This window comes from Aquimarina litoralis, from assembly GCF_019295435.1.
Classification (GTDB): domain Bacteria; phylum Bacteroidota; class Bacteroidia; order Flavobacteriales; family Flavobacteriaceae; genus Aquimarina; species Aquimarina litoralis_A.
This window is the reverse complement of the sequence record NZ_WEKL01000014.1, coordinates 1-57,671: the sequence shown is the minus strand read 5'-3', so window position 1 is coordinate 57,671 and position 57,671 is coordinate 1. Positions and strand designations below refer to the sequence as shown.

The 57,671-nt window shown below is 32.9% G+C and carries 43 protein-coding genes; 35 read left to right on the top strand and 8 right to left on the bottom strand.

Annotated features, from left to right (window positions below):
• The first annotated feature begins 63 nt into the window (after nucleotides 1-63).
• The 5 genes from GBO31_RS09540 (at nucleotide 64) to GBO31_RS09520 (ending at nucleotide 6,296) form a co-directional block, all read left to right on the top strand.
• Nucleotides 64-1,794 carry a phospho-sugar mutase gene (locus GBO31_RS09540; RefSeq protein WP_219008107.1) on the top strand — a complete coding sequence of 577 codons (1,731 nt, stop codon included), beginning with the start codon at nucleotides 64-66 and terminating at the stop codon, nucleotides 1,792-1,794.
• 31 nt (nucleotides 1,795-1,825) lie between these two features.
• Nucleotides 1,826-3,652 carry an ABC transporter ATP-binding protein gene (locus GBO31_RS09535; RefSeq protein WP_219008106.1) on the top strand — a complete coding sequence of 609 codons (1,827 nt, stop codon included), beginning with the start codon at nucleotides 1,826-1,828 and terminating at the stop codon, nucleotides 3,650-3,652.
• A gap of 995 nt (nucleotides 3,653-4,647) precedes the next feature.
• On the top strand, nucleotides 4,648-5,166 hold the full coding sequence (locus GBO31_RS09530) for an RNA polymerase sigma factor (protein ID WP_429725729.1): 519 nt from the start codon (nucleotides 4,648-4,650) through the stop codon (nucleotides 5,164-5,166).
• A 31-nt stretch (nucleotides 5,167-5,197) separates the two neighbouring features.
• Complete coding sequence (locus tag GBO31_RS09525) at nucleotides 5,198-5,842, top strand: hypothetical protein (RefSeq protein WP_219008104.1); 645 nt, start codon at nucleotides 5,198-5,200, stop codon at nucleotides 5,840-5,842.
• Between the two features lie 10 nt (nucleotides 5,843-5,852).
• Nucleotides 5,853-6,296, top strand: coding sequence for a sensor of ECF-type sigma factor (locus GBO31_RS09520; protein WP_219008103.1), 444 nt, complete (start codon nucleotides 5,853-5,855; stop codon nucleotides 6,294-6,296).
• Between the two features lie 53 nt (nucleotides 6,297-6,349).
• On the opposite strand, the gene GBO31_RS09515 is transcribed toward GBO31_RS09520, so the two are convergent.
• Entirely contained in the window at nucleotides 6,350-7,408 is a 1,059-nt protein-coding gene (locus GBO31_RS09515) for a WD40/YVTN/BNR-like repeat-containing protein (RefSeq protein WP_219008102.1), read from the bottom strand.
• A 75-nt stretch (nucleotides 7,409-7,483) separates the two neighbouring features.
• Here GBO31_RS09515 and GBO31_RS09510 point away from each other — a divergent pair, with 75 nt between their 5' ends.
• The 14 genes from GBO31_RS09510 (at nucleotide 7,484) to GBO31_RS09445 (ending at nucleotide 27,958) form a co-directional block, all read left to right on the top strand.
• Complete coding sequence (locus GBO31_RS09510) at nucleotides 7,484-8,692, top strand: RsmB/NOP family class I SAM-dependent RNA methyltransferase (RefSeq protein WP_219008101.1); 1,209 nt, start codon at nucleotides 7,484-7,486, stop codon at nucleotides 8,690-8,692.
• 127 nt (nucleotides 8,693-8,819) lie between these two features.
• Nucleotides 8,820-9,119, top strand: coding sequence for a hypothetical protein (locus tag GBO31_RS09505; protein WP_219008100.1), 300 nt, complete (start codon nucleotides 8,820-8,822; stop codon nucleotides 9,117-9,119).
• Entirely contained in the window at nucleotides 9,116-9,547 is a 432-nt protein-coding gene (locus GBO31_RS09500) for a hypothetical protein (protein WP_219008099.1), read from the top strand. The genes GBO31_RS09505 and GBO31_RS09500 overlap by 4 nt, the downstream gene beginning before the upstream one ends.
• 97 nt (nucleotides 9,548-9,644) lie before the next feature.
• The gene (locus GBO31_RS09495; protein WP_219008098.1) at nucleotides 9,645-10,295 is read left to right on the top strand and encodes a hypothetical protein; all 651 of its coding nucleotides are present in this window, start codon (nucleotides 9,645-9,647) and stop codon (nucleotides 10,293-10,295) included.
• Between the two features lie 127 nt (nucleotides 10,296-10,422).
• Nucleotides 10,423-12,189, top strand: coding sequence for an endonuclease (locus GBO31_RS09490; RefSeq protein ID WP_219008097.1), 1,767 nt, complete (start codon nucleotides 10,423-10,425; stop codon nucleotides 12,187-12,189).
• A gap of 152 nt (nucleotides 12,190-12,341) precedes the next feature.
• On the top strand, nucleotides 12,342-16,007 hold the full coding sequence (gene purL / locus GBO31_RS09485) for a phosphoribosylformylglycinamidine synthase (RefSeq protein ID WP_219008096.1): 3,666 nt from the start codon (nucleotides 12,342-12,344) through the stop codon (nucleotides 16,005-16,007).
• 2 nt (nucleotides 16,008-16,009) lie between these two features.
• Nucleotides 16,010-16,543: a hypothetical protein gene (locus tag GBO31_RS09480; protein WP_219008095.1), complete on the top strand. Its 534-nt coding sequence runs from the start codon at nucleotides 16,010-16,012 to the stop codon at nucleotides 16,541-16,543.
• Between the two features lie 352 nt (nucleotides 16,544-16,895).
• On the top strand, nucleotides 16,896-19,295 hold the full coding sequence (locus tag GBO31_RS09475; protein ID WP_219008094.1) for a M14 family zinc carboxypeptidase: 2,400 nt from the start codon (nucleotides 16,896-16,898) through the stop codon (nucleotides 19,293-19,295).
• Between the two features lie 280 nt (nucleotides 19,296-19,575).
• Complete coding sequence (locus GBO31_RS09470; RefSeq protein ID WP_219008093.1) at nucleotides 19,576-21,348, top strand: AMP-dependent synthetase/ligase; 1,773 nt, start codon at nucleotides 19,576-19,578, stop codon at nucleotides 21,346-21,348.
• 193 nt (nucleotides 21,349-21,541) lie between these two features.
• Nucleotides 21,542-21,997 (top strand): MarR family winged helix-turn-helix transcriptional regulator, encoded by a 456-nt coding sequence (locus GBO31_RS09465; protein WP_219008092.1) that lies wholly within the window; start codon nucleotides 21,542-21,544, stop codon nucleotides 21,995-21,997.
• Nucleotides 21,998-22,015: 18 nt separating this feature from the next.
• Nucleotides 22,016-24,421 (top strand): 3-hydroxyacyl-CoA dehydrogenase/enoyl-CoA hydratase family protein, encoded by a 2,406-nt coding sequence (locus GBO31_RS09460; protein WP_219008091.1) that lies wholly within the window; start codon nucleotides 22,016-22,018, stop codon nucleotides 24,419-24,421.
• 38 nt (nucleotides 24,422-24,459) lie between these two features.
• On the top strand, nucleotides 24,460-24,840 hold the full coding sequence (locus tag GBO31_RS09455; protein WP_219008090.1) for a four helix bundle protein: 381 nt from the start codon (nucleotides 24,460-24,462) through the stop codon (nucleotides 24,838-24,840).
• 18 nt (nucleotides 24,841-24,858) lie between these two features.
• Nucleotides 24,859-26,049, top strand: coding sequence for an acetyl-CoA C-acyltransferase (locus tag GBO31_RS09450; protein ID WP_219008089.1), 1,191 nt, complete (start codon nucleotides 24,859-24,861; stop codon nucleotides 26,047-26,049).
• A 91-nt stretch (nucleotides 26,050-26,140) separates the two neighbouring features.
• Entirely contained in the window at nucleotides 26,141-27,958 is a 1,818-nt protein-coding gene (locus GBO31_RS09445; RefSeq protein WP_219008088.1) for an acyl-CoA dehydrogenase family protein, read from the top strand.
• Nucleotides 27,959-28,077: 119 nt separating this feature from the next.
• Here GBO31_RS09445 and GBO31_RS09440 read toward each other — a convergent pair whose 3' ends face one another.
• Nucleotides 28,078-28,872 (bottom strand): hypothetical protein, encoded by a 795-nt coding sequence (locus tag GBO31_RS09440; protein ID WP_219008087.1) that lies wholly within the window; start codon nucleotides 28,870-28,872, stop codon nucleotides 28,078-28,080.
• Nucleotides 28,873-29,644: 772 nt separating this feature from the next.
• Here GBO31_RS09440 and GBO31_RS09435 point away from each other — a divergent pair.
• Both GBO31_RS09435 and GBO31_RS09430 read left to right on the top strand, forming a co-directional pair.
• Complete coding sequence (locus GBO31_RS09435; protein WP_219008086.1) at nucleotides 29,645-31,939, top strand: starch-binding protein; 2,295 nt, start codon at nucleotides 29,645-29,647, stop codon at nucleotides 31,937-31,939.
• A 230-nt stretch (nucleotides 31,940-32,169) separates the two neighbouring features.
• Nucleotides 32,170-32,967 (top strand): CBM9 family sugar-binding protein, encoded by a 798-nt coding sequence (locus tag GBO31_RS09430; RefSeq protein WP_219008085.1) that lies wholly within the window; start codon nucleotides 32,170-32,172, stop codon nucleotides 32,965-32,967.
• 59 nt (nucleotides 32,968-33,026) lie between these two features.
• On the opposite strand, the gene GBO31_RS09425 is transcribed toward GBO31_RS09430, so the two are convergent.
• Nucleotides 33,027-34,805 carry a glycoside hydrolase family 15 protein gene (locus GBO31_RS09425; RefSeq protein WP_219008084.1) on the bottom strand — a complete coding sequence of 593 codons (1,779 nt, stop codon included), beginning with the start codon at nucleotides 34,803-34,805 and terminating at the stop codon, nucleotides 33,027-33,029.
• Nucleotides 34,806-34,897: 92 nt separating this feature from the next.
• Here GBO31_RS09425 and GBO31_RS09420 point away from each other — a divergent pair, with 92 nt between their 5' ends.
• Together GBO31_RS09420 and GBO31_RS09415 are read left to right on the top strand one after the other, a co-directional pair.
• Nucleotides 34,898-37,102 (top strand): bifunctional alpha,alpha-trehalose-phosphate synthase (UDP-forming)/trehalose-phosphatase, encoded by a 2,205-nt coding sequence (locus tag GBO31_RS09420; protein ID WP_219008083.1) that lies wholly within the window; start codon nucleotides 34,898-34,900, stop codon nucleotides 37,100-37,102.
• 14 nt (nucleotides 37,103-37,116) lie between these two features.
• Nucleotides 37,117-38,274 (top strand): MFS transporter, encoded by a 1,158-nt coding sequence (locus tag GBO31_RS09415; RefSeq protein ID WP_343211300.1) that lies wholly within the window; start codon nucleotides 37,117-37,119, stop codon nucleotides 38,272-38,274.
• Nucleotides 38,275-38,283: 9 nt separating this feature from the next.
• On the opposite strand, the gene GBO31_RS09410 is transcribed toward GBO31_RS09415, so the two are convergent.
• The 5 genes from GBO31_RS09410 to GBO31_RS09390 all read right to left on the bottom strand — a co-directional run bounded on the left by GBO31_RS09410 (nucleotide 38,284) and on the right by GBO31_RS09390 (nucleotide 45,870).
• Complete coding sequence (locus tag GBO31_RS09410) at nucleotides 38,284-40,068, bottom strand: hypothetical protein (RefSeq protein ID WP_219008082.1); 1,785 nt, start codon at nucleotides 40,066-40,068, stop codon at nucleotides 38,284-38,286.
• Between the two features lie 51 nt (nucleotides 40,069-40,119).
• Nucleotides 40,120-41,319 carry a DUF4249 domain-containing protein gene (locus GBO31_RS09405; protein WP_219008081.1) on the bottom strand — a complete coding sequence of 400 codons (1,200 nt, stop codon included), beginning with the start codon at nucleotides 41,317-41,319 and terminating at the stop codon, nucleotides 40,120-40,122.
• A gap of 82 nt (nucleotides 41,320-41,401) precedes the next feature.
• A complete protein-coding gene (locus GBO31_RS09400) occupies nucleotides 41,402-42,634 on the bottom strand; it encodes a DUF4249 domain-containing protein (protein ID WP_219008080.1) in 1,233 nt (410 codons plus the stop codon).
• 4 nt (nucleotides 42,635-42,638) lie between these two features.
• The gene (locus tag GBO31_RS09395; protein ID WP_219008079.1) at nucleotides 42,639-45,410 is read right to left on the bottom strand and encodes a TonB-dependent receptor; all 2,772 of its coding nucleotides are present in this window, start codon (nucleotides 45,408-45,410) and stop codon (nucleotides 42,639-42,641) included.
• 4 nt (nucleotides 45,411-45,414) lie between these two features.
• Nucleotides 45,415-45,870: a hypothetical protein gene (locus GBO31_RS09390; protein WP_219008078.1), complete on the bottom strand. Its 456-nt coding sequence runs from the start codon at nucleotides 45,868-45,870 to the stop codon at nucleotides 45,415-45,417.
• Between the two features lie 410 nt (nucleotides 45,871-46,280).
• Here GBO31_RS09390 and GBO31_RS09385 point away from each other — a divergent pair, with 410 nt between their 5' ends.
• From GBO31_RS09385 to GBO31_RS09330, 12 genes are all read left to right on the top strand, one after another.
• Entirely contained in the window at nucleotides 46,281-47,459 is a 1,179-nt protein-coding gene (locus GBO31_RS09385) for a nuclear transport factor 2 family protein (protein WP_219008077.1), read from the top strand.
• 24 nt (nucleotides 47,460-47,483) lie between these two features.
• A complete protein-coding gene (locus GBO31_RS09380) occupies nucleotides 47,484-48,065 on the top strand; it encodes a Crp/Fnr family transcriptional regulator (protein ID WP_246615829.1) in 582 nt (193 codons plus the stop codon).
• A gap of 134 nt (nucleotides 48,066-48,199) precedes the next feature.
• Entirely contained in the window at nucleotides 48,200-48,592 is a 393-nt protein-coding gene (locus tag GBO31_RS09375; RefSeq protein WP_246615828.1) for a DoxX family protein, read from the top strand.
• 24 nt (nucleotides 48,593-48,616) lie between these two features.
• On the top strand, nucleotides 48,617-49,477 hold the full coding sequence (locus GBO31_RS09370) for a hypothetical protein (protein ID WP_219008076.1): 861 nt from the start codon (nucleotides 48,617-48,619) through the stop codon (nucleotides 49,475-49,477).
• 126 nt (nucleotides 49,478-49,603) lie between these two features.
• Nucleotides 49,604-49,807: a tautomerase family protein gene (locus GBO31_RS09365; RefSeq protein WP_219008075.1), complete on the top strand. Its 204-nt coding sequence runs from the start codon at nucleotides 49,604-49,606 to the stop codon at nucleotides 49,805-49,807.
• The gene (locus GBO31_RS09360) at nucleotides 49,804-50,547 is read left to right on the top strand and encodes an SDR family NAD(P)-dependent oxidoreductase (RefSeq protein WP_219008074.1); all 744 of its coding nucleotides are present in this window, start codon (nucleotides 49,804-49,806) and stop codon (nucleotides 50,545-50,547) included. The genes GBO31_RS09365 and GBO31_RS09360 overlap by 4 nt, the downstream gene beginning before the upstream one ends.
• A 12-nt stretch (nucleotides 50,548-50,559) precedes the next feature.
• The gene (locus GBO31_RS09355; protein ID WP_219008073.1) at nucleotides 50,560-50,928 is read left to right on the top strand and encodes a nuclear transport factor 2 family protein; all 369 of its coding nucleotides are present in this window, start codon (nucleotides 50,560-50,562) and stop codon (nucleotides 50,926-50,928) included.
• Between the two features lie 306 nt (nucleotides 50,929-51,234).
• Nucleotides 51,235-53,103: a glycoside hydrolase family 36 protein gene (locus GBO31_RS09350; RefSeq protein WP_219008072.1), complete on the top strand. Its 1,869-nt coding sequence runs from the start codon at nucleotides 51,235-51,237 to the stop codon at nucleotides 53,101-53,103.
• Nucleotides 53,104-53,122: 19 nt separating this feature from the next.
• Complete coding sequence (locus GBO31_RS09345) at nucleotides 53,123-53,860, top strand: YqjF family protein (RefSeq protein WP_219008071.1); 738 nt, start codon at nucleotides 53,123-53,125, stop codon at nucleotides 53,858-53,860.
• A gap of 93 nt (nucleotides 53,861-53,953) precedes the next feature.
• On the top strand, nucleotides 53,954-55,768 hold the full coding sequence (locus tag GBO31_RS09340) for a T9SS type A sorting domain-containing protein (protein WP_219008070.1): 1,815 nt from the start codon (nucleotides 53,954-53,956) through the stop codon (nucleotides 55,766-55,768).
• 47 nt (nucleotides 55,769-55,815) lie between these two features.
• Nucleotides 55,816-57,156 carry a M28 family metallopeptidase gene (locus GBO31_RS09335; protein ID WP_219008069.1) on the top strand — a complete coding sequence of 447 codons (1,341 nt, stop codon included), beginning with the start codon at nucleotides 55,816-55,818 and terminating at the stop codon, nucleotides 57,154-57,156.
• A 35-nt stretch (nucleotides 57,157-57,191) separates the two neighbouring features.
• Nucleotides 57,192-57,671: alpha/beta hydrolase-fold protein (locus GBO31_RS09330; protein ID WP_246615827.1), on the top strand; the 480-nt coding region annotated here is incomplete at its 3' end.

The following is a 57,671-nucleotide window of genomic DNA, read 5'->3' as shown; positions in this document are numbered from 1 at the left end:
ACCTTTTCTAAGCACCCCACAAACGAAAATTAAATAGTATTTTTGTTACTAAAACCTAGAAACATGCAAATATCAGACACCTCACTACAAACCAGAGTTGAAGAGTGGTTATCACCAATTTTTGACGAGCAAACAAAAGAAGAAATCACAAACTTACAAAAGCAAGATGCTGATGCATTAAAAGAGAGCTTTTATAAAGATCTGGAGTTTGGAACTGGAGGAATGCGTGGTGTAATGGGTGTGGGAACCAATCGTATTAATAAATATACTTTAGGAAAAAGTACGCAAGGATTAAGCAATTATCTGAAAAAAGTATTTTCTGGAGAAGAAATCAAAACCGTTATTGCTTATGATTGTCGTAACAATAGTGATACGTTAGCCGAAGTAGTAGCTAATGTATTTTCTGCTAATGGTATTAAAGTATATCTTTTCTCTAGCTTGCGACCTACTCCAGAACTTTCGTATGCTGTAAAAGAATTAGGTTGTCACTGCGGAATTGTATTAACCGCTAGTCATAATCCACCAGAATATAACGGATACAAAGTATATTGGCAAGATGGTGGTCAATTGGTACCACCACAAGACGGTGAGATCATTGCAGAAATCAATTCTTTGAACTATGCCGATATTCAGTTTGATACCAATGCAGATCTTATTCAAAAGATTGATACCGAAATTGATGTTCCTTTTATAGAAAATAGTGTAAAGAATGGAAGTTTTGCAGCTAGCCAAGATGCCAAAGACAATACTACTATTGTATTTACTTCTTTACACGGCACATCCATCACGGCAGTTCCTGATACCTTAAAAAAAGCAGGATACAGCAATGTACATATCGTGAAAGAACAAGAAGTGCCTGATGGAAATTTTCCAACAGTAAAATCTCCGAATCCAGAAGAGCCTGAAGCACTCGCAATGGCTATGGAACTTGCCAACAAAGTTGATGCTGATATTGTGATCGGAACGGATCCTGATTGTGATCGTTTGGGAATAGCCGTGAGAAATACTGATGGAGAATTACAGTTACTCAACGGAAACCAGACGATGATTGTAATGACCTGGTTTTTATTAAAACATTATAAAGAAAAAGGTCTTTTAAAAGGAAATGAATTTATTGCATCTACCATTGTATCTACGCCAATGATGAAAAATCTAGCTACTGCTTACAATGTAGAATACATGGAAGTATTAACAGGATTTAAATGGATTGCAAAACTGATCAAAGATTTTCCTGAAAAGCATTTTATTGGTGGTGGCGAAGAAAGTTTCGGCTATATGGTTGGAGATTTTGTACGTGATAAAGATGCGGTTACCTCTACGCTATTGGCTTGTGAGATTGTTGCCTTTACAAAAGCCAACGGAAGTTCTTTTTATCAAGAGTTATTACATCTGTACCAAGAGCATGGTTTTTATAAAGAAAATCTAGTTTCCTTAGTTAAAAAAGGAATTAAAGGAGCTGAAGAAATCAAACAAACTATGGTGGATTTAAGAAATAATCCTCCTACTCATTTAAATAATGAACAAATAGTGCTTATTGAGGATTACCAAACCAGTATTGCTACCAATGTTTTAGACAAAACAGAAAGTACTATTGAAATCCCAAAATCTAATGTATTGATTTTCTATACAGAATCAGGAAGTAAAATTGCTGCAAGACCAAGTGGAACAGAACCAAAAATTAAGTTCTATATGAGTGTGCAAGAATCTATTGACGATTTGTCAGCTTTTGATACTGTGGAACAAAAACTGAATACTAAAATTGCAGCCATCAAAAAAGATTTACAAATAAATTAATGACGGTAATCGTATCGTCTCTAAACAATGAATGAATTACTTTAAACAAATTCTTCGCTTTGCGAAGCCTTATAGAATCTATGCTGTTTTAAATATAATTTCTAATATTTTTTACGCATTATTCGGAACTTTAGCAATGGTTTCTTTATTCCCGATGCTAAGTGTTTTATTTGACAAAACTAAAAGAGTACATGAAGAACCAGAATGGTTAGGTATTCTTAAGGTTAGAGAATATTCTGAGAATTACCTCAATTATTTTGTTACCCAAAAAGCRGAGCAAGGAAACGAAGATGTTCTGATATTCATGGTGATATTGGTCATCAGTATGTTCTTTTTTAAAAATATTTTTAGCTATTTAGCGATGTATTTCATTACATTTTTGAGAAATGGAGTACTAAAAGATATTAGAAATGAACTATATGAGAAAACGGTTGACTTGCCGCTTTCTTATTTTTCCGAAAAACGAAAAGGTGATACCATTGCCAGAATTTCTACAGATGTTTTAGAAATACAACATTCTTTTCTCTCTATATTGGAATTAATTGTTAGAGAACCTTTAATGATTCTTTTCACAATTTTTGCGATGTTATTAATCAGTGTGAAGCTTACTATTTTTGTATTTGTCTTTATACCTGTTTCCGGTTTTCTAATATCATTGATTGGTAAAAAGTTAAAAAAACATTCTGATCAAGTTCAACAAGAACAAGGTTTTTTCCTTTCGATTGTAGAGGAAACACTTGGTGGTCTTAAAGTGATTAAAGGGTTTAATGCGGAGAAGATTTTTGGTAAGAAATTCGGAGATTCTACATCAAGATTTTATAATTATTCCAATACCTTATTAAATAGACAAAATCTTGCTTCGCCTACAAGTGAGTTTTTAGGAATTGCAGTCATCGCAATATTATTATGGTTTGGAGGACAAATGGTACTCGTTGAGAAAACCCTTGATCCAAGTCTTTTTATTGTCTATATGGGTCTTGCTTATAATATATTGACGCCTGCAAAAGCTATTTCTAAAGCCAGTTATGGTGTAAAACGAGGAAATGCTGCGGCAGAGCGTGTGTTGGCAATTTTGAATACAACATCTCCACTACAAGACAAACCGACTGCAAAAGATAAAGATAGTTTTAACTCAGATATTCTTTTAGAAAACATATCGTTCAAATATGAAGATGAATATGTATTGAATGATTTCTCCTTAAAAGTTCCAAAAGGAAAATCTGTAGCTCTTGTTGGACAATCAGGAAGTGGTAAATCTACCATTGCCAATCTAGTCACTAGATTTTATGATGTAAATAAAGGTGTTATCAAAATAGACGACATAGACATTAGAGATCTTAGTAAAAATTCCTTAAGAGGATTAATGGGTTTGGTAACTCAAGATTCTATATTGTTTAATGACACTATTAAAAATAACCTGCTTATTGGTGATGAAACAGCTACAGACGAAGAAATACTGGAAGCTTTGAAGATTGCCAATGCCTGGGAATTCGTAAAAGATTTACCGAAAGGTATTGATACTAACATTGGAGATAGTGGTAATAAACTGAGTGGAGGACAGAAACAAAGACTTTCTATTGCACGAGCGGTTCTTAAAAATCCTCCAATTATGATCTTAGATGAAGCTACCTCTGCATTGGATACCGAAAGCGAACGATTGGTACAATCAGCCTTAGAGAACATGATGAAAAACAGAACTAGTATTGTAATAGCTCATAGGTTATCTACGATACAAAATTCGGATTTAATCGTTGTAATGCAAAAAGGAAAAATTGTAGAACAAGGTACTCATGAAGAACTTATTGCTAAAAACGGAGCCTATCAAAAGTTAGTAACTATGCAATCTTTCGATAGTTAATTACTGATTATCAGTTATATAAAAACAAAAAAGAGTGTCTCCACACTCTTTTTCTTCACACAAATCATCTTAATTTAGGGGCTTAATCTAAAATTAAAACTCACTTTTTATAAAAACTCTCACTTTGGGGGAAATGAAAGCACTAACTCATTTTCACGTGGTAAATATACAACCAAAATTCGGATACGCAAACTTTTTTGTGTTTTTTGTCTAAAAAAAATGCATTTTAACATTTATAACACATAAAATATGATATTTTGTAATATTTTTCCTTCAATTATAAAAATTGTATATCAACACTATTTTTCGAAACTATACACTTATAAAAATAAAAAAGAGTGCTCTCGCACTCTTTTTCTTCACACAAATCATCTTAATTTAGGGGCTTAATCTAAAATTAAAACTAACTTTTATTAAAAACTTTCACTTTGGGGGAAATGAAAGTACTAACTCTTAATTACAATGTAAAGATAATACATTTTTTCATTACACCAAATTATTTTGCCATTTTATCTAAAAAAAATGCATTTTAACTATATAAAAATTCGAATTAAATAAAAAAGTAGTCTTTTTCTTACTAATTTAACAAAAATCAAAAAAATATATAATTTTTAAATAAAACCCATAGAAAACAGAAAAGAGTACTTTTCAGTACTCTTTCTTGAAACAAATCATCTTAATCTAGGGGGCATTTTATAAAATAAAAACTCAATTTATCTGAAAACATTTCATCTTGGGGAGAATGAATGTCTTAATTCATAATTACATTACAAAGATATAGCTTTTTTTCAAATTTCCAAACAAAATTTACTTTTTATCTAAAAAAAATGTATTTAAACTTGTTTTATATATTTTATTCCTACAAATTCCTACAAAAAAATATTCAGAAATGAATTAAACCTTTTTTCTGTAAATTAGTCTAAGAGTAAATTAACGAACACTAACCTTTAAACTATAATTTACTTTTGAACGTTCGAGAAGAAGAAAACTTACTTATAGCCTTACAAACTGATAAAGACATTAATCATGCCTTTACTCAACTCGTTTCTTTATATAAGGAACGATTGTATTGGCACATACGAAATATGGTAAAAAGTCATGATGATACAGATGATGTGCTACAGAATGTATTCATTAAGGTATATAAAAACATAGGGAAATTTAAAGGCGAAAGTAAACTATACTCTTGGATGTACCGTATTGCAACCAATGAATCCATTACCTTTTTAAACCAAAAAGCAAGAAAATACAATATCAGTAATGAAGAACTACAACAACAACTGATTCAAAACTTAGAAGCAGATGTATATTTTGAAGGAGATGAGATACAACTTAAATTACAAAAGGCCATAGCTCAATTACCCCAAAAACAACAACAAGTATTTAATATGAAATATTTTCAGGAATTGAAATACAAAGAAATATCAGAGATTTTAGAGACGAGTGAAGGAGCCTTGAAAGCTTCTTACCATCTTGCTTCTAAAAAAATTGAAGAATTCTTAAAAACTAATTAAACCTTTTTACATTTACATCGTCTTATAAATAGTGAAAAAGAAGAATTTACATAACGACAAAGAAGGATTTAAAGTTCCAAAAGATTATTTCGAGAATTTCGAGGAGAAACTTTTTGATAAAATTTCCAAAGATAAAGAAGACTCTTCTACCCTATCCGACGCATTAACATCAGGATTTACTGCGCCAAAAGGATATTTGGATAATTTCGAAGAGCAACTATTACAGAAGCTTCCTAAACATAAAGAAGAAACTGCTGTATTAGATACAATAGCTAAGAATTCTTTTAAAACTCCAGACAATTATTTTAACACATTAGAAAGTAAAGTTTTAGAACAAACAGTTGGTTCTCATAAAGAATCCAAAGTAATCTCGTTATTTTCTCGTAAGAACATTGTATATGTTTCTGGTCTTGCAGCCATGATTGCTATTTTGATATCTATAGCACTTCCTTCTGGTTCAAAAATCGAAGATCCTTTCAGCAGTGTAGAAATTGCAGATATTCAGGAGTATTTTGATGATGGTAATGTAGAATTCAGTGATTTAGAAATTGCCGAATTATTAGATGAGGAAACAAGTTTAGCGAATACTTTTGTGGATGAAGAAATTAGCGAAGAAGAATTAGAAGACTATCTCTATGATGAAGAGTTATCGGAAGATATGATATATGTAGAATAAAAAAGAACACATGAAAAAGATACTACTACTATGTTTGATGATTTTTACTATGAATCTATCCTTTGGCCAAAGAGGACCAAGAGGAAAGGTAAAAGCATTAAAAATAGCATACATTACAGAACAATTAGATTTAAGCAGTAAAGAAGCGCAGCAATTTTGGCCCATTTATAATGAGCATGAGGAAACCATGGACAACCTAAAACGAAGCGAACGCAAATCTATACGTGCTATAAAAGAAGCAAACGGTTTTAATAACATTACCGAAGAGCAAGCAGAAGGTTTCTTGAATAATTATCTTTCTGCTGAAGAACAAAAGTTTCAAGCTCGTAAAAAACTAATTAGTAATCTCCAGAAAGTAATTCCGCATAAAAAAATTCTAAAGCTGATAAAAGCCGAAATGGATTTTAATAAACGTCTTTTAAAACAATTACGGGATAGGCGAAGAGCAAATTAAAAGTTAGAACAAAAGCTTTCCAAAAAGTACTAAACTTTATTTGGAAAGCTTTTTTATTTAAAAGATACCTTTGCTATTCTATTTTTTCCAGCAGCAATAGCAGTACTATCATTTATAAATCGAAGAGTATAAAAACTCTCATTACTTAATTCTTTCCAAGTATTTCCAGCATCATTAGAGATTGAAATTCCGGTAAAACCAACGGTCACCATTTCTTTACCTCCACTATTAGGAATATATCGAATACAACTTTTGTAACCTGCTCCTACTCCATCCGCTACAAGCTTCCAGGTCTTACCGCCATCATTGGTAATCGCTTTATTCTTATTATTATCTTCTGGTTTTGTATAATCTCCTCCAAAAATAATTCCGTTATCCTTATCATAAAAATCCATCGAATAGGCTCCAGAGGTCTCTTTTCCTTGAATGATAGGTGTATTAAAAACTGTCCAGGTTTTCCCTTTATCTGAAGAATAAAAGACTCTAGACGCTATTCCTCCAGAAACAATCCATACTTCATCTCCTATTATTTTGATATTTCCATTACTTGCTGCAAAAGCTGCTTCTCCTTTTACAGCTTTTGGCAATTGATCACAAGAAATTTTGGTCCAATGCTCTCCTCCATCTCTGGTAATAATGATCGATAAGCAATCTTCTGTCGGATCGCCCATAGCTATACCTTCCTGATCGTTCCAAAAAGCAATAGCATCATAAAACACCTTTTCATGTGCTTCTTCATAAACTAATTTCGTTTCTACACTTTCTTTACTTATTTTAAATAGCAAGGCTGGTGAAGCAATACTCAATACAAAAAAATCCGTTTTTGTACTAGCAATCGACCTAAATTGAATTTTCTTTCCTTCAAAATCAATCGTATTGATTTTTTTATTCTTTATCTCAAGGTTTTCGTCAATTTGAAATGTACCATACATATTATTACTACCAGCAAACAAAATCTCATCATCCGAAATAGTAATTGCTCGAATACTGACAGAATCATTAAAAAACGGAACTACAGTAACTTCAGAAAAATTATGGTTTATAACTTTAGACTCTTGAGTTTTACAACTTATAAAAAGCAATAGCATTACTAACGATAGTAAAAATCTCATACACAATATTTTTGCTCAAATATAATACTATTCTAAAGCAAAGAGTTACCTTTGCATCCCTTAAAAAAATAAAGGATGCGTTTACATAGAAATCTGGTTTTTGCCGTAATTGATGGACTTAATGAAATTTTTAATGAGCATGCTTATGCTGATAAAGTAGTTCAAAAATTATTAAAGCGTGATAAAAGATGGGGCTCTAGAGATAGGAGTTTCGTTGCAGAAACTACCTACGATATTGTTCGATGGAAACGTTTATATGCAGAAATAGCCAATGTTTCTGAACCATTTACCAGAGAAAATCTATGGAGAATATTTGCTGTTTGGGCGACCTTAAGAGGAATCACACTACCTGATTGGAAACAAATTGGACCAACTCCAACAAGACGCATTAAAGGGCGTTTTGATGAATTAAGTAAAACTAGGAAGTATAGAGAATCCATTCCTGATTGGATGGATGAATTAGGAGAGCAAGAACTTGGAGTTATTTGGGAAAAAGAAATTGCAGCGCTTAATCAGCAAGCACCTGTTGTGCTAAGAGCAAATACACTAAAGATTTCTAGAGATAAACTGAGAGGTATTTTAGAAGATGAAAATATCGATACGGAGTTTATCAAAGGATATCCATCTGCATTGCAACTTACAGAGAGAGCTAATGTATTTTCTACAGAAGCTTTTAAAAAGGGATTGTTTGAAGTACAGGACGCTTCTTCTCAATTAGTTGCTGGCTTTTTAGATGTAAAACAAGGACAACGCATCGTAGATACCTGTGCGGGAGCTGGTGGAAAAACATTGCATCTCGCCGCCTTAATGGAAAACAAAGGCCAAGTAATTGCTATGGATATTTATGGCAATAAGTTAAAAGAACTAAAAAGAAGAGCTAGACGAGCAGGTGCCCATAATATAGAAACCAGAGTAATCGAAAGCTCAAAAGACATTAAAAAACTTCATCAGAAAGCTGATCGTGTTCTTATCGACGCACCTTGTAGTGGATTAGGGGTTTTAAGTAGAAATCCAGATGCTAAATGGAAATTACAGCCTGAATTTCTGGAAAAAATCAAAAAAACACAATCCGATTTATTAGAGAGTTACTCTAAAATGGTAAAACCAGGAGGGAAATTAGTTTACGCTACTTGTTCCATATTGCCTTCTGAAAATCAGGAGCAAGTAAAAACATTCTTAACTAAAGAAATAGGGAAAGAATTCACCTTTATAAAAGATAAAAAAGTACTTTCTTCAACATCTGGATTCGATGGATTTTACATGGCTTTATTAGAAAGAAAATAAGAACAAATTTAAGTCGAATACGAATCTTTTTAAATCAATTTCACTGAAAATGGGGTGTTTAGAACGCTCCTCAAGTTTGATATTTGTTGTGTACTAAAAAACCAACTCTAACAAATAAAACTGCACAATGAAATTCATTAATCCTCTAATGATTATTTGGTTGGCTATTCAAATGCTAACCATCTATCTAACTTTTTTCTCTCAAAGTCAGGATAGTGTTATTATTTTCTGGATCACCTTTCCTTTTTTTATTCTAAACTGTATCGGTATCGCCATAATTTTGACTGGCAAACCTAAAACTGGGAGTATCCTATTTTTAATTGGCAGTGTAGTCTTCATGCCTATTGGATTAATTGGAGCAATGGGCGCTAGAAAAAACCTGAATCAGATAAAAGAGGATAAATTCATTAAAACATTGAACACATGAAAGCTTTACAAGAAATTTCCCTAAGAAAAAAAATCATCAATCAAAATCTAATAGTAGCATTTATTATGCTTGCAAGTGGTTTTATATTTTTTGCTGTAACTGGTTTTTCAATGCTGATCGGAATTGGGGTTCTATACTTAATCATAGCCGTACTAAACAATAATCTAAAAATTGTAAAAGTATATGAGTCTTATTTAGAAATTAAGCTAGGAGCCATTGCTTCAAAAAAATTCATCAAGTTTGAGAATATAAAGAAATTCAATACTGTCAATAAATTCTTAGAGATTCATTACCACGATGAAGAAAATAAACTTAAAAAAGTTAGAATAGCAACCAAAGTTCTTGAAGAAGAAGATATCGAAGCTATTAATGTAATACTAATAGAAAAAACAAATTTGGATGCGTCAAACGACCTTGTCATTGTATAATTCAAAAGGTAACTGATACCATATTTTCAAGGAAAATCAAGACAAAAACTCTGCTTTTTAGAATTCACAAAAAAGAGCATTAGCTCCATAGCTTTATATGAAAAAAAGCTTTACAATAATTCTGATATTACTCAATCTGTTTCTATTTGCACAAGAATTAATTGTACCCGTAGGCTACGAAATACGCGATCAGGTTATGGGAGATTTAGATAAGGATGGAATTGATGAAAAAGTAATTGTTTACAATATAAAAGACACAACGAATGCAGAGAAAAGCATAAGAGAAATTCAGATATTGAAATCATCTGAAGGAAGTTGGAAGGTATGGAAGAAATCAAGAAATGCAATACAAGAAGGACTAGATGGTGCATTTGATCCAAATGAGCATGATGATTTTGAAAGTATAGATATAACTGATGGAATGTTAATAATCAGTCATTCCTACTATCCGAAAGCTCTTGATAAATGGAGATATGTTGATACCTATAGATTTCAAAACAATGACTTTGAACTGGTAGCTCATCATAGTTTCTCCCTATTAGCATTTGAATACATAGTAAACTGGGATTTTAATACGGTTACAGGAAGAATCGAATACAAAAAGGAATTTATTGATAATAATTATACCACGTATAAAACTGAAGAAGAAATATTTTACAAAAAAGATGTGAAAGTTAGTTTAGGAAATCGATATCTAAAAAATATAAAAATACGATCTCCTAAATACAAAAAAGAGCTAGGTCTATAAGGAGAAAACTCACATTGATTCTAATCACTTTTTAGAAATACCTCAAACAAGTCAAAGTCTTCAACATAATAAACCTCAGAAAAGCAGTACCTTTGCCTTTACAAAATAATAACTTTTTATACGTGAGATGAAAAATTACTTACTTCTGTTGTTTTTAATTGGTTTTTTAAGTAGCCAAGCACAACAAACATATTATGATGATGTAGACCTTACATTAACGGGAGTGGCACTAAAAGCAGAATTAGCCACAAAAATCACAAATACACATACAAACTTTCTTTCTTATACTCCTGGTATCTGGGAAGCTAGTCGAATTACAGATGAAGATGCTAATAATACGGATAACGTTATTCTATTATATGGATGGGAAGATGGGTCAGATTCCGATGTAACAAATGACATTTCTAGAAGCAAAACTAGTAATGGAGGAAATGTAGGTGATTGGAACCGTGAACATTCATATCCGCAATCTTTAGGAAATCCTCCTCTTGGAACAGAAGGTCCAGGAGCTGATGCACACCATTTAAGACCAACGGATGTACAACGCAATGGAACCAGAGCCAACAGGCCATTCGCAGATGGTAGTGGAAATTCTGGAACCGTTGGAGCCAATTGGTATCCTGGAGATGAATGGAAAGGAGATGTAGCAAGAATGATGATGTTTATGTACGTTAGATATGGTGATAGATGTTTACCAAGTGCTGTAGGTATTGGTGATAATAGCAATACTCCTGATGATATGATTGATCTTTTCTTAGAATGGAATGCTGAAGATCCTGTTTCTTCTCTTGAAGATAATCGAAATAATTACCATGAGAGTAATGGAACTTATGCACAAGGAAACAGAAACCCTTTTATTGATAATCCATATTTAGCAACCTTAATTTGGGGTGGGCCAAATGCCGAAGATAGATGGGGTATTTTTAACACAGACACAGAAGCACCATCCGTTCCGATGGGATTATCAGTTTCTAATGAAACTTCAAACAGTATTGATCTTTCCTGGACTGCTTCTACTGATAATACAGCAGTAACAGGATATGATGTTTTTGTAAATTCAGCATTCAACAAAACGGTAACTGGAACAAGCACTACGATTACAGGACTAGATCCTGAAACAACGTATTCCTTTACTGTTTTAGCAAAAGACGCAGCTGGCAATGAATCTGCTCAAAGTACCGCTGTAAATGGAACTACATTAGCAGGCGGAACTGGCGGAACGGATTGCGCCACCGAAACATTTAGTAACATTGGAGCGGCTTCTAGTTCATATTCTGAACGCACATGGACTGGTGATGACGGCGGAGAATGGACAGCTACAGACGCCAGAACAGATCAAACATTAACAGGAAGTGCAATTACTATTAGAGATGGCGAACTAACATCTTCTTCAATTTCTGGAGGAATTGGGTCATTAACTGTAACTACCTTAAGAGCTTTTAGTGGTGGTACTGGAACATTTAACCTTAGAGTTAACGGAACTACAGTAGGAACAATACCCTACAGTGATGTTCAGGAAACCACTACTATAAATAACATTGATATTACTGGAAATATTATAGTTTCTTTTACAGATAAGACCACTACAAGTGATAGAGTAATTATTGATGATTTATCTTGGAACTGTTATGATCCTGCACTGGGCATTGATGATCTTAACTTAGAAAAACTGATTACACTATATCCGAATCCATCTTCAGACGGAAGTATAACGATAAACCTTGCTAATATTGCTGGTGCAGAAACAAATATTTATGATATTACTGGAAAATTGATATTTTCGAAGAAGAATTTATTAGAAAACACCCAAATATCTAACCTCCCACAAGGGATGTTATTGGTAGAAATAATTTCTGCAGAAAGAAGTGTTACTAAAAAGGTATTAATACAATAAAAAAAGCGGCCTAAGAGCCGCTTTTTTTATTCCAGAAAAATTGTTCAAAATTTAGTGAATAACTCCATAATTCTACTCCTGTTTTATAGAACAGTTTCTAAAGAAAAGTAGTAAATTTGCAGCTTATTAAAAACAACTCAAAGTCTGGGAGCATGATCCACTTCTTCGGAAACCAAAATGAGAAAGTATTTGCAGTACAAACTGCTGATGAAATCTCAACAGAAAACAGTAAAAAATTAACCTGGTTATTCGGAAACCAACCTAAAATATCTACGGCGTCTATTGACGCTTTTTTTGTTGGTCCTAGAGCCGCAATGATCACTCCTTGGAGTACCAATGCAGTAGAAATCACCCAAAATATGGGTGTTTCTGGTATCATCCGAATAGAAGAATTCAAAGCTGTTGATTCAAATTTTACTGATTTCGATCCGATGCTTTCTCAGAAATATAGTCATCTTGATCAAGATATTTACACTATTGATATTAAGCCAGAAGAAATCCAAGAGATTAATGATATTGACGCCTACAATAAAACAGAAGGATTAGCTCTTAGCGCGGAAGAAGTTGAATATCTGGAAGGTGTTTCGAAAAAAATTGGAAGAAAACTTACGGATTCTGAAGTGTTTGGTTTTTCTCAAGTAAACTCTGAGCACTGCAGACATAAAATATTTAATGGAACCTTTATCATTGATGGAGAAGAGCAACCGACTTCTCTTTTCAAATTAATCAAGAAAACTTCCGAAACAAATCCTAATGATATTGTTTCTGCGTATAAAGACAATGTTGCTTTTATTAAAGGACCAAAAGTAACTCAGTTTGCTCCGAAAAGTGCCGATAAACCAGATTTTTACGAAGAAAAAATGTTCGACAGTGTGATTTCGCTAAAAGCGGAAACTCACAATTTCCCAACTACTGTAGAACCTTTTAATGGTGCGGCAACAGGTTCTGGTGGAGAAATCAGAGACCGTCTGGCAGGTGGAAAAGGATCGTTACCACTTGCAGGAACTGCAGTTTATATGACTTCGTATTCTAGATTGGAAGAAAATCGCCCTTGGGAACAAGCCGTAGAAGAAAGAAAATGGTTATACCAAACTCCTGTAGACATTTTAATCAAAGCTTCAAATGGAGCATCAGATTTTGGAAATAAATTTGGACAACCACTTATTACTGGATCGATATTAACTTTTGAGCATGAAGAAGATGCCAGAAAACTAGGATTTGATAAAGTTATCATGCAAGCTGGTGGTATCGGATATGGGAAAAGTGAACAAGCAATAAAAGACCAACCAACTACTGGCGATAAAATTGTTATTCTAGGAGGAGAAAATTATAGAATCGGTATGGGTGGTGCTGCAGTATCCTCTGCTGACACAGGTGAGTTTAGTAGCGGTATCGAATTAAATGCTATTCAGCGTTCCAATCCAGAAATGCAAAAAAGAGCTGCAAACGCTATTAGAGGTATGGTAGAAAGTGATCGAAATACGATTGTTTCTATTCATGATCATGGTGCTGGAGGACACTTAAATTGCTTGTCTGAATTAGTAGAAGAAACTGGAGGAAATATAGATCTAGATAAACTACCCGTTGGAGATCCTACACTTTCTGCTAAAGAAATTATCGGCAACGAATCTCAGGAGAGAATGGGATTAGTCATCGGACAAAAAGATATAGAAACCTTAGAACGCATAGCAGAACGTGAACGTTCTCCTATGTATCAGGTTGGAGATGTAACAGGTGATGATCGTTTTACTTTTCAATCCAAAACTAATGGAGATACTCCTATGGATTTGGAATTAAGTGATATGTTTGGTAGCTCTCCTAAAACGATTATGAATGATAAAACGATTCATCGTAATTATAAAGAGCTATCATACCAAAAAGAAAATATCCAACAATATTTAGAACAAGTACTTCAGTTGGAAGCTGTTGCTTGTAAAGACTGGCTTACGAATAAAGTAGATCGTTGTGTTGGTGGAAAAGTTGCGAAACAGCAATGTACCGGACCATTACAGTTACCTCTAAATAATTGTGGTGTTATGGCATTAGATTATACTTCGAAAGAAGGGATTGCTACATCTATAGGACACTCTCCTATTTCAGGATTGATAAATCCGGAAGCAGGAAGTAAAAACTCAATTGCCGAAGCGCTAACCAATATTGTATGGGCTCCACTAAAAGACGGATTACAATCAGTTTCTTTATCCGCAAACTGGATGTGGCCTTGTAAAAACGAAGGTGAAGATGCAAGACTTTATAAAGCAGTGAAAGCAATTTCAGACTTTGCTATCGATTTAGGGATTAATGTACCTACAGGGAAGGATTCTCTTTCTATGAAGCAGAAATACCCTAATGAAGAAGTAATTTCTCCAGGAACTGTGATTATTTCTGCTGCAGCAAACTGTAATGACATTACCAAAATTGTAGAACCTGTTTTAAAGAAAAATGGAGGTGATATCTATTATATCAATCTATCCCAAGATACTTTCAAACTTGGTGGATCTTCTTTTTCTCAAATCATAAACAAAATAGGCTCAGAAACTCCTAATATTAAAAATGCAGGGAATTTCAAAAATGTATTCAATACGATTCAGCAATTAATTAGAGATGGGAAAATTATTGCTGGGCACGATATTGCTTCAGGTGGATTAATAACCACGCTATTAGAATTGTGTTTTGCAGATGTTAACTTAGGAGCCAACATTGATTTATCTGAACTTGGTGAAAATGATTCCGTTAAAGTGCTTTTTGCCGAAAATTCAGGTATTGTTTTCCAAAGCACTGCAAATTCAGATATTGAAACTGTACTATCACAAAACAATATAGAATTTTTCAATATTGGTAATGTTACGAATAAAGCATCATTAGAGGTTACGAATAGTGGTGATTCTTATGTATTCGAAATTGAAAGCTTAAGAAAGACTTGGTATAAAACTTCTTATCTTTTAGATCAAAAACAAACAGCAAACGATCTAGCAAATGATCGTTATGAAAATTTTGCAGAGCAACCACTGCAATATACATTTCCAAAACATTTTACAGGAAAACTTCCAGTAATTGATTCTTCTCAACCAAAACCTAAAGCAGCTATCATTCGAGAGAAAGGAAGTAATTCAGAGCGAGAAATGGCAAATGCTATGTATTTAGCTGGTTTTGATGTAAAGGATGTACATATGACCGATCTTATTTCCGGTCGTGAAACTCTAGAGGATATTCAATTCATTGGTGCTGTTGGAGGGTTCTCTAATAGTGATGTTTTAGGTTCTGCAAAAGGTTGGGCAGGAGCATTCCTTTATAACGAAAAAGCAAATAACGCTTTAAAAAACTTTTTCGAAAGAGAAGATACACTATCCGTAGGTATTTGTAATGGATGTCAGTTATTCATGGAACTTGAAGTTATCAATCCGGATCATAGCGAACACGGGAAAATGCATCATAACGAATCTCATAAACATGAAAGTAATTTTACATCTGTAAAAATACAGGAGAACAATTCTGTGATGTTGTCATCATTAGCAGGAAGTACTTTAGGTGTATGGATTTCTCATGGTGAAGGTAAGTTTCATTTACCACTTTCTGAAGATCAGTATAATATTGTAGCAAAATATGGGTACGCTTCTTATCCAGCAAATCCAAATGGGTCTGATTATAATACGGCTATGATGTGTGATAAAACGGGTAGACATTTGGTAATGATGCCACATATTGAACGTTCAACATTTCAATGGAACTGGGCAAATTATCCAGATGGAAGACAAGATGAAGTTTCTCCTTGGATAGAAGCCTTTGTAAATGCTAGAGAGTGGATTGAAAAACAATAAGAATGAAATACTACCTTAGTATTATTTTTCTAATTATTACATCCAACCATGCTTTTACTCAAAAAGTAAAGGACACTCTTTATTTGGATGAAAATAATGACTTTATCAGTAAACTGAAGTTTGATCAAAAGATAAATTCGATTATTTATTATGGACTTACCTTTGATTTAGAGGATGCAGTCTATAAGAAAATACGATTTGCTTATTTTTTTGGAAAAATAGACCCTATAAAAAAGCAACAGCTTTTTAAATATCTATCTGCTAGAAATGGTGTTGATACGACTAAAATAATGGCTATCCACTATAGTGATACACTAAGAGCAAAATATCAATTCCCGAAAAAAGATTCAATTGTATATATAAATAACAAAAAAAATCACAAACATATTCCTCCTTATAGAACTTTTATAAAACGACACAAAGCTTGTACTAAAAACTTTAAGAATAAAAAAAATGCCAATGTTTATCATTATTATACTGTAAATCTTGGACATCCTAAAACCTATAAAAAAATTAAGCTGGCACAAGGATCATAGAAAAGTTTTAAAATCTACGTTTAGAGATAAATATAAGGTCTTTAAAAATTACATTATAAAACCAAATGGCGAATATCTCATAAACATCTATTATCGGAACGGTAGAAGCTTTAGCTATTCGGATCTATTTAAAGAAAAAAAATGGGATGAAGCTAAAGAGCGCTTTTACAAGAGCTTTACAGTTCTCAATCCAGGAAAAGAGGGTGTTGATCTAGATTTAATGAAATAAATAATGTAGGGTTTACTATAATCTAACTGTTATATATACCAATAGCAGCTTCTTATAGCTATTTGATAAATAACAATTTTATCAAAGCATTAATAATTATATTTAAAACCTAATACATAGACCGTGAAAAAATCATTAATCGCCTTATTTTTTTTGATTTCAACCCTAAGCTTTGCTCAGACAAAACCCTCATACAGCAGGGCTAAAATCATCTATAATACTCCAGCCAATTTCATCAAACTAATGAATGCTGGAATTCCTATGGATCATGGTCAACATAAACAAGGACTCTTCATAATTTCAGATTTCTCGAAAGAAGAGCTGGAAATTGCAAAAAATCTAGGTTTTGAAATAGAAATTCTCATTGAAGATGCAGAGGCTGATTTTATAAGAAGAAATGAAATAGCAAAAAGTCAAAAGGCAATTCAAAACCTTACTTGTTCTTCAGGAAATGGAACCACCAATACCTATCCTACTCCAGCAAACTTTGCACTTGGATCTATGGGAGGATATTTGACATATCAAGAAATGTTGGATAATTTGGATGCTATGCATGCTCAATATCCATCGTTAATATCAGCAAGAGCAGATATTAGCACATTTGTTACTAATGGAACACCAGACAACTCTGTATCTCCTTCTATAGGTGGTAACACGATACAATGGGTTCGTATTTCTGATAACCCAGATGTTGATGAAAATGAATCTGAAATTTTATACGATGCCATTCATCATGCTCGAGAACCTGCCAGTTTATCACAACTGATTTATTACATGTGGTATCTATTGGAAAATTATGATTCAGATCCAGATATAAAGCAGATTGTAGATAACACAGAATTGTATTTTGTTCCAGTAATAAATCCTGATGGATATCTGTATAACCAAGTTACCAACCCAAATGGCGGTGGTCTTTGGAGGAAAAACAGATTCAATACTCATGGAGTAGACAATAATCGTAACTACGATCACTATCCAAATGGAAATGCAGCAAATGCAACTTGGGGAGGTCCAGGCTCTTCTAGCAATATTAATGATCAAACGTATCATGGAACAAGTGCTTTTTCTGAAGTAGAAAATCAAGCGATGAAATGGTTTACAGAACAACATCAATTTGTCATCGCTTTAAACAATCATACTTTTGGGGAGCTATTGTATTATCCGTATTCATATGCAGCAAATACTCCCACTCCCGATGAAGATATATTTGWAGCCGTTGGAGATGAACTTACCTCTCAAAATGGTTACAATCCGCTTAGAGATGCTCCTTTTGCAGGAGATAGTGACGATTTTATGTACGGAGGTACCACACAACCCCATAACAAAATATTCTCTTTCACACCAGAAGTTGGAACTTCATTTTGGCCAGCATCTAATCAGATTGATGGAATTTGTAAAGAAATGATGTATTTAAATCTTACAGCTGCTAAAATGACAAACAACTATGCAAAAGTAGAAAGTACTGGTAGTGTATTTGTTGGAGAAAATACTTCGTTTGATGCTAGTTATATATTCAAAAGGTTAGGTATCACTGGAAATGGAAATTTTACAGTTTCCATTATACCTATATCGTCTAATATAGTCAATGTAGGTGCTCCTAAAAATTATACAAATACACAGATTGGAACAAATATATCAGACAATATAACAATAGTAGTAGATAATGCTACGCTTACTGGCGAAGATATTTCATATACAATTCAGGTAGACGGAGGTTTACTAACAGAATCCATAAATGTCACCAAAAAATTTGGAGCACTACAAGAAATTGTCAACAATAATGCAAGTAATATCAATGATTATAACCAATCAGGCTGGTCTACGACTACAGCTACTTTTGTGTCTTCCAATTCATCCATAACCGAATCTCCTTCTGGAAATTATGGAGCTAATGAAAACAAAAACATAGAATTTTCTCAGGATATTGATCTTACAGATGCCACATTTGCTAATGTTCAATTTTATGCAAAATGGGATATCGAAAACAACTGGGATTACGCGCAATTTGAAGTATCTATTGATAATGGTGCCTCCTGGATTCCGCAATGTGGAAAATTCACAAATTCTGGAAGTGGAAATGCAGGACAACCCACTGGAGAACCATTATATGACGGCTCACAAACAGATTGGGTATTAGAAGAAATTAGTCTTAGTGATTATTTAGGAGAAACAATAAAAGTTCGTTTCCAATTTGTATCTGATGATCAAATTGAAGCAGATGGTTTCTTTTTTGATGATTTAATTGTAAATAGTATCAATCAAAATGCATTAGGTGTAGAGCAAAATGCTTTTTCAGAATTCAAGGTGTATCCTAATCCTGTCCAAAATATTCTCTATGTAGCGTCTACAGCTAACTCCACATTCAATGTACAATTACGTAATATTATAGGTCAGGAAGTTATAAATAAGAATAAGGTTTCTGGAAATCAAGAATTTGACATATCCTTATTAAATTCTGGACTGTACTTTTTAACCGTTGAAATGGAAGGAAATGTAAAAACTTTTAAAATTTTAAAACAATAAAAATTCAATTAAAACCCATAAAAGTTAAGGAGTTATCAAAATATAGCTCCTTTTTTTATATATTAGGGTTGTGTATTGTTATATTTTTTATAATTTGCGAAACTATGCACGCATAGTAGTTTTTAAAATTCATTTCATTTTAAAAAGTAAGAGAATTTTAAGGATATAAACCAAAAATTTTGTGCAATTTTATATGACAACGTTTAGTGGCATTAAGTTTTTTAAAACTAGCTACTTGATCGAGTTTCTTTAAAACAGAGTAAAATTATCTGAAAAACGTATGAATACAATTACTAGATTATTTGATTTTCCGCATTACCAATTAGAGAAATATAACCTAGACAAAGCCTTAATCACTAAGTACAACGGTGAATGGGTTGCTACTTCCACAAAAGAATATGTCGAAAAAGCAAATCAGATTAGTCGAGGTCTCTTACGCCTTGGTGTAAAACCAAACGACAAAGTTGCTATTATTTCTTCAAATAATAGAACTGAATGGAACATTGTGGATATCGGTGTGCTACAAATTGGAGCGCAAGATGTACCTATCTACCCTACTATTTCTCAAGAAGATTACGAATATGTATTGAATCATTCTGAATCTATGTATTGCTTCGTATCTGATGATGAAGTTTTACAGAAAGTAAATAATATCAAAGGAAATGTTCCTTCCTTAAAAGGAGTATATTCTTTTACTGATCTTGACGGTTGCGATAGTTGGAATAAAGTTTTAGAACTTGGAAAAGACGATAGTAATCAGGCTGAAGTTGAAAAGATCATGGCTTCTGTAAAAGAGGATGACTTAGCTACATTAATTTATACTTCAGGAACCACAGGAAGACCTAAAGGAGTAATGCTAAGTCATAAAAATGTAGTTAGTAATGCTCTTCATAGTTCTACTAGATTTCCAATTGTTGATGGAGAAACCAAAGCTTTAAGTTTCTTACCAGTTTGTCATATATATGAGAGAATGCTAATGTATTTATATCAATACAGAGGTGTTGGGATTTACTTCGCAGAGTCGCTAGAAACAATTAGTGATAATTTAAAAGAAGTAAAACCAGATGTAATGACAGCTGTTCCTAGACTTTTAGAAAAAGTATATGATAAAATTATTGCAAAAGGAACTGATCTTACAGGGATCAAAAAGAAATTGTTTTTCTGGGCAGTAGAACTTGGTCTTAAATACGAACCATATGAAGCAAATGGTTGGTGGTATGAAAAGAAATTAGGAATTGCCCGAAAATTAATATTTAGCAAGTGGCAAGAAGCTTTAGGAGGAAATCTTAAGGTAATCGCTTCAGGAAGTGCTGCGCTACAATCCAGACTTGCCAGAGTATTTAATGCTGCGGGAATTGCTGTAATGGAAGGTTATGGCTTAACGGAAACATCTCCAGTAGTTTCAGTAAATGATGTAAGAGATAAAGGTTTTAAAATTGGAACAGTAGGAAAAATGATTCCCGAAACCGAAGTTAAAATTGCTGAAGATGGCGAAATTCTTGTAAAAGGTCCTCAAGTAATGATGGGATACTATAAGGATGAAGAAAAAAGTAAGGAAGTATTACAAAATGGATATTTCCATACCGGAGATATTGGAGAAATAGATAGCGAAGGATTCTTACGTATTACAGATCGTAAAAAAGAAATGTTCAAAACTTCTGGAGGAAAGTATGTTGCTCCGCAAGTAATAGAAAATGCGATGAAACAATCTCGTTTTATAGAACAAATCATGGTTATTGGAGATGGAGAAAAAATGCCAGCTGCTTTTGTACAACCTAATTTTGAATTTGTAAAAGACTGGGCTACTAGAAAAGGAATCTCTATAGGTGTAACCCATGAAGAAATTGTAGGTAACCAAACTGTTATAGACCGTTTTCAAGAAGAAGTAGACGAGCACAATGAAAAGTTTGGAAAATGGGAACGTATTAAGAAATTTGAACTTACATCAGACGAATGGAGTATTGATGCTGGCCACCTCACTCCTACTATGAAATTAAAAAGACGTGTAATCAAAGCAAAATACGAAGATTTATACACTAAAATTTATGGCTAATTCAATTCACTGATTACAAATGTATGGTGTAAAACTTTAACTTTAAATCAGTAAACTCCTCATTTTATGAGGAGTTTTTTTATTAATTCCACAGAAAAATGTAAATTACTTGCTCTTTTTATAATTTTTTACCCAATTTATTATGCGTGCATAATAAATTTTTCTTACCTTTACAGCATAACAAATTTTCTGAATGAGAGAAAAAACAATTGATTATGCACTTCGAGCTACATGGATGGCAGTAGCTAAAATGTACAACGAAGAAGCAAGTAAAAAAGGGAGTACGATGGCTACGGGTTTTGCCCTGATAAGTATTGATCCTGAAAACGGAACACCATCTACATCCTTAGGCCCAAAAATGGGTATGGAAGCCACCAGTTTATCCAGAACTTTAAAAACCATGGAAGAAAAAGGATTGATCTTCAGGAAGAAAAATCCTCAAGATGGACGTGGTGTTTTAATATACCTCACCCCATTTGGAGTAGAAATGAGGAATTTTTCAAAAGATGTGGTTTTCACTTTTGACCATGCTGTTCGAAAGCATGTCCCTAAGGAAAAACTAGATACGTTTTTAGAAGTATTTCAGATGATAAATGATCTCATATCCACAAAGAAAATTTACACAAACAAAGAATCTATAACATCTTAACATCCAGAAGTTAAAAAAATGAAAAGAGTCATTAAAAAAGTTGCAGTCGTTGGTTCAGGAATAATGGGATCAGGTATTGCATGTCATTTCGCCAATATCGGTGTCGAAGTACTATTATTAGATATAGTACCGAGAGAATTAAACGACAAGGAAAAGGCAAAAGGCCTTACACTAGAAAACAAAGTGGTTCGTAACAGGTTAGTAAATGATTCACTAACTGCCGCTCTTAAATCCAAACCTTCACCAATTTACAGTCAAAAATTTGCAAATCGTATCACTACAGGAAACTTAGAAGATGATATTGCAAAAGTTGCTGACGTAGACTGGATCATCGAAGTTGTAGTAGAAAGACTTGATATCAAAAAACAAGTTTTTGAAAATTTAGAAAAATACAGAACGCCAGGTACTTTGATCACTTCAAACACTTCTGGTATTCCTATTAAATTCATGAACGAAGGAAGAAGCGAAGATTTCCAGAAGCACTTCTGCGGAACTCACTTCTTTAATCCTGCTCGTTACCTAAAATTATTCGAAATTATACCTGGTCCAAATACTTCTGCTGAAGTACTTGAATTTTTAAACGGATATGGAGAACAGTATTTAGGTAAAACTTCAGTTGTAGCTAAAGATACTCCAGCATTTATTGGTAACCGAATTGGTATCTTTAGTATTATGAGTTTATTCCATATGGTAAAAGAAATGGGATTAACTATCGAGGAAGTTGATAAACTAACAGGTCCAGTTATTGGACGTCCTAAGTCTGCAACATTCAGAACCGTTGATGTAGTTGGATTAGACACCTTAGTTCATGTGGCAAACGGTATTGCAGATAACTGCCCAGATGACGAACGCCATGAATTGTTTAAGCTACCAGATTTCATCAACACAATGATGGAAAATAAATGGTTAGGAAGTAAAACAAAACAAGGATTTTATAAAAAACATGTATCTGCAGAAGGTAAGAAAGAAATTTTATCACTGGATTTAGACACATTAGAATATAGAGAAAAGAAAAGAGCTTCATTTGCTACTTTAGAAATGACAAAAACTATTGATAAAGTAGTAGATCGTTTTAAAGTATTAGTAGCTGGAAAAGATAAAGCCGGAGAATTTTATCGTAAAAATTTAGCTGCTCTTTTCGCATACGTTTCAAACCGAATTCCTGAAATCACTGATGACCTTTATAAGATCGATGATGCAATGAAAGCTGGTTTCGGTTGGGAACACGGGCCATTTCAAATTTGGGACGCTGTAGGTGTTGAAAAAGGAATTGAAATGATGCGCTCAGAAGGATATGAACCAGCTGCTTGGGTAAATGATATGATCGCTTCAGGAAGTACTTCTTTCTATACCGTAAAAGAAGGAGCTACCTATTACTACGATATTCCTAAGAAAGAACAAGTAAAAGTTCCTGGACAAGATGCCTTTATCATTTTAGATAACATCCGTAAATCAACAGAAGTTTTCAAAAATAGCGGCGTAGTTGTAGAGGATCTTGGCGACGGAATCCTTAACGTAGAATTCCAAAGCAAGATGAACACTATCGGTGGTGATGTACTTGCCGGACTTAATAGAGCGATTGATATTGCTGAAAAAGATTTCCAAGGATTAGTAGTTGGTAATCAAGCAGCTAATTTCTCTGTTGGAGCTAATATCGGAATGATCTTCATGATGGCTGTTGAGCAGGAATATGATGAATTGAATATGGCAGTAAAATACTTCCAAGATTCAATGATGCGTATGCGTTATTCTGCAATCCCAACCATCGTTGCTCCTCACGGAATGGCATTGGGTGGCGGATGTGAAATTTCACTTCATGCAGATAAAGTTGTGGCTGCCGCAGAAACTTACATGGGATTAGTAGAGTTTGGTGTTGGTGTGATCCCTGGTGGAGGTGGATCCAAAGAAATGGCATTAAGAGCATCTGATCTTTTCAGAAAAGATGATGTAGAGCTAAATGTTCTTCAAGAGCATTTCCTAACTATTGGAATGGCAAAAGTATCTACTTCAGCTTATGAAGCATTTGATACTAATCTTCTTCAGAAAGGAAAAGATATCGTTGTAGTTAATAAAGATCGTCAGATTGCAACTGCAAAAGCATATGCTAAATTAATGGCAGAGCAAGGATATACACAGCCAGTAAGAAGAAAAGATGTAAAAGTTTTAGGTAAGCAAGCATTAGGAATGTTCTTAGTAGGAACAGACTCTATGGAAGCTAGTAAATATATCTCAGAGCACGATCACAAAATAGCAAATAAGTTAGGATACGTAATGGCTGGTGGAGATTTATCTGAACCAACGTTCGTAACTGAACAATATCTATTAGATCTAGAACGTGAAGCTTTCTTATCACTATGTACTGAACGCAAAACGTTGGAACGTATAGAACACATGCTTAAAAAAGGTAAACCGTTACGTAATTAGTATTGAGAATTTAGTATTGAGTAATTAGATTATAAGTTATGCACAAAGTTGAACAATTAAAAATATGGAAAAAGTCAATCGAATTGGCAAAATCCGTATATCAGCTTACTAGTGAACTTCCTTCTGATGAAAAATATGGATTAATCTCTCAAATAAAAAGAAGCGTGGTTTCAATTTCTTCAAATATTGCAGAAGGCGCAGGAAGAAATTCGAATAAAGAGTTTAAACATTTTTTGAGTATTGCTAATGGTTCTGCATATGAACTTCATACGCAGTTAATTCTAACAACAGAACTTAGCCTATTATCTAAAGAAAAAGTTCAACCTTGTATTGAATTAACAATTGAAATTCAGAAAATGAATTATTCATTTCAACAAAGCATTCAGAACAAAATCTCAATACTCAATACTAACATCTAAAAATCTATTTTAAAAAAAATGAAAACCGCATATATAGTAAAAGCATATAGAACAGCCGTAGGAAAAGCACCTCGCGGAGTGTTCAGATTTAAAAGAACTGACGAGTTAGCCGCTGAGACAATTCAGCACATGATGAAAGAGCTTCCTCAATTAGATAAAAGTCGTATCGACGATGTGATCGTAGGAAACGCTATGCCAGAAGGATCACAAGGATTAAATATGGCTCGTTTAATTTCCTTAATGGGACTAGAATCGATAGATGTACCAGGAGTAACGGTAAATAGATTTTGTTCTTCAGGAATAGAAACTATTGGTATGGCTACTGCAAAAATACAAGCTGGAATGGCAGATTGTATCATTGCTGGTGGTGCAGAGAGTATGAGTTCCGTTCCTATGACAGGATATAAAACAGAACTAAATTATGATTTAGCAAAATCTGGTCATGAAGATTATTATTGGGGAATGGGAAATACTGCTGAAGCGGTAGCCAACCAATTCAATGTATCTAGAGAAGATCAGGATGAGTTTGCTTACAATTCTCATATGAAAGCTTTAAAAGCGCAAGCTGAAAATCGTTTCCAAGATCAAATCGTTCCAATCAATGTAGAGCAAATTTATGTGGATGAGAATGGAAAAAAAGCTTCTAAATCCTATACGGTAACTAAAGATGAAGGACCACGTGCCGGAACAAGTAAAGAAGTACTTGGTAAACTAAGACCAGTATTCGCCGCTGGTGGAAGTGTAACCGCTGGAAACTCTTCTCAGATGAGTGATGGTGCCGCATTTGTAATGGTAATGAGTGAGGATATGGTAAAAGAACTAAATCTAGAACCTATCGCTAGATTGGTAAACTATGCTGCTGCAGGAGTAGAACCAAGAATTATGGGTATCGGTCCTGTAAAGGCAATTCCTAAAGCTTTAAAACAAGCTGGTCTTAAGCAAGACGACATAGAACTTATTGAACTTAACGAAGCATTTGCATCGCAGTCTTTAGCAGTTATGCGTGAACTTAATATCAATCAGGATATAGTAAATGTAAATGGAGGAGCAATTGCCTTAGGACATCCTCTAGGATGTACAGGAGCGAAACTTTCTGTTCAGCTATTCGATGAGATGCGTAAACGTGATATGAAAGGAAAATACGGAATGGTAACCATGTGTGTAGGAACAGGACAAGGTGCTGCAGGTATTTTTGAATTTTTGAATTAATTAGAATTGAGATATAAGATATGAGTACTGAGAAAATGCAAAAAAATAAGATCTCAATACTCAGTACTAACTACTATAATACTATAACAAAATGAGTACAGAAACTTTAAATAAAGACATTCTTAGAGGAGGACAATTCCTTGTTAAAGAAACGAAAGCTGAAGATGTATTTACTCCAGAAGATTTTTCTGAAGAGCAAAAAATGATGCGTGATAGTACTAAGGAATTTGTAGATCGTGAACTTTGGGCACATTGGGAAAAGTTCGAATCAAAAGACTACGCTTATACTGAAGAGTGCATGAAGAAAGCGGGTGAACTTGGTCTTCTTGGTGTAGCAGTACCAGAAGCATATGACGGACTAGGAATGGGATTTGTTTCTACGATGTTAGTATGTGATTATATTTCTGGTGCAACTGGATCATTCAGTACTGCTTTTGGAGCACATACTGGTATTGGTACTATGCCTATATCTTTATATGGAAATGAAGAGCAAAAGAAAAAATATGTTTCTAAGTTAGCCACAGGTGAATGGATGGGAGCATATTGTTTAACTGAACCAGGTGCCGGATCCGATGCAAACTCTGGAAAAACAAAAGCTGTATTATCAGAAGATGGTAAACATTATTTGATCTCTGGTCAAAAAATGTGGATCTCTAATGCTGGTTTCTGTAATGTTATGATCGTTTTTGCTCGTATCGAAGATGATAAAAACATCACAGGATTTATTGTAGAGTATGATCCAAACAATCCAAATGGAATTTCATTAGGTGATGAAGAGAAGAAATTAGGTATCCACTCCTCTTCTACTCGCCAGGTTTTCTTTAGTGACACTAAAGTTCCTGTAGAAAATATGTTATCCGAAAGAGGAAATGGGTTTAAAATTGCAATGAATGCTTTAAATGTTGGACGTATCAAATTGGCAGCTGCTTGTCTAGATGCACAACGTAGGGTAATTGGTGAAGCTACTAAATATGCTAATGAGCGTATCCAGTTTAAAACTCCAATTATGAATTTTGGAGCTATCAAAGCTAAGATCGCTGAAATGGCTACGAATACCTATGCAGATGAATCTGCTAGTTATAGAGCTGCTAAAAATATCGAAGATAGAATCGCTATCCGTCAAGCAGAAGGAAATTCGCATCAGGAAGCTGAATTAAAAGGTGTTGAAGAATATGCTATTGAGTGTTCTATTTTGAAAGTAGCCGTTTCTGAAGACGTTCAGAACACTACTGATGAAGGAATTCAAATTTTTGGAGGAATGGGATTCTCTGCAGATACTCCTATGGAATCTGCTTGGAGAGATGCTCGTATTTCTCGTATCTATGAAGGTACAAACGAGATCAACAGAATGTTAGCTGTTGGAATGTTAGTTAAGAAAGCAATGAAAGGACATGTAGATCTTCTAGGTCCTGCAATGAAAGTTGCTGATGAATTAACAGGTATTCCATCTTTCGATACTCCTGATTATTCTGTTTTATTTTCTGAAGAAAAAGAGATTCTAGCTAAACTTAAGAAAGTATTCTTAATGGTTGCAGGATCTGCTGTTCAGAAATTTGGACCTCAGCTAGAAGAGCACCAACAATTATTAATGGCTGCTTCAGATATTCTTATTGAAATCTATATGGCTGAATCTACCATCTTACGTACAGAGAAAAATGCAAAACGATTTGGAGAAGATTCTCAAGAAATCCAAATCGCTATGTCTCAATTATACTTATATAATGCTGTTGATATTATTATCAAAAAAGGAAAAGAAGGAATCGTTTCTTTTGCTGAAGGTGATGAGCAGCGTATGATGCTTATGGGACTTAAGCGTTTTACAAAATATGCAAACCAACCTAATGTGGTTGCATTGAGAACTAAAATTGCAGATAAGGTAGCCGCTGAAAACGGATACTGCTTCTCTTAATAATTTTAATATATCCTATTCCTAAGGATTAAAACTAGGAAAGTTGTTTAATTTTGATTTAATAGACCGCCTTTCTGTTGGGGAAAGGCGGTTTTTTAATGTGTTAAGGTCATTTCTAATTATCCTCTGCAGCCTCTAATCACGCCAAACAAAAAATCATCTGCCGCCTGCCCGTATTCATCTCCGCAATTTCGATCAAAAGGATTTGTGCTTCCACCCAGTACTCTGCCACATTGATCATGATCTAAACAATCTTTAGTCCAAGCACTGGCAATAGTAAAAATTCCTGGGCATCCAGATCCACAACGCCCTAAACACCGTTCTCCATTAACTAGTTTACGATCACTAAATGATTCTCCATTATTATTATCATACTCTGCTACCACATAGGTATTCTTTCTAATACAAGTAATACCTTCATTATTCCCCTTAGTTAAATTAGTTTCTTTACCCTTAATTACAATTTTCTCATAACTATAATTCTTTGGAGATTTCGCCCAATATTCTAATAAACGTAATAATGTATACTCAGCTATTGTAAAATTATCTACTGATCCATCTTTAAACAAATACATAGACAACTCTTCTCCTAACAGCAATAAGGTTTCTTTTTCTTTGATAGAAAGAATAACATTCTTACCATCAATTTCAATAAATTCACTACTATAATCTATAGTAGCAACTATTCTTACATCATTAATGGCAACTTTTACGAGATAATAATCGTTATCTTTTCTAGTGACTTTATAACCTATTAGAAAGCCATTAAGTTCTTTTTTTCCTTCTAAATGATCTTCTTGATGAGTTTCTAAGCCCAGTTCTTCCTTAGGATTAATATCTTCTTGTTTATCACAAGAAAATACCATTAGCAATAAGAGAAAACATAATCCGTAAAATCTAAAATGAATTTTCATAATAAAATATATTTAAGTTGGTACCTTAAAAATACTTTTCTAATACTATCTGATCTGTAAGAAAATATTATGAAAACATTAATCTATGATAACGTAACAAATTGTCTTGCATCAACTTGTATGATATAAAATTGATAATAATCACTTTAAACAATGATCATATTATCATTGCTAAAGATTGAATTTTGCTTACAACACCTTAAAAATTACTGAAATATTATAAATAACTGTTAATTACAGGTTGTTATTCAATATATTATGTGAAATATTAAGAATTTATCAACACGAAAACGTTGTAGTAGCTTTTCGAAACCTTAAAATTGAATATTTCGTAATAACTTAGTAGAAATTTAACACAAGAGACACTTTTATAAACTAAAATTTACGAATTATGAAAACAATTTCAACTCTACCGAAAATTTCTAAATTGTTTGAGCTACTTTAACTAAACAAATTTTCTTAAAAATATTTCAGTCAGAAAAAATATAAACTAATTTTTAGAATTAGATCGAAGAAAAATTACTTTACACAAGCCGTTACAGCTAATACGATTACAGTCACATAATTACTCTAAAGACTATTCATCTCATAAGTCAGTTTGAATTTAAGAGTCTTTACTATTTATAAATCATATTACTTTTTCAAACCTGCGGCTACTCCCTAACCAACCATCTTCAGATTATTTTCCTGAACGAAAATTTGAGAAAAGCACAGATTTACTTACTTATTAAAAACCTCAGTTCCTCACATGGGACACAAAAAATCTTATGAAATGAAAAGAAAAACCCTTTTACAAATTTTAGTAAGCTTCTTATGTTGCTTACCGTTTATGCAAATGCAGGCACAAGATGAAGATGTAATGTTTCAAGCTTTTGATTGGAATGTACAAAATCAACCTGCTGGGCAAACCTGGTATGACGTTTTAACTAGTGTTAGCAGTACTATTAGTGATGCGGGTATTGATGTAATATGGATGCCGCCTCCAAGTAATTCTGCTGCCCCACAAGGATACCTACCAAGAGAATTATATAACTTTAATAGTGCTTACGGAACAGAAGCTCAATTAAGAAATTTAATTAATCAATACCATTCTCGAGATGTAAGAGTAATTAGTGATATTGTTATCAATCATAGAGTTGGTAGTAATGATGCAGTTACTTTTACCAATCCTGCGTGGCCTACCTATTTTATAACAGCTGATGATGAAGGAAGGAACTTTGTAAACTTCCCAGTAGAATTTAGTATCAATGGAGATTTTGTCCCAGGAAATGCGCTAAAAGCTGATGGTTCTGGTGGAGGTTTTGCCGCTGCTAGAGATTTAGACCATGAAAACCCAGAAGTAAGACAAGAAATTATTGCTTGGATGAATTTCTTAAGAAATGACTTAGGTTTCGATGGTTGGAGATATGATTTCGTACATGGATACAACCCTATTTATAATAAAGAATATAATGATGCTACAAACCCATATTTTGCGGTGGGAGAATTATTAGAAAGCAGTAGAGTACAAACGAATAACTTTGTAAACTGGACTCAAGGTTCTTCTTCTGCATTTGATTTCAATACTAAAGTAAGTCTTCAAAATGCACTAAGAGATAACAACTTATCATATTTAAGAGATTTTTCTGGTAACCCTTCAGGAATGATCGGTATTAACCCAACAAAATCTGTTACTTTCTTAGACAACCATGATACTGGTGAAGCACAACAATGCTGTGGATCAAATTTTGTTTTTCCCGGTGGAGAAACTAATTTAAGAAAAGGGTATGCCTACATTTTAACACACCCAGGAAATCCAATGGTATTCTGGACACACTTTTTTGATGCTGGAGCAGGAGTACAAAATGCAATTAGAGACTTAATTGCCATTAGAAAAGATGTTAGAGTATTCGCTGGATCTTCTATTAATATTGCAGAAGCAAGAAACGACCTTTATGCCGCCTATATCGATGGAAGAAATGGAACAATTGCTATGAAACTAGGAAGTGGTAATTGGTCTCCTAATGGAAGTGGATGGACCTTAAGAACTTCTGGAAGTGATTATGCAGTATGGACACAAGGCGGAGGAGACAATACCGGTGGTGGAGATACTGTAGCTCCATTTACAGTAAACTTCAAAAAACCATCTAATTGGGGGAATACAATTAATGCATATTTCTTTGACGCAGCAGCAAATGCAACCATTCCAGGAACTGCAGGATGGCCAGGACAACAAATGACAAATATTTCTGGAACCCCATGGTACTCATACACCATAGCACCACCGGCTGGAGTATCGGCAGGAAATATAAGAGTAATCTTTAATGACGGAGGAAATCAAACTGGAGATTTATCAAGAAGTACAGACGGTTGGTATACAAACGGAACATGGTCAGATAACTGTCCTTCAGATTGTAGTTCATCTGGAGGAGGATCGAATGATGTTACCTTAAATTTTCAAAAACCAAGTAGCGGTTGGGGTGCCAATGCAAACTTATATGTATTCAATAGAGCAACCAATCAAACTTTAGCTGGCACGCCTGGTTGGCCTGGAGATACCATGAATAATTTAAGTGGTACTGCTTGGGCAAGAAAAACATTCACAATACCGAATGGAGTATCGGCAAATGATATTGGAGTTGTATTTAACAATGGAAATGGTCAGCAAACTGTTGATTTAACAAGAGGTACGGATGGTTGGTTTACCGTTACTGGTAGTAGCAGCGGACAAAGAACTGGAACTTGGTCTGCCAGTTGTCCGAGTAATTGTCCATCGAATAGAGCTATGGAGTTAGCTGATGAAGCAGATAAAGGAAGAAGTAATATTGTAGAAACCGATGTTACCCTATGGCCAAACCCTGTGAGAGAAAGAGGTACTTTGAGTGTGAACACTCCTGAAAATGGTATTTTAAAAGTATCAATCTCAAACATTTTAGGGCAGACAAGAACTATTTATAGTGAAAGTACGCTAAAAGGAAATCAGACTATTGAAATCAATGCAAATGACATGCGTGAATCAGGTATATACTTCTGTACCGTTACATTGAATGGTGCAAAATTGAAAAGAATTAAAATTGTAAAACAATAATTTTTTTGTCCTAATTACTTACCATTTTATCAATATAAGTTGATATGTTAGTCAGAAAGCGGTCGTTTGATTAAAACGACCGCTTTTTTGTATGAATTAAAACTCGGGGATTTCAGAGAAGTAACTTTACAAAATCTTAACTTTTAAATATTCACCAAAAAGGAGTTAATGTTTTTAATATCTTTCCAATCTGTTAATATTTTAATTTAATAACCATAAATAGCATTCTTGTGAAAAAACTAGTCTTCTTATTATCCTTAATCTTAACGATCTCTTGTAAAAATCAAGAAAATAAAAATCCGGAAAAAAATCTTGCCGACACAAAAGAACAACCTGCAACAATTGAAAAGAAAGAAAAAAAGGATCACCAACTTAGAAATGTAAAGAAGGCTGAGATTACTCCTAACGTAGATGGTGATATGAATGACCCAATATGGAATCAAACAAAATGGTATCCTATGGATCAAAACTGGATAGGTGAATTTCCTGACGTAAAAGATTTTTTTGGACGTTATAAAATGGCATGGACTCCAGAAGCACTATACATTCTAGTAGAGATAAAAGATGATGTTTTGTATGACCAATATAAAGATCCACTAAAACTTTGGTGGGATGATGATTGTGTAGAAATTTTTATTGATGCCGATAACTCTGGAGGAGAACATCAATACAATAACAACGCATTTGCATATCATGTAGCATTAGATGGAAATGTAATTGATCTAGATGCTAATAAAAATCCGCAATTGTATAACAATCATGTAAAAATGAAACGTAAAACAAATGAAGATGTTACCGTTTGGGAGTTCGAAATGATTGTGTATGATGACACCTATGAAGAAGGAAAAGCTAACGATCCAGTAATATTATCAAAAGATCAAAAACTAGGTTTTGCCATTGCTTACAATGATAATGATGCCAGTAAAGAAAGAGAAAATTTTATGGGATCTGTTTTTGTTCCAGGAGAAGATAAAAATCAAGGCTGGATCAATGCAGATATTTTTGGAACCATCGTTTTGGTAGATTAACTGAATGAATTTATATAACAAATACAAGAAGCTTATTCTTCTTGTATTTGTCCTTAATTTTAAGCATCACTTTCATTTTCTGCAAAGTTAACTGCTGTTTCAATCAAAGCAAGATGAGAGTATGCCTGAGGAAAATTACCTAATAACATTTTTGATTTAAAATCAATATCCTCACTAAACAGTCCTAAATGATTACTATAAGAAAGTAGTTGATCAAACATTTTTCGTGCTTTCTCCTTCTCTCCTATTTTATTTAAACTATTTATAAACCAGAAACTACAAATAGTAAAAGAGGAAGACGGTAGTCCAAAATCATCCTTATTCTTATATCGATATAGTAAACCATCATTACACAATTCACGCTCTGTAGCCTTTACCGTATTCACAAATCTTGGATCTTTAGCCTCAATAAATCCATACGATTCCATCAATAAAGTAGAAGCATCGAGATCAGATGATCCATAAGACTGTGTATACGCTTGTACATCTTCATTCCAAGCATTTTCATAAATATCTTGATAAATTCGATCTCTTAACTTCGACCATCTTTGATTATTATCAGTTTTACCGATTAACTCACCTATTTTTATAGCTCTATCTACTGCTACCCAGCATAATAATTTCGAAAATGTAAAGTGTCTTTCTTCCGTCCTGAATTCCCAAATACCTTTATCAGGTTTTTCCCAGTTCACATTTACAATATGCACTATACTTTTACTTATGGTCCATAAACTTTCGCTATCATCCACTGGTGCATCAAATTTTACAAACTGCTGATAAATCACATTCATTAAGATACCATAAATGTCATTTTGTTTTTGATGAAAGGCAGCATTTCCAATTCTTACTGGACTAGAATCTTTATAACCACTAAGATGATCAAGTGTCTTTTCAGTTAGATCTTTTTCTCCATTAATTCCATACATAATCTGAATCTTCTCATCTTTATCAGGAATGATATCAATTATAAATCGAAGAAAACGTTGCGCCACTTGCTTATGACCAAGATCCGAAATTACCTTGATTACCATAGAAGCATCTCTTATCCAACAAAAACGATAATCCCAGTTACGCACTTCTCCTATTGTTTCTGGAAGCGAAGTCGTTGCAGCAGCTAATACTGCTCCCGATTTTTCATAACTTAATAATTTAAGCACTAAAGCACTTCTAAGAATTTCTTGATTATATAAACCATAAGATGTTGTTTTTTCACTCCAATCCATCCAGTACACTCTAGTTCTTTGTAATTTAAGATAACAAAGTTCTAATGATTGCTTTAGGATCTTTTCATGATAGCTTATCAAGAAATACGCATTACCTGTTAGTGTAATCTCTTCAGAATTTAGGATATTTTCTAAATCTAAATCAGAGTATAGATATAAAGTATCATACTTATCCTTATCAGTAATGCTCTTAATATAGTTTTTAGTTGTTTTGGAGTAGGTATCTTCTTTTGCATATTCCAACTTTGGGTCATATTTTATTCTAAAAGTTGGCTTTCCTGAAATTAACTTAATATAACGAATGATATCCGCAGGCGCATGATAAGAACCATCTTCATTCTGATATCTAGGCATAAAGTCGATACTCTCAAAAACATCTGTACCATTATTAAATTCAGTAACTAGAATATTTGTTTTTACAATATATTTCTGAGAAATAGTGTAATCATCGCTAACTAAAATTTCAAAAGTACCTCCTTTTTTTTCATCCAAAATTTTTGCAAAAACTGATGATGAATCAAAATTTGGGAGACAACACCAATCGATAGCTCCATTTTTTGAAATTAAAGCTGCGCTTTTACAATTTCCAATAATTCCGTAGTCCAAATTATTCATATAGTTCCTAGTTCTTTTAAATAAACGTACCTTTATTCACTGAACCGAAATTTAATAATTCAAAATTAGTCAACCAACTTTCGCCACGCTTTATGAGCAAAACTATCATAATCTCAAATCGACTCCCTTTACAATTAGAAATTGATAATAATTCGATCAATACAATACCAAGTGTTGGAGGATTAGCAACAGGAATGAAGTCTGTTCATTCTGGAAGTGATAGTATTTGGATAGGTTGGAGTGGTCTGAATGAGGAACAATTAGACGATAAAAAAAGAATTCTAGTACAAAATGCATTAGAAAAACATCAATGTGTTGGGGTTCCATTAACTTCTTCAGAGATCGATGGGTTTTATTATGGATTTAGTAATAATACCTTATGGCCACTATTCCATTATTTTATGGAATATACCCAATTTGAAAAAGAAAGCTGGAAAACCTATCAGTCTGTAAATCAAAAATTTGCAGATGTAGTTATAGAAAACCTTGACGAAAATGATACTATCTGGGTACACGATTATCAATTATTGTTATTACCAGAAATGATTCGCAAAAAGAAACCTAATGTAACCATTGGATTCTTTTTGCATATCCCATTTCCTTCGTACGAAGTTTTTAGAACTATTCCTTGCAGAAAAGAAATACTAAAAGGGCTTTTAGGCTCTGATCTTATTGGGTTTCATACATATGACTATGAACGTCATTTTCTAAGTTCTGCGCAAAGAATTCTAGGATTAGAAATTAACTTTAACAATGTGCAATTGGATAACAGAATCGTTAAGGTGGATTCATTTCCGATGGGTATTGACTACCAAAAATTTCACGATGCTGCTACCCTACATAATGAGAAAGAAAAAAAGGACCAGACAGAAATACAACAAAAAATAGATGAACATCTAGCGGATGGAGATCGAGCAAAACTGATTTTATCTATTGATCGACTTGATTATACCAAAGGAATCGCTAATAGATTAAGAGCTTTTGAATATTTTTTAGACAAATACCCACAATTTAAAGGAAAAGCAAGATTGGTTATGCTTGCAGTACCTTCAAGATCCAACGTTCCACAATATCAATTACTTAAAAACGAGATTGATCAACTTGTAGGTAGAATTAATGGTAAATTTTCTGAGGTTAGCTGGACTCCGATTTGGTATTTTTATCGTTCTATGCCCTTTGAAAACTTAATTGATTTATATACTTCTAGTGAGGTTGCTTTACTAACTCCCATAAGAGATGGAATGAATCTAGTAGCCAAAGAATATATCGCATCTAGAGTAGATAAAAAAGGGGTTCTCATTTTGAGCGAAATGACAGGAGCTTCTAAAGAAATGAGTGAAGCATTAATTATAAATCCAAATAATTTCGAAGAAATAGCAGATACTTTAAAATTTGCTTTAGAGATGCCTGAAGAAGAACAGATAAAAAGAAATACAGCATTACAAAAGAGATTAAAAAGATATAATGTAGAGAAATGGGCTAATGATTTCATGGAGTCTCTAGAAAACACAAAAACTACTGCTAAGAAATACTCCTTAAAGAAATTGACTCCAGAACTTAAGAAGGATGTATTAGCGGATTTTGGTACTGCTAAAAATAGAATCTTATTTATTGATTATGATGGAACTTTAGCTCCTTTTGAGAAAATCCCCGAAAATGCTAAACCCACTCAAAAAATATTTGATATTTTAGATAAGCTTCATCAAGATTCACGAAACAAGGTTATATTGATAACGGGACGAGATAAGTTTACATTTAACAAATGGTTTGGAGATAAAGAGTATACTTTAATTACCGAACATGGAGCTTGGTTAAAAGAAAGCAACAAAGATTGGGAACTATTAGAACGTGTAAATAATGATTGGTTTGAGTCTATAGCACCAGTATTAGAGTCTTTTACTGACAGGACACCAGGTTCTCTAATAGAAGAAAAGAATTACTCTTTAGCCTGGCATTTCAGAAATGTGGATCCTGATCTTGGAAAATTAAGATCTATGGAGCTAAAAACCACTATCCAACATCTAATTGCTAATCATAATCTTGAAATCTTAGAAGGTGACAAAGTGTTAGAAATAAAAGTAAGCGGAATAAATAAAGGAAAATCAGCTTGCAAAATGTTAGTGGAAAAAAATTATGATTTTATTTTTGCCATTGGAGATGATTGGACAGACGAATATATGTTTAAAGAGTTGCCTTCCTCATCATGCACGATAAAAGTAGGATTAAAGAAAACAATTGCTAAATTTTATGTCGAAGACACGAATCAAGTTCATGAATTATTACAAGAACTTAATTAACCTATAAATTATATATTCTGAAACCAAAATTCTATATACTTCCTGTTATTATTATTGCTCAGTTTTTCTGTACATCATTATGGTTTGCAGGAAATGCTGTGATTGATGATTTTGCAGCACAATTTAACGTAGGGTTTAATATACTTGGATATTTATTATCTACCGTACAATTTGGTTTTATTATTGGCACTTTGACCTTTGCTCTTTTCACACTAGTTGATAGATTTTCTCCTTCCAAGGTTTTTATGATTTCTGCTATTCTTGGAGCTCTCTGCAATATCGCACTATTGATTCCTAATATTACCGTTTTAAATGTACTAACCGCACGTTTTGGAACAGGTTTTTTCCTTGCAGGAATTTATCCTGTTGGAATGAAAATAGCATCAGACTATTACAAAGACGGATTGGGCAAGGCATTAGGTTATTTAGTCGGCGCTTTGGTTTTAGGAACTGCATTGCCACATTTATTAAAAGAACTTTCGTGGAACAGCGATTACAAAGTTGTCATACAATCGACAAGCTTATTAGCACTAATTGGAGGCTTATTGATCTATTTTTGTATTCCAAACGGTCCTTATAGAAAGCCTGTTTCAAAATTGCAATTAGGAGTAATCACTGAGCTTTTCGGGATTATTAGCTTTAGAAAAGCCGCTTTTGGATATTTTGGTCATATGTGGGAACTCTATGCTTTCTGGGGTTTTGTTCCTGTCCTTTTAAAGACTTATGTAGAAAATCATAGAATCGGAATTCCAATATCGTTTTGGTCTTTTATTATAATCGCTATTGGTTTTATTTCATGTGTAATAGGAGGCTATATATCTTTAAAAACAGGAAGTAGAAAAGTAGCTCGATATTCGCTCATCATTTCAGGACTTTTTTGTCTTTTGTCTCCTCTACTCTTTCAATTACCTCCAGAAATATTTTTAGGATTGTTATGTTTTTGGGGAATGGTAGTTATAGCCGATTCTCCACAATTCTCTACGATGGTAGCTGGCGCAGCCCCTCCAGAACTTAGAGGAACAGGCCTTACTATAGTAAACTGTATTGGTTTTGCCATTACGATCATTAGTATTCAACTACTTTCTTATCTTGTGAATGCTATAGATCCTATGTTTGTATTTCTTTTTCTTGGAATTGGACCAATTATAGGTCTCTATGCTTCCAGAAAATAAGTAAAGTTATTATTCGACAGTAATCATTTTCTTTATGGAAACAGGTTCTCCTTTTTTATCAAACCCTTCTAAACATATCTCAAAATCTCCAACAATATCCGAAGTGTAGAATTCAGTATGATAAGTTCCACTAGAAATAGTTAGATTTGGTTTCCATAATAATTGATGCCTATAATCCGGAATTCTATCATAAGAAGTAGTACTATCATAACGCTGTTTAAAATACTTTTTACCTATTTGTAAAGGTAGTAGTGTAGTCGTAGAAAGATTATTAGCAGAATCTAAATAATCTCCTTCTATTGTCTCAATGATTACTACGCCTTCAAAAACTCGAGATCCTAGATAATATCGATCCTGAATAAAACTAATACTTTTGATCTTTCTCGCATCATAGTCTATAATACGATCATGTTCCTGAATAAAAATCCCATCTACAATTAACAAAGGTAACTCATCTTGATTTTTCAAGGTTGGATCATAGGCTCTAACTGCAAAAACTTCATTCCCATTTTTATCTTTCTTAGTCCATACATTTTCTACAACCTCAACGATCGTCTCTCGAACAGTTCCAAATCTAGTGTAATCATCAAGATGATACGTTTTCATATCAGATCCATAAAATGGTGTCGTATTCGCTACAGTACGCAAAGTATCAGGTTTCAGACTATAAAAAACATTACTTATCTGATTATKAACACTTCTTTTTATTATCTTCTTTTGTAATGCTGGAGAAATTTTGAATTGATGAAACTGCAAATCCAAATTTTGAATTTCTGGTATTTCAAAAATTTGTACTGTATAGTTGTCTTTATCTTTTCCTAATACATGAATCAAAACTTCGTCTCTGTCATCTCTATCATTTACAGTAAATAAAAAATTCCCTAAATCATCAGTTAAAACCACTTTCATATCACTTGCTTTACCCGGAATTGACAATCCTATAGATTTTCTAGAAACTGAACTAGTATCTTCTTTGGGTACAATCTTTCCATAAATTAGTTCCCCTCTCATTTCAGGTAAAAAAACGGAAGCACCCGCTTCTTTACTTATATTTTGAATGTTCGTATTAGAAGAGGCATGGAAAGCTGTAGTACTTTGAGGTTGTGCTTTGTTAAAAGTATCTGTTTTTCTTATGGAGATAGAATAATTTCCTCCTTCGGTATCTATTGTTGCAGCTTCTACATTAAGCTTTACCAAACTTCTTTTTCTATAAGCTCCAGCATCTGTAGATAATTTCAATTTTGATCTACTTTTACTACTTGTTAACTCTGCCACTTTAGTTTTTTTTGCTTTCTGAGCTTGTAAATTGACTAAAGTACTATCAGAGATATCATCGGTAAGAATTTTGTCTTGATTTCCTTGATAAGGGTTCAATATGCTAATATCTGCCTGAAAAAAGTGAGATTCTTTATTTAGCATCCATTGTGTGTATCCCACCAATTTATAATTTCCGGAAGGAATTGAAACCGGCAAGAAAAAATCTCCTTGCCCCAAACCATTTTCCAGCTTTATTTTATGGGTAAAAACAGGTTTTTCATCTTCATCCAAAAGTAATAAATAAGCTATCTTACTGATATCACTTAATTCGTTACTTTTTGTATTCAGGCAATAAACACGATAATAAAAATATTCACCAGAAAATAACAATGATGAATTATAATGTATAAATATGTTCTCCTGAGGAATTAAATTATAGCCATAAACATCCTTATTTGTTTGTAAAACGGTCTTTCGTTGTGCCTGAGCACTGAAAGTTATCAAAAACAAGATCCCTAGAGTTACTAATATTCTCACAACTATAATTTATATTTAATTTTTAACCTATTTACTAATCTTTTGTTTCAATTAATCTACCCAAAAATCAGGTGCCATACTTTTCCCGATAGCCGTACAATCTCCACAAGCTCTAGGAACAAAAGCAAAAACATCCAATGGTGCATCTATTGGAATTGGTTCATTGGGAAAATACCTTACCGTATTACTGTTTATAAAACCTTCTACCCTCTCATGAAAGGTAATTAAGTCATCCATACCTGGGTCTGGTATTATCAGTTCACAATCTAATTCAAATACTGGTAAATCAGCTAAAAGATCATTACGATTGACAAAAATTCGTTGTTCCGAAACAGAAGAAACATCAAAGAAACCTAATACCTTTTCATCTGGGTTAGTTTCAGAAACAATATTACCTGTTATAAACCCTGGTTGTATTTGTGAAAACAAACTCTCTGATTCCGAAAAACTACTTAATATTTCATAAAAACCATTGGCATCTCTTGATTGTACATATTGTCTAACCAATATACTATATCTATCCGCTATTCGTATATCTTCCGCTGGCATAAAATTAACCTGCAATCCAGTAATTCGATCTTCTTCAAGAAATGTGGTATTGGATATATTAATATTATTAGATACTTCTGTCTTATAGCAAACCTTGCCTTCTTCTGGTCTATCTACCAGACCAAATATCAAAAAATCTTCTGTCCTACCAGTTACTACTATATCAAATTGATACCATAAGGGAGCTGCTATTCTGTAGGTTTCTTCAAATTCGTAACGATAGTATTGTGAATTTCCAGTAGGATCAAAAGTATCCACAAATATCCCTAACCCTTCAACTCCATCATCATTAAATACTCTTTGTGCATATAGGTTTTCAATAGATGTTTCTTGAGGTAAAGTTACTACGTCTGAAATATAGGATCTTCCATCAGCTGTTTGGATAGACATTCTATAGGTTCTACCAGACCTGGCAGCAAACTCTTGTGTAGAAAGATAAATACCTGGTTCACTCTCTTGAAAAACATACTCAAAATTAGTGTCATCTATTATTTTAACAGTTGCTCCTGTTTCTGATTGAGGACCATCATCTTCAAATTTAAAAGTTCTTGTTAATAGTACTTCTTGAGTTTTTAACTCATTGGTAATCGTAGCATTAATAACTAAAATATTTTCAAAATTCTCCGTTTCAATTTCAAAAGGATCTACACAACTGGAAGCCAAACCTAAAACACAGAATATCATTACAATTTTGATTCTCATCCTAATTTCCATAAATCTAATATGACATTCCATGTTTCTAAAATTTAATTTTTTTTTCGTTTTTACTGATTCTTTACTGAAATCAATCTACCCAAAAATCTGGAACACTAACTTTTCCAATTACCCTACAATCTCCACAAACTCTTGGTATAAAAGAAAATACATTTATAGGTTGATCAATTTGAATCGGTGCATTTGGAAAATAGCTAACCGCACTACTATTTATAAAACCTTCTACTCTTTGATGAAAAGTTATTAAGTCATCCAGCCCTTGCTCTGGTACCACAAGTTCACAATCTAATTCGAATACTGGCAAATCAGCTAAAAAATCATTACGATTCACAAAAATACGTTGTTCTGAAACAGAAGAAACATCAAAGAACCCTAAGACTTTTTCATCTGGATTAGTTTCTGAAACAATATTACCTGTTATAAATCCAGGTTGTATTTGTGAAAATAAACTTTCTGATTCTGAAAAACTGCTTAGTATCTCGTAAAAACCATTGGCATCTCTTGATTGTACATATTGTCTAACTAATATGCTATATCTATCTGCAATTCGAATATCGTTTGCCGGCATAAAATTCACCTGTAAACCAGTTATTCGATCTTCTTCAAGAAATGTGGTATTGGCTATATTGATATTATTAGATACTTCTGTCTTAAAGCAAACCGTGCCATCTTCAGATCTATCTTCCACACCAAATACAAAAAAATCTTCTGTTCTATCCGTTACTACCAAATCAAATTGATACCATAACGGAGCTACTATTCTATAGGTTTCTTCAAATTCGTAACGATAGTATTGTGAGTTTCCAGTAGGATCAAATGTATCTACAAATATACCTAAGCCTTCAACTCCATCATCATTGGATACTCTTTGTGGATATACATTGTCAATGGATGTTTCTTGAGGTAATGTTACTACGTCTGAAATATACGATCTTCCATCAGCCGTTTGGATAGACATTCTATAAGTTCTTCCCGACGTGGCGGCAAACTCTTGTGTAGAACGATAAACCCCTGAATCACTTTCTTCAAAAGTATACTCAAAATTAGCATCGTCTATTATTCTAACAGTTGCTCCCGTTTCTGATTGAGGACCATCATCTTCAAATTTGAAAGTTCTTGTTAATAGTACTTCTTGAGTTTTTAATTCATTCGTAATTGTAGCATTAATAACTAAAATATTTTCAAAATTTTCAGTTTCAATTTCAAAAGGATCCACACAGCTAGAAATCAAACTTAAAATACAGAACACTAATACAAATCTAACTTTTATCATAATTCCCCTAAATCTAGTATAAAGTTCCATGTTTCTAAAATTTAAAATTATAAGTAATAGAAGGTACAGGAACAGAAAAAATGGAAGTCTGCAAAGCTTTTACTTCTCCTTCTTCTGTCACAAAAAATACAGAGAACGGATTATTACGTCCTAAAACATTGTATATAGAGATAGTCCAAAAACTATGTCCTACTTTATTCTTTTTGTGATTTCCTTCAATATTAAATCCAAGATCTAATCGATAAAAATCCGGAATTCTAAACTTGTTTCTATCACTAAATACTGTAAAATCCGACCCATTAAACGTAAAACTACCAACAGGAAATGTTACAGGACGACCTGTTTGATAAACAAAATTAGTTGCTAAACTAAAGCGTTTAGTAAATCTATAGTTGGCTACTAAACTAAAATCATGAGGTTTATCAAAATTTGAAGGAAAGAATTCTCCTCCATTAACTCGTTCTTCTCTAAAATCACTATCCAATTGTATAAAAGAACGAGAATATGTATATCCTAACCATCCATAAAGTTTTCCTTTCTTTTTCTTCAATAAAAATTCAACTCCGTATGATTTCCCATTTCCTTGCAAAACTTCGGTTTCTATATTTTCATTAAGTAAAATTTCTGCACCCGTTTTAAAATCAACGATATTTTTTGATTCTTTATAAAATCCTTCCACACTTAATTCATAGGTACCTCCTTCAAAATTTTTGTAAGCACCTAAAGCGTATTGTTGTGAACTTTGAGGTTCGATATTAAGATCAGAAAGCTTCCATGTATCAATTGGTGAAATCGTAGTATTATTAGAAAGTGTATGAATAAATTGAAAAGTTTTATTGTAAGATGCTTTTAAAGAAAAATCTGTTCCTAGCAAATATCTTCCTGCTATTCTATACTCTGGACCTCCATAAGTCTCTATCACTTCATTTTTATCAAAAGACAAGGTTTCTAAAAGGGTTTCTTCGCTTCTTGGTACTCCTTCTTGATATATATTTTGTGTTCCTTCTCCTAAAAAGTTGTAGATAGAATATCGGATTCCTGCGTCTAAAGTTAACTTTTTAGTAAGATCTATTTTCGCTGTTAAAAATGCTGCAGATTCTAATCCTCGTTCTTTTTCCAGTGATAGTGCTTGTATATTAGATTCTTCTCCTATTGGATCAATATTTCCTGGATTTACAGTATACAATTTACTAGCAATACCATAGTCAAATTTTAGTTTACTATTGTAAAAATAATCCAGTTGAAGTTTAAGTTCGGTTTCATTGATATCATACCCCAATTCAAAATCATCATTAGATTGACCATCAAACTCAATATTAAATTTATACTGACTATTCGATAAGGCTAATTTCGCTTTATTTTTTTCATTAAAACGATGATTTAATCTCAATGAAAATGCCCTGTTATTGTATATATACAAGGAATCTGAGGTGATACTAAAATCATCTCTACTCAAATATGCTGATGCTTCTATTTTTGTTTTTTTAGAAATCTGATGATTATATTTTGCTATAACATCATAGAAGGAAGCTTCGCTATCATTCAATGATTCTTCATCTAGAGAACGTAAAACCCAATTCGCATATGCACCTCTTCCACCTAGCATTACCCCTGCTTTATCTTTTACAATTGGTGCTTCTATGAGAACATTTCCAGTAACTGGACCGATAGAAGCTTCGCCTTTAAATCCATCTAATCCTCCATCTTTTGTAGTAAGGTCAAATACTGATGATAATCTACCTCCATATTGTGCTGGAATGTTATTCTTATAGATATTAACATCTCCCAATGCAAAAGGATTTAAGGCCGAAAAAATTCCGAAAAAATGTTGAGGATAATAAATGACAGCATCGTCTAATAGTATCAAGTTTTGATCCGATTTTCCTCCTCGCACATTATATCCAGCGGCTCCTTCTCCTGCTGTTGTAATTCCTGGTAAGGTAGTTGCCACCTTAAGAACATCCCTTTCTCCAAGTGCTAAAGGAATATTTTTAGATTCTTTTACATCAATTTTAGTTTTCGTTACCACTTCTTCTACATTACTATTTGCTTCAGTACTCAAAACAACTTCATCCAAAAATTCTATTTTTTCACGAAGTGATACATCATATCTACCGTCATTATAGATAACTACTCGCTTTTTAAAAGGTTCCATCCCAAAAGCATTAATCTCCACGATACTTGCTCCAGCTGCTAATTCTGTTTCAAAATATCCTTGATCATTACTTTCAGCTCCAACATTATTACCATTTACGATAACAATTGCATTTACTAATGGTTTGCCAGTCTGTACATTTTTTAAGTAGCCATAAAACTTAAATTCTTGCTTTGAATTATCTCTAACAGCTTTACCAATCGTTATGGTTTCTATTTTATCTTTTTTGGAACTTTGATTAATAGATGTAAAAATCGGAGATACAATTTTGGTCTTCTTCCGTGTCTCTACGATCAATGTATCTTTCTCAAATGCACCAAAAAAACCTTGCGGCAATTCATCATAGATGATAGTATTTGGTGCAAGTATGATTCTCTTATCTTCAGTAAAATAAAAGGTAATAACCGTATTCTCAAATAACTTTTCTAAAACCTTAGTAATTGTAGAGTCTTTATATTCACCAGATACATTATCTTGATCTTTTAACCAAGAATCAACAAAATAAAAACGATAATCAGTTTTTTCTTCAATTTTTTCTAACACAGAGATTACATCCGAATTTGTAAAAGACAGTGAAATTAAAGGTTCTTCTTTCTGAGCCCAACTTTTGAAAACAAATAAGAAGAAAAACAAAGTAAAATATTTTCTCATCTGTTTATATATCTTTTAATGGGTGTGATTCTTTAATAATACTTTCGAACAATCTTTGCATAAATTTATCCGGGTTTGACTTTTTAAGGTTTCTATTTTGAATATAAAACTGATTAATTGCCTTTTTTAGTTTTGGATATGACTTTATAATATCACCTTTGGTCTTTATTCGTCTGTAATAACCATCTGCAAATAAAACGTAGGTATCGTTACTTACAAATTCAAAATACAATTTACTATCTCCAGGACCTCCTATTCTTTTTCGTCTTACTTTCCTATTTCGTTTTAACAAGGAATATGAAGTATTCTCAAGTAATATTTGATGAAAACCGTTCTTTAAAATATTATTTTCAAGAAAACCATCAATTCTTTTAAATGAATACTCATCAATAGTGAATTGATCCACTTTATCGGTTATTAATTTTAAAATAGAAAACTCCGCGCCTGGTTTAAGTGTCACTAATAATTCATCAGTTTCAAGGTTATATTTAAGTTTTACGTTATAATAAACCTGTCCATCATAATGGATATTACCAGTTAAAACCTTGTCGGAAACCCATATAACATGTGTGATATTTAAAATATTTTACCCCTTTTACAATGGTAAGAGTAAAACAATAAATACCAAAAATTTGTTAGTTAATTAGTATAATTTTTAAAAAATATTCCCTGTAGTTTCTTAAAAAGCCAATATTAAACATTAAAATTTCAATAGATGTTAAGAAAACAATAAAACGAAAAAATTAACATCTATAAATTATGGGTTTCAAGTAAGAGATCAAGCTACGCTTGTAATTATCCTCTTAAAAACTCTTAACATATACTTAAGAAAATACTTGATATTAACCTGTATTTTAGAAAACAAAATCCATGCGAAACTATCTCTTATTTATCGTATTATTTCAATTTTTTTTCTGCGCTGCTCAAACTGATACAGAAGTTTATCTATTTGATATTTCTTCGGATAAGAATGAATTAAAAATCAGTAATAAACGAAACATATCGAATAATAAAGGTTATGACAATCAGCCCTCTTTTTATAATGATAATATCGTTTTATATGCTTCTACTAAAGCTGGGCAAACGGACATTGCCAAATACAACATTAGAGATAATAAAACTGAATGGATATCTAGTACATTACAAGGAAGTGAATACTCTCCAATTAAGATTCCGAATCAAAAAGCCATTTCTTCCATTCGATTAGATACTACAGGAAAACAATTGTTATATCAATATGATTTTAAAACAGGTAACCCGAAAGTTTTGTTAGAAAATCTAGTGGTTGGTTATCATTGCTGGTACAACAAAGACATTATAGTTTCTTCTGTTTTAGAAGATAAAGGTTTATCATTAGTAGTTTCTAATTTAGAGAATAAAAAAAATACTACATTTCAAAAAAAGATAGGTAGATCTCTTCATAAAATTCCCAATACTAATCTTATCAGTTATGTCAGTAAAGAAAATGAACAATGGGAAATAAAATCATTGGATCCCATCTCTGGAGAAACAAAGAAAATCACTAATACCATTCCAGGAGCTGAAGACATGTGCTGGTTACTCAACGGAACTATCTTAATGCCAAAAGGGAATATTATCTATAAATTTAATCCGAAAACGGATAATCGCTGGAGCGCTTTCCATACTTTTTCAGATCCTGAAATTGGAAATATTACGCGAATAGCTACAAACTCCATAAACTCCTTGCTCACATTAGTTTCAGACATCTCTCCTGAACATATTGTCCAGCAACAGCTGGATGCTTATAACTCTAGAGATATTGATGCTTTTACTGCTACATTTTCAGAAAATGTAAAAGTGTATTATTATCCTAATAAATTAAGCTATGAAGGAAAAGAAAATTTAAAAAAAGGATATGCTCCATTTTTTGAAAATACACCAGATTTACATTGTGACATAACAAATAGAATTGTTTATGGTAACAAAGTGATAGATGAAGAGTTGGTGCTTATAAATGGAGAAAAGATTAAAGCAGTCGCAATTTATGAAGTAGAAAATGGGAAAATAGCTAAAGTCACTTTTTTATAACATTATAAAATAACAAAATAAGTAATGACTTCTAATAATACAACAATGCATCCTCTACGACAACATATTGAAGAAATAGTTCAATTAACTGACGAAGAGTTTGATTTTGTTTTGAGTCATTTTGAGGTTACTAAAAAACGGAAGCATCAGTACTTAGTACAAGAGGGAGAAGTGGTTAATAAAGAATATTGGATCACTAAAGGTTGTGTGAAAAGCTATTTTCTGAATGAGAATGGCAAAGAACATATCCTTCGTTTTGCTATGGAACATTGGTGGATTACAGATTATGAATCCTTCGTAAAACAAACACCTTCAAAAATATATATTGACTGCTTAGAAGATTGCGAGCTATTATATATTTCTTTTGAAAATAGAGATAAACTCACGATGCAAATGCATAAAATGGAACGTTTTTGGGCCAAAAAGAGCAAATTTGGACGGATTGCACTTCAAAAAAGAATTCTTTCACTCTTAAAAAATTCCGCCAAAGAACGTTATGATCTTTTGCTAGAACAATATCCTCAATTATTTCAACGTGTCCCTAAAAAACTAATTGCTTCTTATTTAGGAGTCTCCAGAGAGACTTTAAGTCGACTTGATTCTTAAGTACATCTTTCCTAAAAATCAAAACTCTACGATCAAATAAAGTGATCTACATCACTTTAAAGTAGTGATATACATCCTTCTGATCCTGAGTGATTCAATTGAACTTTGTAGTATCAAAACTAAATACTATAAAGATGAAAACAATCGAAAAAAAAACAGATTTAGGAATTCTAATTTTAAGAGTATTAGTAGCAGGGCTTCTAATACTTCATGGAATAGGTAATTTATTAAGTGGATATGAATTCATAAAAAGTATGATGCTCCAATCCGGATTACCATCATTTATGGCTTATGGAGCATTTATAGGTGAAATTGTAGCTCCAATATTGATTATAATAGGCTATAAAACACGCTTAGCAAGTTTGTTCATAGCATTTACCATGCTGGTAGCTATTTTAACAACGCATGCAGGTGAAATTTTTGCATTAAATCAGTTCGGTGGTTGGGCAATAGAATTACAGGCTTTTTACTTATTTGGCGCAATCGCAATTTTCTTTACAGGTAGTGGAAAATATGTATTCAAGTAACAGGTTGATTYTATTCAATTGAAAATGTTATTTACTAAAAGCATACTAAATATTCAAAACCTGATTTTTCTAGCTGGGCTTATATTTACCACTATTGTTCAAGCTCAAATTGAAAACATAACTATTACCAAAGAGGCCAGAATTGACAAACTCTATGCTGGCCTCTTAACCAATACTGAGCTTCTCAGTCATGAAAACTATCAAAACGTATCTTCCGCACAAATTGGAACTAGAGTATATTTCTCATTAATTCCCAAAAAGCTTGGAATAAGAACTTTTGGAGTTTTCAAACAAACTGAAAGACATCAACTTCAATTTTTCAAAAGCTATGAAGCTATTTATAATCCAAATAAGAATATTACAATTCATCTAGGATTAATGGCTACTCCTACTACCGAACTTCGTCCAAATCCAACAACCTGGCAAAGTCAAGTAGAAACAAATTCTGAAAGTAACATTCTTGGTGGAAGAACCGGAATAAAAATCAATTACAGAATTAATGAGAATCTAAAAGTATCTTATGGCGTATTCAAACATAATAGTACTGTAGCTAATCATATAAAGCTGTCTTATAAACAACTTGCTATTTCTTCTTATTTAGAAAACGAAAACTTATTTTTTGCCTTAAAATGGGAAGACAATACCCATAACCTTATACTAACACGATACAAAGAGGTTACATCACTATCATCTATTATTCCTATTTCAGAATGTTATAGCGCCTATGCAGATATAGAGTTGAATGATGAAAAACAAAACATTAATTACCTCGAACTGGGAATTCGAAGATTCTTTTCTAAAAATCAATTTCTAAAAGGGTTTTTAACTCTTAACTACCATTATCATTTGAAAAACATTCAAGGAGGTCTTTTCATTCATATTTGATTTGATAAAGCTACATCTATTCATGATCAAAAATGTGATCTATATCACATCAAAGTAGTGATCTACATCCTTAAAGATCCTCAAGATTCGCCAGAACTTTGTCCTATAAATTTAAAAGTATAACAGATGCCTTACATCAATATTAAGGTTACCGACGAAAAGGTAACTAAAGAGCAAAAGCGTCAACTAATCGAAGGAGCTACCCAATTAGTTGTAGACGTGTTAAACAAAAGCCCTAAAACCACTCATGTGGTCATTGACGAAGTCCCTATCGATAATTGGGGATACGATGCAAAACAATATTCAAATTCATCCAAATTTAAATCATGAAAAACAAAACAGTAATTATAACAGGAGCCTCAACTGGAATAGGTAAAGCTATTGCCTCATTTTTTATAGAAAAAGAAAGCAACGTTGTTATGAACTCTTCGAATGAAGATAATTTAAAGAATGCTTATGAAGCACTCGGCTCACCAACAAATGCAATCTATTTTGCTGGAGATATTAGCAAACAAAACACAGGAAAAGAGTTAGTTCATTGGGCTAATGAAGCATTTGGATCAGTAGACGTTCTTATCAATAATGCGGGTGTATTTGCGCCAAAATCATTTTTAGATGTTAAAGAAGAAGACTTAGAATTGTATTGGAATATCAATCTCAAAGGAACGTATTTCGCAACGCAGGCGGCAATCCCGGAAATGATAAAACAACAAAACGGTTCTATTATTAATATCGGAACTGTTTTGGTAGAACATGCTATTGCAGGTTTTCCTGCAACAGCTCCCATCACTAGTAAAGGAGCCATACATTCATTAACCAGACAATTAGCTGCAGAATTTGGTAAGAATAATATCAAGGTAAACACAATCGCTCCTGGAATTATTAGAAGTCCGCTACAAGGAAAAATGGGGGTTGAAGATGCGGATAGTTTAGCAGGTCTACACTTATTAAATCGTATTGGTGAAGCTAATGAAATAGCAGAGGCTGCCTATTATTTGGCTACATCCGATTTTATTACTGGTGAGACTATTAATGTTGCCGGAGGTCACACTATTGGACACACAATCTAAAACTATAGAATTATGTATAAAGATAATATCAATGAAATAGAAAAGGTGATTACGAAGTATTTTGAAGGCATCTTTCACGGAGATGCAGATAAACTTTCATCTTGTTTTAATAATGATGCAATCATTTACGGTGACATCAATGGAGTTCCTTATAAAAAAAGTAGGGAAGAATATATAGATGGTGTCAAAAACAGACAAAGTCCAAACGAGTTAGAAGAGACGTTTCAAATGAAAACCATTGGAATTGACATTCTAGGCAATATTGCTATGGTGAAACTTCGTGTTCCAATGTTAGGGTATAACTATTATGATTATTTATCCCTTACAAAAGTTGATCATGATTGGAAAATTGTAAATAAGATTTTCACAAATGTAGTTTAGACGATCGTTTCATTTAGCATTAATGATTATAATTAGAGTTTATTGTAGTTCAGAAAAGCATAAAGATCAAAAACTTTCTGAATACATAAACTCTAGTTATCATTTAAATACCTAAGCATTATTTTGCTTTACAAACAGTCAAATAAGAAAAGCCCAATTTGCAGGTTCAATATTCTTTCTATAGATTTATTTCAATTTCATATTTTAAGATTGATATAGTACTTCTAAAAACAAACATCATAAATAACTATATTTAACTCCTATTCTCATCTCAATAAACACACAAATCTCAACAAACTGTCTAAAATGAATATTCACAGTATTACAAGAATCGTAGCATTTTGCTCAATCTTTCATTTTTTATCCTGTAACAATCAAGATACTTCATTAACATACAAGATACCTAAAGAGAACCCGGTAACGCCTTTATCTATCAATTTAGATAGTATTAAAATCGATGGTGAATTAGGTGATTTTTCGGTTAGTAAAAAAATATCTTCTAAAACAGAAGGAGTCCATTTGATAACCTTTACTTTTCTATCTGACACCCCATCAAGCTTACAGCCAGTTGATATTAAATTTAATTTTCCTTCTATTGATATAAATGGATATTGGAATACTACAACTGCTGTGGACAAAGTAAATTATTACAGGAGTAGCGTTTCTTCAAGAATATCTAGTAATGCTCCAATATTATGTTTTTACAATAATCAATTAGACAATCGAATTACGATTGCACTGTCTGATGCTTTAAATAAATCTACAATAGAATCATATTTAAAGGAGGAAGATGTACATTTTTATCCTACCATTCGTTTATTCGAGGATAGGATGCCGAAAACCACATCTTATAGTATTACATTAAGAATAGACACTAGAAAACTTCCTTTTCATGAAACGGTAAATAGTGTGGCCACTTGGTGGGCACAAAATCCAAATTACAAACCAATGTTTGTACCAGATGAAGCTAAAAAACCTATGTATTCAACTTGGTACAGTTACCATCAAAATATTTCTGCAGAAGCTATCATTAATGAATGTAAAATTGCAAAATCACTAGGCTGCGAAGCAGTTATCATTGATGATGGATGGCAAACTAATGACAATAATCGTGGCTATGCCTATACAGGAGATTGGACTCCTGATAGAATTCCAGAAATGAAAAAATTTGTAGAAGCAGTCCATGAACAAGGAATGAAATTTATACTATGGTACTCACTTCCTTTTATTGGAGAGAAATCCAAAGCATTCCCAAATTTTCAGGGTAAATATCTTCGCTATTGGGAAAGCCAAGGAACATATGTGCTAGATCCCCGTTATCCCGAAACAAGAGAACACATTATAAACACTTATGAAAAAGCTTTAAAAGAATGGAATGTAGATGGTTTTAAATTAGATTTTATTGGTTGGTTTGTAGCAAAATCAGATACTAAACTAACCAAAGAAGACGGACGAGATTTTGCAAGTGTAAGTGATGCCACAGAAAGACTTATGACCGACATCATGGCGAGATTATCCTTATTAAAACCAAATATTTTAATTGAGTTTAGACAACCATATATTGGTCCAATTATGAGAAAATATGGTAATATGTTTAGAGGAGTCGATGCTCCTAACAACGCGGTTGCCAATCGTCTGGAAGTAACTAATCTCCGTATACTTTCACAAAACACTGCTGTTCATAGTGATATGTTTATTTGGAGAAATGAAGAAACTCCAGAAGTTGCAGCTTTACAAATTCTAAATATCCTGTATAGTGTTCCGCAATTGTCAGTAAAGTTAGAAGAAGTCCCCGAAGAACATTTAAAAATGATTCGACATTGGTTTTCTTATTGGAATAAAAATCGAGAAATACTATTAGATGGAGATTTTATCCCTTCTAGTCCTGTATCCAATTATCCGTTCTTGACAGCTATAAAAGATAGGTATCAAATAACAACTTTGTATGAAGATATTCCTATTTCTTTAGATAGTAGTATTGAAAAATTGGATATTATCAATGCAAAATCTACTAATAGTGTCTTTCTGAAAGTCAATACTCCTTTCAAAGGTAAAATGATAATATCAGACTGCTTCGGTACAATTGTCTATGAAAATGAGGTCTCTTTTAATGAAGATATCGTCGAATTAGTTGTTCCAAAGTCTGGACTCTTAAGTTTTATAAAACAATTGTAATAGATATTCCTGTCTAATAATGAACGTAAAGGATATATTAAATACCATAGATCACAGACCTTGGAAACTTCCTAAAGAAAGTTGGAAATACTATCAAGAGTGGAATGATGCTATATTTCTTCATTGGGAAGTAACGTTAGATGATTTACAACAATTCGTACCGAAAGAATTAGAAATTGATCTATTCGATGGAAAACCTTGGGTTTCTCTGGTTGCTTTTACTATGGAAAAGATCAGACCCAAAGGGTTACCCTCCTTTCCTCCTATTTCTAATTTTGATGAAATTAATATTAGAACTTATATAAAATCTAACAACAAAACTGGTGTGTACTTTTTGAGTATTGAAGGAGGAAAACGTTTATCTTGTAAAATAGCTAAAGGTATCTCTGAATTACCCTATCGATTTTCAAAAACTAAACGAACTAAAGGAAAATATGAATCTCGAAACTCAGAATTCCAAGATAATTTGAGTATTGAATATGAAATAGCTAATAAAAAACAAAACAAGACAGATTTAGATCTGTGGCTAACCGAACGATATGCACTTTTCCAGGATACCGAAAAAGTAATTAATGAATTTGAAATTCATCATCTAGCATGGGATATAAAAGAAATCAATATTAAAAAATTAGATGTTGATTACCCCAGATTTCAAACTTTACTTAGAAATAAACCTAATTGCTGTCATTATGCTGAAGGAGTAAAAGTATTGGCATGGGATAAAAGAAAAAAGGACAAAACAAGTTATCAATTTTAATCATTTGAAAATAGATTTTTATAAATCTCTTTATTGGTTATAATTTTTCTTAAAATTTTGGCGTTATACCTATAATCTCATTCCCAAAACTTTATGAAGAACTATTTGTATTGCCTGCTTTGTCTATGTTCTTTGTTAACATATGCACAAAATACTTATTACGTATCTACTTCATCCGGAAGTAATGCCAATACCGGATCTCAAGCATCTCCTTGGGCAACCATACAATATGGAGTCAATCAATTAAATCCCGGAGATATTTTGAATGTAATAGCTGGAACCTATAATGAAATTGTAACTTTTAGCGGATCTGATAATTCAGGAACCCTTGATAATCCAATCACATTAAATGCAATGGGAAATGTTATTATTGATGGAAGTACGATAACTCCAGTAAGTCGAAAAGGCTTACTTACAATTTCTGGAGCCAGTCACATTCATATAGAAGGTTTTGAACTACAAAACTATCAAACTCCAAATCCTGTAAATAATGATAATAGTACTCCCATTGGTATCCTTGTAGAAGGAAATTGCAGCAATTTGGTTATAAAAAATAACACCATTCATGATATCAAAAACTTTTCTTCCTGCACTCAAGAAAGTGGGTGTGGTCCCGGAGCTAATGGAATTGCTGTTTATGGAGATACCGTTGCGGGAATTCAAAACATAGAATTAATAGGAAACGAAGTATATGAATGTGTCACCTCATCAAGTGAAGTTTTTACTTTAAATGGAAATATCAATGGCTTTAAAGTCATTGATAACTATGTTCATGACAATAACAATATTGGATTTGATTTTATTGGTTTCGAAGATGATGTATGTAGTGCTTGTGGAGATGACAACCAAGCCCGAAATGGCATTGTACAAGGGAATCGATCCATTCGAAATACAATTTTTGGAAATCCATCTTTAGGTGTTCCAGCAAATCCATGGTATGAATCTGGAATTAATAATAATGAAGGAAATGCAGGCGGTTTTTATGTAGATGGTGGTCGCAATATTATTTTTGACAGTAATCTATCTGCTGAAAATGATCTGGGTTTTGAATTTGGTAGTGAAAATCAATTTAGAGAAACATCAGATATCTTAATGATCAATAATTTTGTCTATAACAATAAAGAAAATGGTGTGATTACTGGTGGTTATTCTTTTACAGAAGATGATCCCAATGGTGGTGGCGGTGATGCAGTAAGAATATACATTTATAACAATTCTTTTTATAAAAATAAAGGTTGGGGAAGTGAAGTAGTATTTCAAAGTCGTGTAAAAGATAGTCGTGTGGCAAATAATATTTTCTTTGGGGAAGCTTCTACTTCTGATTGTTATGAAAATTTTAATCCAGATTCGAATATTAATAATACTTGGGGAACCAATGTTTGGTGGGGCACTTCGGTTTCTGGAGCTCTACCAGGTATAGTGATAACGCAAAATCCTAATTTTATAGATCCTGAAAATGGTAATTTAGATATTCAAACATCTTCTAATGCTGTAATTGACGAAGGAATTATACAGAGTAATATCGACAATTGGTCAGATCCTTTTTGGAATACTATTTTCCCTCCTAATGGAATCATTCCCGTTCATGGCTCTACCGATTATCATAATAATCCAAGAGTGATCGATGAAATTGATATTGGAGCTTCAGAATTCAATCCTACTTTAGGGATTGATAATTATGAAGAAAAAACCGTTCCTATGACTTACCCGAATCCGGTGAGAGACGTTATTAACTTTTCTACTTCTAATGGAAACTATACATATACAATTTACGATCTAACCGGTAAGAAAATAGCCTTTGGACAGGCATCAGGTAAGATTGCAGTGGCAAATCTCCAGCCTGGTATCTATCTTTTACAACTACAAGACGCTGAAAGTTCATGGTCTTATAAATTTGTTAAGGAGTAATAGTCAATGATTGCTTTTACTTAAATTGAGCGATCAAATAAACACAAATGAAGATTTTTCTTACCTCAACACTCTTACTATTTTCAATTTTAACAAACGCCCAAACTGACCCTAGAATATATGATATAATCGATGCTGTTTCTTCGGAAAGAATAGAAATAGACATTAAAAAACTAGCAGGTTTTGGAACCCGACATACATTAAGCGATACAGTTTCTAATACAAGAGGTATCGGTGCTGCCCGAAGATGGATTAAATCTGAATTTGAAACTATTTCAAAAAACTGTAATAACTGTCTCGAAGTCTTTTATCAAAAAGATCTCATTAAAAAAGGAACAAATCAACGAATTACCAAAGACGTTATGGTAGTTAATGTAGTTGCCATACAGCGAGGAACTAAATATCCAAATCGTTTCATTATAATGAGTGGTGATATTGATTCTCGAATTTCCGATCCTAACAATTTCACTGATGATGCACCTGGAGCAAATGATAATGCAACTGGAATGGCTGGAGCTATTGAAGCAGCAAGGGTATTATCAAAATACAAATTTGAAAGTAGCATCATTTATGTAGGATTATCAGGAGAAGAGCAAGGACTGTTTGGTGGAAAAGGATTAGCTAACTATGCTAAAAAGAAAAACTGGAATATCGTTGGAGTTATGAATAATGATATGATTGGTAATATCAAAGGAATAGATGGTGTTATCGATAACCGAACTTTCAGAATTTTCTCTGAACCCACAAATCTTACGGATAGCGAAAAAATGGTTAAAAACAGACGTTTTTATGGTGGTGAAGTAGATGGAATATCTCGTCAACTCGCTAGATACATTCATAAAACTACCAAAACCTATATGCCAGAGATGAATCCTATGATGATCTATCGTTTAGATAGGTTCGGACGTGGAGGCCATCATAGACCTTTTAATGATGCTGGTTTTGCTGGAATTAGAATTATGGAAGCTCATGAAAACTATACACAACAACATCAAGATATTAGAAAAGAAAACGGTATTGCTTATGGCGATGTAGTAGAACATGTAAATTTTGAATATGCAGCAAAATTAACTGCTGTTAATGCTATAAATCTTGCTTCTATCGCATGGGCACCCCCAGCACCAAAAGAAGTTAAAATTGGAGGTATTGTTGAACCTTCGGTAAAATTTAAATGGAAAAAATCTGATGATGCTAATATCAAAGGTTATAAAATTTATTGGAGAGACACTACATCACCCACTTGGGATTATAGCAGGTTTGTTGGTAATATCGATAACTTTACTCTAAACGGAATCGTTATTGACAATTACTTTTTTGGAATAGCAACTGTTGGAAAAAACGGTTTTGAAAGTCCCGTAGTTTTTACTTCATCCATATTCAGAAAATAATTGTATATTTTATTATAATCATTATAACTAAAGAAATGAAATCCTCTCACCTATTATTGATTACCGCGTTGCTTATAGCAATATCATGGAAACAAGAACCTGTAAAAATAAAATCAACTGTAAGCCATGAAATTGCACAAAATTCGCCTAATGAAACAAATGGAAAAGTTATCATTCATGAGAATTTCGAATCTAAAAATGTAATTCCAAGAAATGTAGAAGTTTTTCTGCCTAACGGTTATGATAGTAATTCAGATAAAAAGTATAAGGTATTATATATGCATGATGGTCAAAATGTTTTTAATCCTAAAACATCGTATACTGGTATTGATTGGGGAGTAGACGAAACTATCGATAGTCTGATTAAAATTGGAAAAATTAAAAATACAATAGTAGTAGCTCCTTGGAATACTGGTAGAAAGCGCTTTTCAGAATATATGCCAGAAGCTCCTGCAGAAGCTACAAATAATCCTGAGGCTAAAGCTGCGTTGCAACAAAATACAGGTTATGATTCT

Bases quoted from the DNA above. Each gene is read 5' to 3' on its own strand.
- GBO31_RS09520 (WP_219008103.1), top strand. From the start codon at position 5,853: ATGAAAAAGATACTACTACTATGTTTGATGATTTTTACTATGAATCTA.
- GBO31_RS09380 (WP_246615829.1), top strand. From the start codon at position 47,484: ATGACTTCTAATAATACAACAATGCATCCTCTACGACAACATATTGAA.
- GBO31_RS09360 (WP_219008074.1), top strand. From the start codon at position 49,804: ATGAAAAACAAAACAGTAATTATAACAGGAGCCTCAACTGGAATAGGT.
- GBO31_RS09420 (WP_219008083.1), top strand. From the start codon at position 34,898: ATGAGCAAAACTATCATAATCTCAAATCGACTCCCTTTACAATTAGAA.
- GBO31_RS09510 (WP_219008101.1), top strand. From the start codon at position 7,484: ATGCGTTTACATAGAAATCTGGTTTTTGCCGTAATTGATGGACTTAAT.
- GBO31_RS09340 (WP_219008070.1), top strand. From the start codon at position 53,954: ATGAAGAACTATTTGTATTGCCTGCTTTGTCTATGTTCTTTGTTAACA.
- GBO31_RS09405 (WP_219008081.1), bottom strand. From the start codon at position 41,319: ATGAGAATCAAAATTGTAATGATATTCTGTGTTTTAGGTTTGGCTTCC.
- purL (WP_219008096.1), top strand. From the start codon at position 12,342: ATGATCCACTTCTTCGGAAACCAAAATGAGAAAGTATTTGCAGTACAA.
- GBO31_RS09375 (WP_246615828.1), top strand. From the start codon at position 48,200: ATGAAAACAATCGAAAAAAAAACAGATTTAGGAATTCTAATTTTAAGA.
- GBO31_RS09455 (WP_219008090.1), top strand. From the start codon at position 24,460: ATGCACAAAGTTGAACAATTAAAAATATGGAAAAAGTCAATCGAATTG.
- GBO31_RS09540 (WP_219008107.1), top strand. From the start codon at position 64: ATGCAAATATCAGACACCTCACTACAAACCAGAGTTGAAGAGTGGTTA.
- GBO31_RS09490 (WP_219008097.1), top strand. From the start codon at position 10,423: ATGAAAAATTACTTACTTCTGTTGTTTTTAATTGGTTTTTTAAGTAGC.
- GBO31_RS09495 (WP_219008098.1), top strand. From the start codon at position 9,645: ATGAAAAAAAGCTTTACAATAATTCTGATATTACTCAATCTGTTTCTA.
- GBO31_RS09465 (WP_219008092.1), top strand. From the start codon at position 21,542: ATGAGAGAAAAAACAATTGATTATGCACTTCGAGCTACATGGATGGCA.
- GBO31_RS09385 (WP_219008077.1), top strand. From the start codon at position 46,281: ATGCGAAACTATCTCTTATTTATCGTATTATTTCAATTTTTTTTCTGC.
- GBO31_RS09505 (WP_219008100.1), top strand. From the start codon at position 8,820: ATGAAATTCATTAATCCTCTAATGATTATTTGGTTGGCTATTCAAATG.
- GBO31_RS09370 (WP_219008076.1), top strand. From the start codon at position 48,617: ATGTTATTTACTAAAAGCATACTAAATATTCAAAACCTGATTTTTCTA.
- GBO31_RS09355 (WP_219008073.1), top strand. From the start codon at position 50,560: ATGTATAAAGATAATATCAATGAAATAGAAAAGGTGATTACGAAGTAT.
- GBO31_RS09450 (WP_219008089.1), top strand. From the start codon at position 24,859: ATGAAAACCGCATATATAGTAAAAGCATATAGAACAGCCGTAGGAAAA.
- GBO31_RS09400 (WP_219008080.1), bottom strand. From the start codon at position 42,634: ATGGAACTTTATACTAGATTTAGGGGAATTATGATAAAAGTTAGATTT.
- GBO31_RS09500 (WP_219008099.1), top strand. From the start codon at position 9,116: ATGAAAGCTTTACAAGAAATTTCCCTAAGAAAAAAAATCATCAATCAA.
- GBO31_RS09480 (WP_219008095.1), top strand. From the start codon at position 16,010: ATGAAATACTACCTTAGTATTATTTTTCTAATTATTACATCCAACCAT.
- GBO31_RS09395 (WP_219008079.1), bottom strand. From the start codon at position 45,410: ATGAGAAAATATTTTACTTTGTTTTTCTTCTTATTTGTTTTCAAAAGT.
- GBO31_RS09345 (WP_219008071.1), top strand. From the start codon at position 53,123: ATGAACGTAAAGGATATATTAAATACCATAGATCACAGACCTTGGAAA.
- GBO31_RS09350 (WP_219008072.1), top strand. From the start codon at position 51,235: ATGAATATTCACAGTATTACAAGAATCGTAGCATTTTGCTCAATCTTT.
- GBO31_RS09445 (WP_219008088.1), top strand. From the start codon at position 26,141: ATGAGTACAGAAACTTTAAATAAAGACATTCTTAGAGGAGGACAATTC.
- GBO31_RS09515 (WP_219008102.1), bottom strand. From the start codon at position 7,408: ATGAGATTTTTACTATCGTTAGTAATGCTATTGCTTTTTATAAGTTGT.
- GBO31_RS09435 (WP_219008086.1), top strand. From the start codon at position 29,645: ATGAAAAGAAAAACCCTTTTACAAATTTTAGTAAGCTTCTTATGTTGC.
- GBO31_RS09440 (WP_219008087.1), bottom strand. From the start codon at position 28,872: ATGAAAATTCATTTTAGATTTTACGGATTATGTTTTCTCTTATTGCTA.
- GBO31_RS09365 (WP_219008075.1), top strand. From the start codon at position 49,604: ATGCCTTACATCAATATTAAGGTTACCGACGAAAAGGTAACTAAAGAG.
- GBO31_RS09460 (WP_219008091.1), top strand. From the start codon at position 22,016: ATGAAAAGAGTCATTAAAAAAGTTGCAGTCGTTGGTTCAGGAATAATG.
- GBO31_RS09425 (WP_219008084.1), bottom strand. From the start codon at position 34,805: ATGAATAATTTGGACTACGGAATTATTGGAAATTGTAAAAGCGCAGCT.
- GBO31_RS09335 (WP_219008069.1), top strand. From the start codon at position 55,816: ATGAAGATTTTTCTTACCTCAACACTCTTACTATTTTCAATTTTAACA.
- GBO31_RS09470 (WP_219008093.1), top strand. From the start codon at position 19,576: ATGAATACAATTACTAGATTATTTGATTTTCCGCATTACCAATTAGAG.